Below are 57,671 nucleotides of genomic sequence, written 5' to 3'. Positions count from 1 at the left end.
TTAGGGACGTTAGACAGGGTGACCCTGGCGTCGCTGATTCGGTAGTCCACTCGATAGTGAAAGCGAGGCTCATGCTTGCGCAAATCCACCCAGCGAAAAACCTGTGTGATGGCTTCAATCAGGTTGGACTTCCCTGCCCCGTTTTGGCCAATTAGCACTGTGGTGAGCTTGGTCTCGTCAAAGTCCACCTCCAACTGCTTCAAATTCTTGAAGCCGTCGATATAAACCTTATCCAACCGCATGGTGTGCCTCCAAGGTGGTGCCACCATCTGCAATATGGCCTTGCGCTACCTCCCAGGCCAATTGCTTGTAGAAGTCGGCTATTGGCAGCTCGGACGCTTTGAACAGCGCCTCTGCGGTAGTGGGCGAACCCAAGCGGCGCAGGTGGTCTGCAAGGTAGGGCTTGCCTTTTACGTCTTCGTCTTGGCGGCTTTTGGTCACGGCTGCGGCTTCCTTGGGGGCGCGAGAGGCGCGAACTTGGCGAGTGGTCTTTGATTGTTTCTTTGCAATTGGCGCAGTGCGCTGCGAAGCGATGCGTTCAAGCAGCACACTGGCGGGCGCGTCTGCCGGGTCTTGCAGTGCCAATTCACCGCGAAAGGCTTTTGCCAGCACCAGCGGGGTTAGTCGTTGGGCTTGGGTTCGGGCTACGGTAGCGCGTGCCTCGATGCGGTCGGCCAGGGTGAACAGGGCTTCTACGCGGCGGACGATTTCGGCCTGCTCTGGCAATGACGGAAGCCGAATAGGTAGATTTCTGAGGTCCTCGATATTGATGCCAACATAAGTAATCCCTTTTTCCATGCCCGCAAGCCATTTCTGACTTGCATCGGAGGCAACCCAATACGCCGCGAAGCGAGGATCAACAATACTTTGCTCGACAGGAAGAACAGCGACCTCTCTTGAGATGTTCCATCCCAACATTTCGTGTCCAGCGACTGCAACACCCCCAAGCGTGCCACGCACATTCACAAGGACTTCACCGCCACGCAGGATCGTTCTGGAATATTCAGCGGACAAAGTCGGAGCAATTCGCTTCATACCGTCTAGCTCAAAGCGAAGCCAACGAACATTGCTTGTTCGAAGACACGGGGTGCCATTTGGCACTTCCTCCCCCAGCTTCACAACACCATAAGTTATGACTCGATGCTTTTGACAGATCGACGAAACAGTTGTCGTTGACCAATCTGCTGCATTGCGTGCTGTTTTCCATGGATGCGTCAGCGAACCAGATACTGCTGCATCCAACACCGCCTGCCGAAACCGCTTGACTAAGGCGGGGATGGTATCGAAGCGGTCGTTGCAGGACTGGATGCGGGTGAGCAGGGTGTCGAGTTGGTTGGCGATGCGGGTTTGCTCGGCGGCGGGAGCAAGCTTGAAAGGCAGCGTTGCCGTGGCGGCGCCCGACAACTCCTTGAATGTTGTTCCTGTCGCAATGGCTTCTGCCTCAGGCTTCAACCACTTGAGCTGGTAATAGGTATACCGAGCATCAACTTCTGGCGGCAATACAAAGCTCTTGAACCCTTGATTCGTAGAGATTTCGTTTGCTGCGATTGCGACGTACCCGATAGGTGCACGACTGGAAAACAGCACAGTGCCTTGCGGCATTAGCGTTGCTCCGCAAGCGGAGTAACCAGCTTCGGTCAGATCACGCGCACCTCGCTCAATCGATTGCTTTCGATATCCGCTCAAGTCAGCAGGAGTCACCCACGGAATACCCTTTCCGGGTTCAACAAAATTCTGCGGATCTTTGGATGGCGGCGTGCCGCCTCCAACGATTCGAGCAACACTGCCAATAGGAACTTCGACCCAACTCTCAGGTAAATCACTCATCCTCGCCTCCTCCCAACAACACCCCCCGCCGCGCCAGCCGCTCGCGCGCTTCTAGCAAGGCTAGGTGCAAGTGTTGTTCCAGCTCGGCCTTGGGTGGCAGCTCGGTCCAGTATTCGGCCACGGTGATGCCGTCTTTGTGCATTTGCAGCAGCTCCACCTGTTCACGGCTGGATTCGGCGCACAGGATGAGGCCGATGGGGGCTTCCTCCCCGCTCTGGCGTTCGTGCCGGTCCAGCCATTTCAAATACAGCTCCATCTGGCCTTTGTGCGCGGCCTTGAAGCGGCCTAGCTTCAGCTCGATGGCCACGAGGCGACGCAGGCGGCGGTGATAGAAAAGCAGGTCCAGGTAAAAGTCCTCGCCGTCGATGACCATGCGCTTTTGCCGCTCCACAAACGCAAAGCCCCGGCCCAGCTCAAGGATGAAGGCTTCGAGCTGGCGCAGGATGGCGGCTTCCAGGTCCGCCTCGTCATGGCCCTGGCGCAGGCCCAGAAAGTCGAGGAAATACGGGTCTTTGAAGACTTGGGCGGGGCTGGTGCCCAGGGCTTCGACAGGCTCCGCCTGAACGGGGGGAGGGGCTTGCAGTGCAGCCAGCTCGGTGCGTTCAAACGCCTTGCGCTCAATCTGGTGGGTCAGCTCGCGCACGCTCCAGCGGTCTTGCGCGGCTTGCTGGGCGTAAAACTGGCGGGCTTGCGGGTTTTTGAGCGCAACGATGGCGACCATGTGGCTCCAGCTCAATTTGGTCGACAGTGTCGACACAATCCCTGCACTGGGGAAAGCCTGCGCAAACTTGACCATGCGGCGCAGGTTGCGGGCTTCAAACCCCCGGCCAAACTCTTGCGAGAGCTGTTGGCCCAGTTGCTCCAGCAGTTGGCTACCGTACTGGGCACGTTCGCCGCCCAGCACTTCGGAGGCCAAGCGTTGGCCCACCGCCCAGTACAGGCGGGTGAGTTCGGCATTCACCGCGCCGGCCAAGCGCTGGCGGCTGCTGGCGATGAGGGTGCGCAGTTCGGCGTGCAAGTTGGTGGGCAGGCCGTCTGCTCCCGCTGCGGAAACCAGTTGGCTCATGGCTGGGCCTCGTCTGCCGTGGTGTCGTCGGCCAGCAGGTCTTCCAACGAAGCGTCGGGGTCTTCGCCCAACTCTTCCAGCAGGCTGCGCAGGTCGGCCATGGCACCGCTCAGCTCGCGCATCACCATGCGTGCCACCAGCGCGGGTTCGTCACGCCGGGCGTCTGCGGCTTCCGCGTTGTCGTCCTTGATCCAGCTGATGTCCAGGTTATCGTTACGGGCCTTGATTTGCTCGCGGGTGAACTTGCGCCAGCGGCCTGCTTCGCCCGTGTCCACACGCTGCGCCAGGGCTGCGGGGCCGCCGCAGGGGTCGTTGCCAAACACGTCTTCAAACTTGTCGCGGGGCACACTGGCAGGGGCATCGGGCTTGGTGCGGAAATACTCGCGGGTGAAGGGGGTGCGCTTGCCAAACTGGGGCATGTTGGCGCGCATGTCGTACACCCACACTTCTTTGGTGTTGCCTTTGTCGATGGTGCCACGGGTGAAGAACAACACGTTGGTTTTGACGCCTTGCGCGTAGAAGATGCCGGTGGGCAGGCGCAGTATGGTGTGCAGGTTGCACTTGTCCATCAGGTCGCGGCGTATGTCTGCGCCCACGTTGCTTTCAAACAGCACGTTGTCGGGCAGCACCACGGCAGCGCGGCCACCGGGGGCCAGGTTGCGGTAGATGTGCTGCAAAAAGCAGAACTGCTTGTTGGTGGTGGGGTAGGTGAAGTCGGTGCGGGTGGGCAGGCCGCCGCCTTTTTTGGTGCCAAAGGGCGGGTTGCTGAGGTTGAGCGTGGCCTGCGGCAGGCGGGTGCCTTCTTCGCCCAGGGTGTCGCCAAACTGTATGCCGCCTTCAATGCCGTGCAGCAGCATGTTCATGAGGGCCAGGCGGTGGGTGTCTTGCACCAGCTCCATGCCGTAAAAGGTGCTGTGGCGATACTTGCGCTGCTGGGCCTCGGTGCGGTCATCCACCGGGTACTTGTCGCGCAGGTAGTTGTTGGCGGCAATCAAGAAGCCGCCGGTGCCTGAGGCGGGGTCTTGGATCACATCGTCCAGCGTGGGCTGCATCACGGCCACGATGCTGTCGATCAAGTCGCGGGGGGTGAAGTACTGGCCTGCGCCGCTTTTCTTTTCGCTGGCGTTGCGCTCCAGCAGGCCTTCGTACAGGTCGCCCAGGTCGTCGCGCTGCACGCTGTACCAGTCGAGCTTGTCGATCTCTACCACCAGCTTGGACAGCGTGGCCGGCTTGGTGATGAAGGTGCTGGCGTTGGCGTAAATCTGCTGCACGCTGCCCCGGCCGTGCAGGCCGTAGTCCAACAGCAGTTCTTTGTACATGTCCAGCCGGTCGGGTGCCGACGCGGCCATCAGGTCGGCCCAGCGGGTGCCTTCCATTCTTTCAGCGGGCTCGCCTTTCTTGGGCGACTTGTAGATGACCAGGCCGTCTTCCTGGCCGGTCTCTTGCATCATGCGCAAGAACAGCAGGTAGGTGAGCTCGCTCACGTACTGGTGGTAGGTCACTCCGTCGTCGCGCAGCAGGTTGCACAGGTTCCAGAGCTTGGCGACGATGTCTGACGCCGCAGGGTTGATTGCAGTCATGTAAGGGGATGCGGGGAAAAGCGGTCAGGCGGACTTTTGGTCGTCCGCCCACAGTGCGTCGTTAAAGGCTTCCAGCACGGGCTGGAGCTGGCCGTTGAAGAGTTTGTCCAGGCGGGCAAAGCCGCCGCCGTCGCGCTTGAATATAAGGTCTGGGTCGTCCAGCGCTTCGCGGTCTACCAACATATTGGCTTTGGTTTGCGCGGCTATGCGTTTGAGCCAGTCGCGCTGGGGTTGCGTCCAGGGTTTGCCCGCCAAGGGTTTGGCCAGCAGGTCTTGCAGGGCGTGGTCCACGCGCTCGGCATAAGGCAGCAGGGCGTCGCCCATGGCAGCCTGGCGAATGTAGCCAATGATGCGGGCGGCAATGTCCTGGTTGCTCAGCTCGCGCCAGGCGGTGGCCAGGCGCGTTTCGGTAAACCCGGCTTGGTCCAGCGCCAGCACCAGCTCTTTGAGCTGCTTGCGCGTGAGGTCGCGCGGACGGGTCAGCACGGTGATAAGTGCGGGCAGCTCGTTACCGTGGCTGGTGATGAAGTCTTTGAACTCTTTCAAATAGTCTTCGGGTTTGCGGGCGGTACCGTAGCCGCGCTCGATGCCTGCGAGGGCATCGGGGTGGTCGGAGACAAAAACAGGCTCTCCACGCCCTTCGCGCTTGCGGTCGAGTATTTCGCCGAGCTGGGGGTTTTTAATGAACCAGTTGGCGATTTCGTCCACCGACAGGGTGCGCAGCTTTTGGATGAAGGCATCGGGCGTCATGCCTGCCTTGGTTTCAAAGTCTTGCGTGGCCTCAGCGTCGAGGTGGCGCTTTTTGACTTGCAGCTTGGCCAGGAACTGTTCGCGCACCAGCTCGCGGGCAGCAGGGTCTTGCACGGCCACCATTTCTTGCTCCAACTGCGCAAAGCTGATGCTGAGGTTGACCACCACGGGGCGCATGGCGGTCATGTTGCCGATGGTTTCAAAAATACGCACAGCGTCAAACACGCGGAAGCTGTCTTTGGGGTCGCCGTCAAAGTCGCACAGGCGGGTAGCGCGGCCCAGCATCTGGTCAAACAAGATGCGGCTGTTGACCTGGCGCAGGAAGACCAGGTTGCAGATTTCAGGCACGTCTATCCCGGTGGTGAGCAGGTCCACCGTCACGGCCACATTGGGCAGGCGTTCGTTTTTGAAGCGGCGAATCAGCTCCAGCGGCTTGTCGGCATTGCCGGTAATTTTGATGACGGCGTCGTCCTCTACGCTGCCGTACTGGACTTCAAAAGCGGCTTTCAGCACATCCACCACCAAGTCGGCGTGGTCGGTGTTGACGCAGAAGATGAGGGTTTTGCGCTTGCCCGTGGGGTCGATCTCTTGGGCGAGGTGATTGCACACCACCTCATTGAAAGATCGGGTGATGACCTTGCGGTTGAAGTCTTCGACGTTGAGGTCGATGGCGTCGGGGGCTTTGAAAAGCTCGATCTGGTTGCGCTGCGCGTCGTAGACCTTGACCTCTTCGCCCGCCTTCCAGTGCATGCCGCCTTTAGAAAGCTCGGTGTAGATCTGAATGGGCGGTTCGTAGTCCACCAGGAAGCCATCCACCACGGCCTCGCGGTAGCTGTAGGTGAACACCGGGGCACCAAAGATCTCGGTGGTGTGCAGGGCGGGGGTGGCGGTCAGGCCAATCTTGACGGCATCAAAGTAGTCGAGCACCCGGCGGTACTTGGAGATGTAGTCTTCAAAGCCGCGAAAGCTGAGTTCGGTGTCGGACAGCTCGCGATCCAGCGTGTAGCCGCGATGGCATTCGTCGATCACCACGCAGTCGTATTGGTCTACCGTAGGTGGTGCCACGCCATCGGCAGGAAACAGCACGCGCCGCATCATGCCCTGCACAGTGGCAATGTGGACGGAGGTATCAGCGTCTGGCGCTTGGGCATCTAGCGTTTTGATGCCGAAGGCTTCGGCAAAGGTTTGCAGCCGCTCCATGCGGGTGTCTTTGAACGCGTTGGCCGCTTGCTCGCCCAATGCCGACCTGTCTACCAAAAACAGGATGCGCTTGAAGCGCTGCGCTTTGAGCAGGCGGTAGATGAGCGCAATGCAGGTTTTGGTTTTGCCAGTGCCGGTGGCCATGGCCAACAGGATGTCGCGCTGGCCCTGGCTGATGCGTTTCTCGGTCTCGCGGATGGCTTTTTGCTGATACAGGCGCAGCGGAAAGCCGAAGTTGAACTCGGCGTTGTCCAGCTGCTGGTGGGCTTTGACCTCATCTGCCGCGAGCAAGTGTTTGAGCCCATCGGGGCTGTACCAGCCATCCAGCGCTCGGCTGCGGTTTTCGGGGTGGCGCAAGTCGCAGAACCAGATGCCGCTTTTGGTAGACAACTGGCGCAAGTAGGGGCGCCCGTTGGCAGAGAAAACGAATGGAATGCGGTATTCAGACTGAGCACCCCAGTTGCGATCGTGAAGATATACCTCTGCGCCCGCCGTGAAGGTGCGGCTGTAGCGCTTGGCCTGTTGCAGGGCCCCTGACACGTCGATGTTCTTCCGCTTGGCCTCGACCACGGCCATGGGCGTGAGCCCCTGAAAAAGCACGTAGTCGGCGGCGTAGCCATCACACGGCCATTCGGCAATGGCCAGATTGCGGCCACGAACGGGCCGAGCCCCTTTGCTGTAACGCAGCGTGTCGCTGTCGGCCTCCCAACCTGCTTGGCACAGTTGGGCGTCGATGATGCGGCGGGTTTCGGCCTCGTCCAGCTGGACTTTGGTGGCAGCCGCGTTGGCGGACTGCAGCAAAGACGCGTATTGCGTTGCGGGCGCAGCCACAGCGGCGGCTTGCAGGGCAGAAAGTTGGTCTGCCAAGCGCGCTTTTGCCGCATCTGCCTCTGTGGCCAACTGCTCCCAAACGGCACGCTCTTCACTCAACGACGACAGCTGTGTTCGGGTCTGCGCAAGCTCTGCACCCGTTTGCTCGTTTTGGGCCTGGTAGCTAGCGACCGCCTGCTTCAGGCGCGCCAGTTCGGCTTGCAGTTCTGCGGCTTCGTTGACGGGGGGCTGGGGGGGAACAAAAGGACCTGAGCGGTGGTTGGCATCTTTGAACGTGCGGTGGAACCACAGCGCAAGCTGCCAGCACAGCTTGAGCGTGGACAGGGCTCCTGCATGGTTGCCTGCCAGTGCATGGTTTGCTGCGTTGCCGTTGATGCGGATTTGGTCGAAGACCTGCTTGACCTCTCTGGGCAACGCGCCTTCGTTGTTCAGGCGCCGGATCAGTTCGTACTGGGTTTCGGCGGGGTTCGTCAACAGACCCACTCGGGCGGCCAGAGATTGCGCCAAGATTTCTGAGAATTGCCTGAGCTTGAGCAAGCTGGTGTTGGGGTCTTCTGCAAAGTACCGCTCAGCCAAAGCACCTAAGCGCCACAACTGCTCCTCGTAGGGGTGCAGCATGTCGAAGTTGGATTGAATACTTTGAGGCATAGGTGCTGGGGTCAGTGGCAACTTCGCGCTACGCGCGCCAAGGCCGATTTTCACCAAAGAGGGTAATTGAGAAATCGTCTACTGCCCCGGTATTACGTTGCGCGCCAGAACCAACCTCTGTGTCGCTCTGGTAGCCGCCGCACACAACAGCACCACGCCGTAGCTCCAGGCAAACACCACTTCGCCCTCTCTGCCATACGTCGCTCGCCACCTGTCGTGCGCGACACGCATGTGCCCAGTGCTGGTATCAATGTCGCCATGCCGTCTGTTGCCTCCCGGATTTTTCGTCGGTTTCGCCCGCATGCTCAAGCATGTGTGCATTTGTTAATGCACTGTAGGTGGTGATCAGGCATGGAGCAACCTTTGAATACCAAAGCCGTTGGATTCAACCGGTGCGCTGGGCCACCGATGTGCTGCAAGTTCCGTAACAGAAATATCAAACTGAATTGGCCTCTAGCGCCTATAAAAAAAGCGCTATCAGCTATCAAAACCATATCGACCCGCGTCGTGCAGCGCTACAACCCACCGACTCGGGCGCTACCCCTGCCCGCTCTTGCAGCCCCATGGGGTAAATTGCCCCGCATGCCCCAACCCCCCGCTTCTTCCACCTCCACCGCCGCCCCGGCATCCCTCATCGACTCCCCTCAAGCCGCGTGGCGCCTGCTGACCACGCTGGGCCTGGTGGTGCTGGGCAACAGCAGCATGTATGTGGTGTCGGTGGTGCTGCCCGCCGTGCAGGCCGAGTTTGGCGTGGGCCGTGCCGATGCGTCGCTGCCCTACACGCTGATGATGGTGTGCCTGGGGCTGGGCGGAATCTGGACGGGCCGCATGGCCGACCGGCATGGGCTGATGCCGGTGCTGTGCGTGGGCGCGGTGGCCGTGTGTGGCGGGTTTGTGTGGGCGGGGCTGTCGGGCAGCATCTGGGGGTTTGGGCTGGCCCATGGGTTGATGGGGCTGATTGGTGCATCGGCCACGTTTGCGCCGCTGATGGCCGACACCGCGCTGTGGTGGAACAAACGGCGCGGCATTGCGGTGGCGATTTGTGCCAGCGGCAACTACATTGCGGGCGCGCTGTGGCCGCCCATCGTGCAGCACGGCATTGAGCTGATCGGCTGGCGCCACACCTATGTGCTGCTGGGCCTGGTGTGTGGGGTGGGCATGCTGCTGCTGGCACTGCGCATGCGCCAGCGCGCGCCCATGGTGCAGATGGATGCAGCACCGGCAGCGGTGGCACCGGCCGCGTCGGGTGCCGCGCCTTTGCCGTTGCCGCTCGACCGCAGCCGCCCGTTTGGCCTGTGTCCGCTGCATGGTCAGTTGCTGCTGTGTGTGGCGGGTGTGGCCTGCTGCGTGGCCATGGCGATGCCGCACGGCGTTATGGAATGTGTCAACGGTATTTTTGAAATTTTTCCCAAGAAGAATTGCTCAAATACTTCAACCATGGGGTACTCTGGTGTTCTCAACGTCGAATGGATCGCGTTGCTCTAAGGATGTCCTGAATAACTCGGATTCGTGAGTGCTACAAGTCCGATGTTTTCAGATGAGGCGATGGATGCCGTTTTGGCAGCACTTGAGCCTTGTTTTGCGGCCCCATTTCGGGGCGCTTGCACCGCTTTCGCGGCCCCTTGCCTGTTTTCAGGCGCACTCATCCCTGCGCCCCCAGCAATTGGTGGCGCACCATCCACAGATTGGACAGCGCAAACAGCGTCTTGAGCTGCAGCGTGTTCTTCTTCAGCCCCCGGTAGCGCACCTTGGTGTATCTGGTGCACAGCCGGTGTCGCAATCCTTCTGCGCCCCCCAAAAACAAAACCGCCAGCGGCAAGAGCCTGTGGCGGTTTGTTTTGGTAGCGACCGAGAACGCTGTACTTACTTCCCAGCCTTGTCCGCCTTGCGCTTGGCAGCCTTGGGGTCCACCACCGCCTTGAACTTCGCACCCGCCACAAACTTCGGCACCGTGCTCGCAGGGATCTTGAGCGCAGCACCAGTCGATGGGTTCTTGCCCGTGCGTGCTGCACGCTTGGCGGACTTGAAGGTGCCAAAGCCCACCAGCTGAACGGCGTCGCCCTTCTTGACGGCGGTCTGGATGGTGTCGATCAGCGTTTCCAGCACCGCATTGGCTGCGGCCTTGGACAGATCATTCTTGGAAGCCAGGATTTCAACGAGTTCTGCGCGGTTCATGGATGCTCGCGTGTAGAGGTTGGAAAGGACCGATTTATACCGCCGCCCCTGACACGGCTCTTGCTACCACTCAATGCTGCAGTGCACTTCTTGGCAAAAACTCCACTCCGGTTCTCTTCACCAGCTCCTGGTAGCTGATCGGCCGCCCCACCGTCTCGCCCTCGCGATTCTCCTGCCAATGCGCCCAGGCCTTGTTGGTCGTGGCGTCATAGACCAGCTTGTACAGATAGGTCGGCACCTTCACCCCATTGGCCCCAATACGTGGCCCCGCATCCGTGAACACCGGCCCCGTGATCACAAACACATCTCCCTTGGCCCGCTTCACATAGTGCCGCGTGTCCTGCTCGATCTTGTTCCAGGCGCCCCCGTTGTGCTGAGCGTTTTGGGGAACCATGTTCGCCAAGCTGAAGCTTTGCGCCATGGCCGTTGGCGTTGGCATATCTCCTGCAGGGGCCATGTGCCCACGGCTATAGCCTGAGTTTTTGTAATCCTCCAGCTCCGCCCGCTCGCCACTCGGGAGTCGCGCATCTGCAAAGAACCGCTTGGCCCGCTTCTCATCGGCATCCTCGATGAGCCTGCGGTTCAACCGCTGGGCCACAAACACCGGTGTCTTTGTGGCGCCAGAGTGCAGGACCGCAAAGGCTTCATAGCAAAGCTCGCGCAGCTGCGGCCGGGGCGTGATGGCGGGTGGCGCGCCGTTCGCAAAGAACTGCGGACACTGCGCAAAGGAGCTGGGCTCGGGTGTGAGCAGGGCTGTGCTGTCGAACTGCGGAGACCGCGCCCAGGAAAGATTCGGGAGAGCAACGCTGACGAGAGACAGGGCCAGCACAGCTGCCAGGCGCACACGGCCTGGCCAAGAGAGGAAGCGATTCACAGAAGAGGCATTCGAGTCGAATTTGACGGAGCCCGATTGGAGCACCGTTCACCTCTCGCTTCTGGCCCGAATGCTCGGATCCCGCAGGGTTTTACAGCTGCTTGCAGAGATGGAGTCCACTAACAGAGAGGGCCCCCAAAGGGAGCCCGATCTGCCTGCCCGCCCCTGCGATTCAATTAATACTTCCCATGGCAGCAGCACCCGCACCGCGCGAAGTGCCACCGCCATGGAAGTCCCGCAACTGCTTTAATCCAACTCAAACAGTTGGTCTGCCAGATACGCAGGCATTCACAAGCCGCCTTGCGGGAACGCCTGCAGGTTCGTCAGTTTTGCTGAAGTCACGCTTGCCCTTGGTTTTGAAGGCTCGCCCACTCCGTAGGCGTTGGCTCGGAAAGCGGCAGCTATCGCGCTAACTGGGTGCCAACGGCCCTTTTTCATCAAGCTTTGCACCCGTTGCCGATATTTCTGTGGATTTGGCGCATTCTCCTCACGCCCTTTGTGTCGCCGAGTGTTGCACCACCAACATGCAGCAACGATGTTTTGTGCGGAATCGCGCCCTTGATCCTGGCGAGCAGTTAGATGCTCAGCCGTGCAACGAAGGTACTTTTGGAATTTAGGCTTGAGTTCTTTGGGCGTGAACTCAGGCAACGCAGGTTCGATCATTGCCAAACCGCAGTAGAAACAACGGCATTGTTGGATGAGCGCGGACTGGATACGGAGTTTGGCTATCTTGTTCATCTGGCACCAGGGGTAGTGTTGAAGCTACTCCCGTTGCCGATAGCCGGACAGGTCGGGCGCCGGGGCATCGCACCACTCGGCTATGCGCCAGGTAACCCGGACGCGGCCGGGTTCGCGTTAGCCCGGACACCCAATAATTTATATTGCTGCGTCCAGTCGGCGCAAGTACCGGCTGTTGCACGCATGCGTCATGCTGACTCAACAGGTAACTCGACTTGCTGTGCCGGGTCCTTCGCCCGATGCACAAACAGCTCCAGCGGCGGCACTTTGATCAGCGCCTCTGCCTGCTCGATGGTGCCGTGCAGCCAGGTATCCCAATCCCCCTTTTCCAGCGGCACCACCGTGCGCTTGTCCTGCTTGTCGGGCGCGCGCTTGGGGTCAGGCCGGTGCATCAGGTTGAGAACCGGCACGTCGTCGCAGTTCTGCGTGATCATGGTGTAGCTGGGCAGCACCTCACCCGTGGCCGGGTCGGTCCACTCGCTCCACAGGCCCGCCAGGCCCCAGGGCTCGCCATCGGCCCGCTCGAACTGCCAGGGGATGTGCTTCTTGGTCCCCCAGTAGGGTTCGACATACAACTGGGCGGGGATGATGCAGCGCTGCCCCTTGCGCCAAGGACCGCCGTAGGTCCATGACTTGGCCATCCCTTCGCGCCGAGCGTTGACGGTGCTCAGGCGCTTGCCGTCCTTGCCGGTGGGGATGTGTGTTTTGGAGTGCGGCGGGATCATGCCCCACTGGCCCACCACCAGCTCGCGCCCTACCGCCCCCTTTGCCCGCAGGAACGGCCCTCGGTACAGCGGACTCATCTTGTCGCGCCATTCCTCTTCGGGTACGTCGCCAAAGTGCAGCACCAGCTGCTCGCGGCCCGGGACCTCGTAGTAGGTACACATGGCAACATTCTGGCAGCAGGGAGCTATACTGTAAATATGTACAGTCTTTGGAACTCCCCGCTACCCGTGCCGTACGACACGGCGGCGCAGTCGCTGGCCTTGCCCTTGTGCGGGGTGAGCGTGCGCGCGGGGTTTCCATCGCCAGCTGACGATTTCGTGGTGGAGCGGCTGGACATCATGCAGCTGCTGGTGAAGCATCCCCAGGCCACCTACTTCTGGCGCGTGCGTGGCGACTCGATGAGGGACGCGGGCATTGAGGACGGCAGCATCATCGCAGTGGACCGGGCGATCAAGCCCAAGCACAACAGCATCGTCGTGGCCATTGTGGACGGCGAATGCACCGTGAAGTATCTGCACCAGCGTGCCGGCCGGATCAAGCTGCGCGCGGCCAACCCAACCTATCCCGACATCATCCCCCGCGACAGCCAGACCATTGAGGTGTGGGGCGTGGTGAGTGGTTGCGTGAAGCTGTTTCTCACCTGATCTGATGGACGGAGGCCAGCATGTATGCGCTGGTGGATGGCAACAATTTTTACGTGAGCTGCGAGCGGGTGTTCCGCCCCAGCCTGAACGGCCGCCCGGTGGTGGTGCTGAGCAACAACGACGGCTGCGCCATCGCCCGCAGCAATGAGGCCAAAGCCCTGGGAATCAAGATGGGGGCGCCGTGGTTCCAGATACGGCATATGGAAGAGACCCACGGCCTGGTGGCCTTGAGTGCCAACTTCACGCTGTACGGCGACATGAGCAATCGGATGATGAGCCTCGCGGCGGGTCTGGGCCCCTCACAGGAGATCTACAGCATCGATGAGTCGTTCATCGGCCTGCAGGGCATGCGCGGCGACCTGACCACCCGCAGCCACGCCATCCGTGCGCGCATCCACCAATGGGCTGGCATACCTTGCGGGATCGGAATCGGTCACACCAAGACGCTGGCAAAGCTGGCCAACCACATCGCCAAGACGGCCGAGCGCAAACCGGGGAGCTATCCCGCAGAGCTGGCCCAGGTGTGCAACCTGACCGCCCTTCCCGCCCAGGACTTGGACGATGTGTTGGCCAGCACGCTGGTGGAAGAAGTCTGGGGCGTGGGCCGCAAGATCGGCGCGCAGCTGCATCAGTGCGGGGTGCAGACGGTGCTGGACCTGGCTCGGCTGGACCCGGCTATGGTGCGCAGGCGCTGGGGCGTGGTGCTGGAGCGCACCGTGCGGGAGTTGCAGGGCATGCAGTGCATAGAGCTGGATGATGCGCCCGAGCCCAAGAGGGAAATCGCCTGCACCCGGTCATTCGGCCAGGCGGTGACCGAGCTGCCGCCGCTGGTGGAGGCCGTGAGCGAGTTCGCCAGCCGCGCGGCGGAGAAGCTGCGCAAGCAGGGCAGCTTGGCCAGCCAGCTGCTGGTGTTCAGCCACACATCCCCCTTCCGCCCAGGCCCGCGCTTTAACAAGTCTGTGGTGGTGCCCCTGCGCCGGCCTACGGCGGACACCGGCAAGCTGGTGTGGGCGGCTGTTGCTGGCATGCGCCGCATGTACGAGCCTGGCTACAAGATGGCCAAGGCCGGGGTGATGCTGCTGGACCTGGTGCCGGGCAATGTGCTGCAGGGCGAGCTGGATCTGGAGGATGAAGACCACCGGGACCGAACCCAGCTGATGGCGGCGCTGGATGCGCTCAACCAGCGCTATGGCAAAGGCACCGTGCACTCAGGTGCCACGGGCGGCACCAACAAGGGCAAGGGCTGGGGGATGAAGCAGGAGAGGCGCACGCCGCAGTACACGACGCGGTGGGAGGATGTGCCTGTGGCACGGGCCTAAGCGTGAGGGAGCTCCCGCGCTCGAGTCGGCTCTGCAGCGGTTGCGGACGGTGGCAACCGGTGGCCGGACTCACGCTACTCGCCACGAAGCAGTCATTGAACGGACTCCAAACGAGTTCCTAAATCCCGGGGCGGTTCATAGCGGCCGTTTACGAGCAGCCTCCTGGCGACTGCGATGAACGCCGATGCATGCTAAGCATGATGTACGCCCAGTGAGCGTGAGATGAGCATACACAAGAAGCCTCAGCATTCATGCGGATTGCAGGGTGACTTCAGAGCAGACGCCATAGCTATCGCCCCATCGAGACGGGGTCAGTCAAAGTTGGCACGTGGAGAACGTTTGACCTCGGCGACAGCGCCTTCAAGCTTTTTTGAGTGCCACGCGACCCCGTTTTCGTCCATCATGAACTCTACGGTGCCCTGTGCAATGAGAAAGTTCATGCAAGCAACGGCCTCACCTGTTGCCAGGCTCAGTTGCTGCGGATCCTGCTCTCCGATGGCGCGCTTAAAGAGGGCAGCGAACGCATCGACGATCCGTTGAGGTCCGGTAGACAGTGACTGACGCAGCCGCTCCAGAGCACTATTTTGACCCAACCTGAGCGATTCAAGGCGTTCATGCAGTCCATAAAAGGGCTCGTTGTGAGAGGGGAGGACCAACACATCGTTGGGAACATCCCTCATCAGCTTGTCGAGCGCCCCATACCACTCCTTCAGCGGATTGGCCTGTGGCTCGCTGGCGAACACCGACACATTCGACGAAATCTTCGGCAGTACCTGATCGCCGGCGATCAGTAGCTTCAAATCGGGGCAGTACAGAGAAGCATGTTCTGGTGAGTGGCCGCCGGTGGTGATGATCCGCCAGTCATGCTTACCCAACTGGACGTGATCGCCGTCCTGCAAGCGTCGGTAGCTCTCGGGCAGAGCGTGGATATGTTTGCCAAAGCTGCCGAATCGGCTGCGGTAGCTTTCAATGGCTGCCTCCGACCAGCCGGCGCGCCTATTGAAGAGCACGCCGTCGGGCGGGGCCTCGCGGTTAGTGTCGGCATGCATCACGCGGCAGGTCAGGTATTCCAGGCGGCTCATGTGCAGCGGCACACCAACGCGACGCGTGAACCAACCAGCTAGGCCGATGTGGTCGGGGTGCATGTGTGTGGCGTACACGCCTTGGAGCGGCCGTGCCAGCGGCCCCTGCGCCATGAGGGCCAGCCAGTCGGCAACGGTGTCGGGGGTGTTCAGGCCGGTATCTACCAGTACCCAGCCATCATGGGTGTCTATGGCCCATACATTGATGTGGTCGAGCCGGAATGGCATGGACAGCCGGATCCAGCGCACACCAGGGGCGACCTCGACCCAGTGGCGTGGTGTTGGTGGCTCGAATGGGTAGGTCAGTGCATTGGCTGCGGGATCAATCATTACTATCGTTTCATGGGGTGAGCGACGGTGTAGCCACCTGGTGCATCAGACCAAACGCTTTTTAGGATTTCAATGCTTGTTGTCAACCAACAAGGGGGCGTCAGTGGGCATATCTTCCTGGACTAGCCACTCGACTGAGTCGAGCTTCAGGCGGGTCAGTTGCCTGAATACTTCCATCAAGTCACTTTGTGTGGCGTCCTGAGAGGCCCCTGGCGTCAGTACTGCGCGCAAGGTCGCGGTTTCCCGATGCTGTTGTTTTCCAACGATGACCTGGGCACGTTCGATAGCAGGGAGCCGGATGAGCAGTTCTTCCACGTTGCGTGGATAGATGAAAATTTCGCGCACTTTGACACCTTGGCCCACTCGGCCTTGCAACATGCTGATGCGTTCGACGAGACCATCCGGTGAATGGGTCAGCGCTTGCGCCACATCGCCTGTGCCAAAGCGGACCAGGGGCCAGCCGCTGTCCAGCGTGGTGACCACTATTTGACCTGGTTCGCCCAGGGGAAGGGGAGCGCCGGTGCGGGGGTCGCAGATCTGGACAAGCCGGTCAGGCTGAACCGTGTAGCCCACTTGTCCTGGTTCCTCGTAGGCAATCAGCCCGAAGTCGCCGGTGGCGTAGGCTGAGAACGTGCGGATGGCGTACTTCTCCTCCAGCCTGCGGCGCTTGCCCATCCAGTCACCCAGTTCGCCCCCCAGCATTGCGGAGCGGACCTTCCATTGAGAAGGCAGGTCGTAGCCCATGCGCTCAAGCGTTTCGACCAAGGTCACGAAGAAGGATGTGGAGGCGCAAATGCAGGTGATGCCCAGTTCCATGATGAGCTGCGCCTGTTGTTCGGCGCCGCCGGGTCCGCAGGGGATGAGCGTTGCTCCGGTAGCGGCAATGCCCGCATCCAGCAAAAGGCCGGCTGGCACAAGATGGTAGGACCATGTGTTGAGAACGCGGTCACCCGGGCCGATGCCTGCCTGACGGAATGCATGCGAAAAACCGTGGCCAGTGTCGTCGTCGAACAACTGGGGTTCGTAGACGGGGCCCGGTGAGACAAAGACCCGACGGATGGATGCGTCGTCGGCCGCCAGAAACCCACCGAATGGCGGTGACTGGCGCTGCTTCTCAAGCAGTGCATCCTTGCTTGTGACGGCGAGTCGCGCGAGGTCGGCCGGGCCTTGGAGATCTTGCGGTGTCATTGTCGCAAGCTCATAGACCGCGCGGATGGAGGGGGCGCGGTCGTAGGCGAATTGCTGCGAAGCGCGCAGCGCTTCGAATCGGTTGGTGGTCGGGGACGTACGCATGGCGTTGCCGGCTCAGTGGCCCGTGAAGCGCGGGGCGCGCTTCTCGTTGAAGGCGGCCAGGCCTTCGTGGAGATCGGCGCTATGTGCATGCACTTCGGATGCCAGCAACTCCAGCCGTAAGGCAGTGTCCAGGGGCTGTTGCAAGCCATCGTCGATCAGCGCTTTCATGCGGCGCAGGCCCAGAGGGCTCTTGCTGGCGATCTTGTCAGCCACAGCCTGCGTCGCGCTTTCGAGTTGGTCGTCGTCCACCACCTGGTTGACGAGGCCCGCCTCCACCAGTTCTGCTGCGTCCACGAAGTCACCCGTGAATAGAAGGTACTTGGCGCGCGTGGGGCCAATAACTCGTGGCAGGCGCACCGAGCCTCCACCGCCTGGGAGTAGACCGTAGTTGGCGTGCGCGTCGCCAATCTTGGCACTGCGTGCCGCCAGCACGAGGTCACAGCAGAGCACCAGTTCTAGTCCGCCCGCCAGGGTGATGCCGTTCAGGGCTGCGATCACGGGTTTTGGAAAGCGATCGATGCGGTTCATGGTGACCAGAACGCTGTCCAGAAAGCCGATGGTGCCAGTTTCGCCCGTTTGTGTCTTGACGTACTTTAGGTCGGCGCCTGCGCAGAAGGCCCGGCCAGTGCCCGTCAAGACGACGGACCTCACGTCCGCCCGGTTCTGTGCTTCGTTGAGTGCCTGGTCTATCCCTCGAAGTACCTCTGGGGTCAGTGAGTTCATTGCCTCAGGCCGGTTCAGGCGGATCCACATGCTGCCTTTTCGGACCTCTGAAATAACAACCGGCGTCGACATCTGTCTTTCATTGGTGACTTGTGTGTTCATGGGTCGATTCTGCTTTTGCCTCGGTTTTCGTGGGTATGGGGTTTTCCATTACTATCAAGTCAATTATTTTAATTTAGAGTAAAAAATTAAATTTGTGGAATTTTTTGATGAAAACTCAGACGCGATCGCCAATGCCTCCGCTTCTTGGAATCAAGATCGTTGAGTTCGAGGGAATTGGCCCAGGGCCCTTGGCGGGGTTCATGCTGATGCAAATGGGTGCGGACGTGACCGTGGTTGGGCGGCCCGGTGCGGGCTCACTGCCTGACGAGCTAACGCCGAAAGACGGGGCGCTCTTGTCTCGTGGTAAACGGCGCGTCACGTTAAATCTCAAGCGGGCGGAGGACAAGGCGCAGGCGCTGGAGTTGGTCGCGCAAAGCGACGGAGTGATTGAAGGCAACCGCCCGGGTGTGATGGAGCGCTTGGGTCTGGGCCCCGATGTATGCGGTGAACGCAACCCGCGGCTTGTGTATGGACGCATGACAGGCTGGGGGCAGGATGGGCCGCTGGCCCAGGCAGCCGGGCACGACATGAACTATGTCGCTCTTACGGGGCTGATGTCGCTCACCGAGCAGCCGGGACACCCCCCCATGCTTCCGCCTACGGTGGTCGGGGATGCTGCCGGTGCGCTTGGGCTCGGGTTTGGAATGGTGTCGGCGTTGCTTGGCGCCCGGAATACTGGGCAGGGTTGCGTAGTCGACGGCGCCATCGTGGATGTGTTGGCCATGCTGTCGCCGCTTGTGCAGCTGATTCGCCAAGGCGGTGGCGTGGACGGCAGTGAACCCAGTGTCTTCCATGACTCGCCCTTCTACGACCGTTACTTGTGCAGCGACGGCCGATACATCACGGTCGGTGCGATCGAGCCCCCGTTCTATGCCTTGCTGTTGAAGCAGTTGGAGCTGACGGATGTGGATCCCGCGCAGCAGATGGACAAGTCTTCGTGGCCGTCTCTCAAGGCGCGGATCGCGCAGCGCTTTGCTTCGCAACCCAGTGTGCACTGGAATGCACTGATGGAGGGCACTGACAGTTGCTTCGCGCCGGTGCTCAACATGGCCGAAGCCGCCTCTCATCCCCACAACGTGGCCCGTGGCCTGTACGGCGTGACTGCGCAGGGCGATATTGAGACCATGCGGGGCATGCGATTCCTGCCGCTGCGCTGAGCAGCGAATGTGATTGCCAAGGGATTTCCCTAGCAAATTTTTTTTAATTTTACTTTAAAGTAAAACAACTTTATATAGAGTAATTTTTTGGTTGCATGGATTGCATGAAACCTGCCAAGGAGAAGAAAGATGGAAGATATCTATGTGGTCGGTGTCGGTATGACGCCCTTTGGTCGGCATCTGGACAAGGACATTAAGGCGCTCACGCGTGAGGCCACTGCAGCTGCTTTGGCGGATGCGGGTTTGCAAGAGGAAGACCTGGAAGCCGCCTTTTTTGGCAACACTTCCCAAGGGCATATGGATGGCCAGCACATGATTCGTGGGCAAATTGCGCTACGGGCAATGGGCATCGGGCGCATTCCGGTGGTGAACGTCGAAAACGCTTGTGCAAGCGGCTCGTCGGCGTTCGTTCTAGCCTGCAATCACCTCAAGTCGGGTGCTGGCGATGTCGCTTTGGCCGTTGGTGCAGAGAAGATGTTCTCAACCGACAAGCTCAAGATGTTCTCGGTGTTTGACAGTGCCTGGGATCTCTCGCGTGCAGAAGAGATCCGTGCGGAGCTGATGAAGATGGGACGCGACGTGGCTGTGCCTGAGGGGAGTACCTCACCCAGGCCGTACAGCGTTTTCATGGACGTGTATGCCGCGTTTGCACGATCGCACATGCGCACCTTCGGGACGACGCAGCGCCAGTTGGCTGCCGTGTCGTCCAAGAACCATGCGCATTCCATGCACAACCCGCTGTCGCAGTACCAGATGGCCTACAGCATCGAGGAAGTGCTTGCTGCGCCGCCGATCACCTATCCCTTGACCCTGCCCATGTGCTCTCCTGTGTCTGACGGCGCAGCAGCGGCCGTCCTGTGCACACGCTCGGCGCTCAAACGCCTCAACATCGATGAAAAACGTGCCATCAAGGTGTTGGCGGCCGTGGTGCAAAGCGGTTCTGACCGGAGCGAGGACGACTACACCAACCACTGCACGGCTTTGGCTTCGCGCAAGGCGTATGAGCTGGCGGGTGTTGGCCCAGCAGATATCTCGGTGGCCGAGGTGCACGATGCCACGGCCATGGGTGAAATCATTCAGACAGAAAACCTCGGTTTCTGTGAGTTCGGCATGGGCGGTGTGATTGCCGAGCGGGGTGATACCCGGATTGGTGGCCGCATTCCCGTTAATCCGTCCGGCGGCCTGGAGTCTAAGGGGCACCCTGTTGGGGCCACCGGTATTGCCCAAGTCCATGAGTTGGTAACTCAGCTTCGCGGGGAAGCCGGACTGCGGCAGGTGACTGACGCAAGGATTGCGCTGGCAGAAAACGGTGGCGGTCTTGAGGGCATTGAAGAAGCTGTTGCCTGTATCACCATCTTGGCGCGCTGAGCGCTGCACTCAATAAGAGACAAGAGAAATAGTATGGATGTCAAAAATACCATTGCCTTCGTCACAGGAGCTGCTTCAGGCCTGGGGCTCGCCACTTGCAAGGCATTGCTTGCGGCCGGAGCGAGCGTCATGGCGGTTGATCTGGACGAAGAGCGCCTTGCGAGCGAGGTGCTGCCGATGGGCGAGCGCGTGCGAATCCAGAAGGTTGATGTTTCGGACGAGGCCAGTGTGAAGGCTGGCGTAGACGCGGCAGTGGCGGAATTTGGTGCGCTGCATGTGGCGGTAAATTGCGCGGGAATTCTGGGTCCCTGCAAGACGCTTTCAAAGGGCGAGTTATTCCCGATGGATCTTTGGAACCGGGTGATCGCCATCAACCTGACCGGGACCTTCAACGTGGTGCGCTATGCGTCGTTGGCCATGTCGCAGAACGAGCCCAATGTCGACGGTGAACGGGGGGTCATCGTGAACACGTCATCTGGTGCTGCGTGGCAGGGTCAAGTGGGCCAGGCCGCATATAGCGCCAGCAAAGCGGCGGTCATTGGAATGACGCTTCCGGTGGCGCGGGATCTTGCGCAACACGGAATCCGAGTGGTGGCCGTGGCGCCTGGTCTGTTTGAGACCGCCATGTCTGCAGGCATGCCAACGAAGGTGTCGCAAAACATTATTGACAACGTCATCCTCTTTCCTCATCGCATGGGGCAGGCACAAGAGTTCGGTGGACTGGTTCGGCACGTTGTGGAAAACGCCTATTTGAATGCCACCACGATCAGCCTGGATGCGGGTGTCCGTTGTTAGTCGTGGTCCATTGATCGCTGCGAGCATTCCCGCAAATGGATGCGTAGACCCTGCAAAGGTCTTATGAAGGAAATTCGATGGACAAAGCCAAGAATTCAGAGTGGAGGTGCCAATGAATGCAGCCATTCAAAGCCAGCGGGAAGGCGTGGTGCTGACAGCCCAGAATCTGCTGCTGCAGTTCGGTGGAGTTGTGGCGCTGAATGATGTTTCGATTGATGTGCGCAAGGACGAGCTGCTGGCAATCATCGGGCCGAACGGAGCGGGAAAGTCTTCTCTGATGAACTGCCTGAGCGGGTTCTACCGCCCCAAGAAAGGCGAGATATCCCTGGCCGGGCGCAACGTGCGCGACATGGCGGTTCACGACGTGGCGGCACAGGGCCTGGCGCGCACTTTTCAAGGTACGCACATTTTTTCGGGCATGACCGTTATCGAGAACCTGATGGTGGGGCGCCACATGCACATGCGGGCCAATCTCGTGCAGTCGTTTTTCCATTTCGGCCCGGCAAAGCGCGAAGAAGTTTTGCATCGGGAGGTAGTGGAAGAAATCATTGAGTTTCTTGAAATTGAATCCATCCGGCATGTGCCGGTGGGCAGCCTCGGTTATGGGCTTCGCAAGCGCGTGGACTTGGGGCGCGCACTGGCCCAAGACCCGAAGATTCTGCTGATGGATGAGCCTATGGCCGGTATGAATACGGAAGAGAAGGAAGACCTGGCACGTTTCATTCTGGATGTGCGCGAGGCAAAGCGCATTCCTATTGTTTTGGTGGAGCACGACATGGGTGTGGTGATGGACCTAGCTGACCGCATCGCTGTGCTGGACTTTGGACGCAAGATCGCCGATGGAACGCCCAAGGAAATCCAGGCTAATCCCGCTGTGCTTAAAGCCTACCTTGGAGAGGGCGTCCAATGAAACTCGAAATCGCGACTCTTCCCCAGTTGCTGCGCAAGCATGCGCATGCCAATCCCAGCCGTCTTTCCCAGCGCCATAAGCAGCGCGGAATTTGGCGGGAGTACAGCTTTGCGGATGTGCAGCGCAACGTTCGAGAGATTGCGCTGGGCATGCACCAAGCGGGCGTCAAAGCGGGCGAGACCATTGCCATCATTGGTGAGAATGAGCCACAGCATTACTGGGCCGAGTATGCCGCGCATGCACTGGGATGCAAAGTTGTATCCATGTACCCGGACCTCACTTCGGAGGAGGTGGCTTATCTTCTGGACGACAGCGAAGCAGTCATCTTGTTCGCGCAGGACCAAGAACAGGTTGACAAGGGCCTGGATGTCCGGAACAAGACTTTGAAGATGCGCCACATTGTGTATTGGGACGAAACGGGGATGTGGTCGTATAACGACCCCATCCTGCATACCTTCGATGGCATGCAGCGGCAAGGGCGTGAAATCCATCAACGTAACGGAAAGATGTACGACGCGCTAGTGGATGCGGGAGCCCCCGATGACATAGCGGTTCTTTCTTACACTTCCGGCACGACGGGGCAGCCTAAGGGCGTCATCCTCACGCATCGCTTCTTAATCGACAACGCGCAGCGCTTGATCGATTCCATGGATGTGAGGCCGGGTATGGAATACCTGAGTTACATCGCGCCATCCTGGGCCACTGAACAAATATATGGCATCACCATGGGATTGGGATTGCCCATGGTAGTGAACTTCCCTGAGGGCCCGGAGCAGGTGTTGTCCAACATTCGGGAATTGGCAGTGGAAGGTATGACATTTGCTCCGCGCCAGTGGGAAAGCATGGCGTCCTCTGTGCAGGCGCACATGCTCGACGCAGGACCCATTCGACGAGGTGTCTACGAGTGGGGCATGAAGATCGGTCACACCGTCAATGTGGGGCGCTTGGATGGAAAACCCGTTGGCCTGCTGGACCGGTTGCTGTTTCCTATCGCCAATGCACTGGTTCTGCGCCCGTTGCGAGATCTGCTCGGCCTGACCCGGCTGCGCTGTGCCAGCTGCGGTGGTGCCACCATGGCACCAGATGTGTTTCGCATGTTCCATGCCATGGGTATACCGCTGCGCAACATCTATGGCTCCACCGAAACCGGGTTGCTGACATGCCACCAGGGTGACCGATTTGATCTGGAGACCGTAGGACACTGGATGAAGGCGCATCCAGAGGCGGGCCCACCATTGGAATGGCGCTTGAGTGCGGACGGCGAACTGCAGATCCGTGGCGGAAGCCCGTTTCTGGGCTACTACCGCAGAGAGAGCTCCGTAGAGTCTAAGGTGAAAGATGGCTGGTTCTACACGGGCGATGCCGTAACGAAAACGGAGCTAGGCGAGCTCGTGTTCCTGGAGCGGTTGTCGGACTTGAAGCGCTTGCGCAGCGGCGAAACCTTCCCGCCGCAGTTCGTCGAGACACGCCTTCGGTTCAGTCCCTTCATCAAGGACATCATGACGGTGGGAGACGAGACAAGGGACTTCGTGGCCGCTCTCATCAATATCGACATGTCTGTTCTGTCGCGGTGGGCAGAAGACAAGCGGATCGGATTCTCAACCTTCACCGATCTGTCACAGCGGCCAGAGATCGCCGAGTTGATCGGCCAGGAAATTGCCCGCGTGAACCAGTTTTTGCCGGCGCATGCGCGAGTCAAGCGATTCGCCAATTTTCCGAAAGAGCTTGATCCGGACGAGGGCGAGCTAACACGTTCGAGAAAGCTGCGGCGCGAATTCCTGGAGGTGCGATACGCCACGCTGATCAACGGTTTATATGACGGCTCGCACGCCGTGCGTATCGATATTCCTGTGACCTACCAGGACGGTCGGCGCGGCAATTTCGAGGCTCTGGTGTCCATCCATGACACGGACGCCGCAGGGTCAGACCACCTGGGCGCAGCCCGAAGCAGAGGACGGAAATGATCGATTTTATTAATTACCTGATAAACGGTGCGCTGTCAGGGCTTCTGTATGCGTTGATCGCCATGGGGTTCGTCGTGATCTATCGCGCGTCAAAGGTGTTCAACTTTGCACAAGGTGAGTTGGTGGTCTTTGGCGGCTACATGGTGTGGTGGACGATTATTCAGATGGGTCTACCGCTGTGGGTCGGATTGCCCGTGGCATTCGTTAGTGCTGCAATTTTTGGTTTCATGATTGAGCGGATATTTTTTGCCCGTCTGGTTGGAGAGTCTGTCTTCTCGATGGTCATGGTGACGATCGGTCTCTTGATTCTGATCCGAGGCGTTGTGTTGGTGCTTTTTGGCCCACAGGTGCGTGCTTTTCCGATCATCTTTCCTCTGGATCCGATCATCGTTGGCGATCTCATCGTCTCCCGTTCGATGCTCTACGGTGGAATTATGACCATCTTCATCGGCGTTGGTCTCTCCTGGTTTTTCAACCGGACAAGGGCTGGTTTGACCATGACGGCCGTGGCGGAAGACCACCAGGTGGCCATGTCCATGGGCATCTCGGTGCAGCGTTCCATTGCCTTTGCGTGGGTGCTGGGATCCGTGCTTTCCACACTGGGGGCGATAGTGCATTTGAGTGGCCGCTCCATCAACATGATGAGCTCCGACATCGGCCTGGCTGCTTTGCCGGTGGCCTTGCTGGCTGGGTTGGAGTCCCTCGCAGGGTTGCTGATCGCCGGTGTTTTGGTGGGTGTGATTCAGGGTTTGGCTTCGGCCTATCTCGATCCCCTGGTGGGGGGAGCGCTGGGCTCCGTCTTTCCTTTCATCATCATGCTGGTGGTGTTGTTAATTCGTCCCACCGGCATGTTCGGGTGGAAAACCATTGAGAGGGTATGAGCATGGATCCCGCAGGTGTATTCGCGACTTCTTTCGCCAAAGACCAAGCACTAATTCGCACGCGCAGCCAGGCGGTGGCATTGGGCCTGTTTGTTATCGCGCTGTTTGCGCTGCCCCTGATCAGCGAGGTCCGCTGGGTGGCGATCATGACCTCTATGCTGATTACTGCAGTGGTGGTCATGGGGCTGCAGATCAATACTGGTCTAGCGGGTCAGATCAATTTGGGCCAAGCTGCGTTCATGGGGGTTGGTGCGTATGCAACAGCGCTCCTAGCGACGAAAGGCCACCTGCCTTTCTGGCTGGCTTTGCCCATCGGCGGGCTGTGCGCGGCGCTTTTTGGGCTGGTGTTTGGATTAACCGCAATGCGCATAAAGGGTTTTTACCTTGCCTTGACCACGATTGCTGCGCAGATCTTGTTCCACTTTTTTGTGCTCAACCTGCCTGCCAAATGGCTGGGGGGATCTAACGGCATCACTCTGGAACCAGCACAGTTCCTTGGGTTCGTTTTCAACACCGATACCCGCATTTACTACCTGTGTCTGGTAGTGGCCTTCATCATGATTGCGGGCGCCTACGGCGTCGCACGCAGCCGCCATGGTCGAATTTTTGCGGCAGTGCGTGATGACGACGTGGCCTCAGGAATGATGGGCATCAATGTCGTGCGCACCAAGGTACTTGCCTTCTTGCTGGGTGCGTTTTACGCGGGCATCGGTGGAGGGCTCTGGGCTTACTACGTCAGGTTCGTGGCGATTGACCAGTTCACCCTGATCCACTCGATATGGTTCATCGCGATGATCATTGTGGGTGGCATGGGGTCGGTGACGGGCGCGCTGATCGGCGTTTTTGTTATCCGTACTGCCCAGGAGACGATCACCATCGTGGGCCCTTCACTGGTCGAGAACTTTTCCTTCCTGAGCGGAGACGTTGTTTTCGCAGTGATGAATATTTTCCTGGGTGGAGTCATCGCGGCCTTTCTGATCTTTGAGCCACGCGGTCTGATGCACCGGTGGAACATCGTCAAGCGGTCTTATCGCATGTGGCCCTACCCATATTGACCGCAATCCTGTTTTCTGCAGCCACCTTAGGCGCTGGGAAGGGCTGATCCAATGCAAAGCGCTACTACAAAAGGAGACATTTTTATGAAAACGAATCGAGCAAAGTTGTCGGCAATGGTCAAGCTGGGGCAACGCGGCGCTTTGCTGGCGTCAACCTTGTGCCTTGGCGGCATGGCACAAGCTCAGACTACTTACAACGTGGCTGGCCTGGCTGACTTCACCGGACCTTTCGCAGACATCATGAAAGATATGACGGGATGCCGCCGTGCGGTACTCGACTGGTGGAGCGAAGAGGTCGGTAAGGCGCAGGGCGTGGCATTGCGAATCAAGGATTTCGACACCCGCTATGACGTCGCCCAAGTGGCCAGCCTCTGGCCAGGCATCAAGTCCGAGCTCAACCCGGTGGCTGTTCTGGGTGTGGGCGGTGCAGATACCAATGCACTGCAGCAGCGCTTGCCTAGTGACAAGGTGCCTCTTGTCCAGTCGACAGCAGGATATGGATTCGCTTGGAAGGGTGATAACTGGGTGTTCAATGCCCGTGCCACTTACCCGCACGAAGCGGCTGCGTTTTATGTGTGGATGCAGAAGAAGTCGGGTTCGCCTGTTCCTCTCAAGGTGGGGGTGATTTCATCGGAAGTATCGCCGGCCTACGTGGACATCCACAAAGGTGTCGAGAAGTTCGCTAAGGACAATCCGAAGATCATTGAAGTCGTTGAAACGATTTATACCGAAGCACAGCCGACCGACCTTACCCAGCAGGTCAGCCGCCTGGTCCGCAAGGGGGCCACGGTACTGCAGGTGTTCAACAATACAGCATCGGTAGTGGCGACACGGCGCGCCCTGCAAAGCCTTGGAAAAACCAATATTCCGATAGTGGTTAGCGCTCATAACGGGTTGCTTTCGTCGGGGAAAGCGCTGGGTGACCTGAGCCAAATGGATGGAAACTTTGAGGTCTATGGCATGGCCATGGCCGCCGAAGGCGCAACACCGGCACGGGACTTCTTCGAGAAACTGCGCAGCCAATACAAGTTGCAAGCCGCCTACAACTCCGCCTGCATTATGGGCATGAGCCAAGCGATGTTGACGGTTCGTGCCGTTGAAAATGTTGTCAAGGTCAAAGGTGCTGGCGGTGTGACGGGCGAAGAGGTTCGCGCTGCACTGCTGTCCACCCCCATGCCTACCGAGCGCAGCTTTGGCTTGTTGCCCAATATCAAGTTCAACAATGATGCGCCGTTCCCGACCTCGGGCACAGCCGTCAACATCGGCACCGTCGAAAAGGGAAAGTACAAACTTCTCGAGCAGAACGTTCCGGTTCCTGTGTTGAACAAGTGGTAATTGCAAATCGGCCTGGGTCTCGGGCCACCGAGACCCAGGCCACATCATCTGGAGCTACCCGTGCTTGAACTGAACAACGTTGAAGTCCTCTACAGCGACGTCATTCTTGCTGTCAAAGGCATTACCGCCAAAGTCCCCGCTGGACAGTGCGTGACCTTGCTGGGCGCCAATGGCGCTGGCAAGAGCACCACGCTCAAGGCCATCTCCAACCTGGTTAGGACAGAGGATGGTCGTGTGACGGCGGGGAGTATCAAATTTGATGATGCGGACATCACAGGTGCGAACCCAGTCGATGTCGTTCGCACAGGGTTGGTGCACGTCATGGAAGGGCGCAAGGTTTTGCGTCACATGACGGTGGAGCAGAACCTGGTAGTGGGCGGCCACATGGGCAGCGCCAGCGAGGCCAAGGAAATGCTGGACGAGGTGTACGACCGCATCAAGCGCCTGGCAGCCTTGCGCAGTCGCACGGCGGGTTATTTGTCCGGCGGGGAGCAGCAATTGCTAGTGATTGGCCGAGCCCTGATGGCCAGGCCCAAACTGGTAATGATTGACGAGCCCTCACTCGGCCTGGCCCCGTTGATGGTCGATGAGGTCTATGGTTTGTTAAATGACCTCAAAACGAGCGGCCTGACGCTGCTAATCGTTGAGCAAAACACGCGCGTTGCCCTCGACTTGGCCGACTATGGCTATGTGATGGAGAGTGGGCGGATCGTTCTGGAAGGACCATCCAGCAGCCTAAAGACCAACGAGGACGTACGGGAGTTTTACCTCGGCCTGACGGTCGATGGGGAGCGCAAGAGTTTCCGCGACATGAAACATTACCGCCGCCGCAAGCGCTGGCTGGGTTGACCGCATTGGGTCAGCCGTTTTCCAAGTTTTCAAGGATGGGTTTATGAGCATCGTTTCCAATGCATTGCTGAGCGAACAAGAAGTCATTATTCGGGAGTCTGCCCGGCGTGTCGCGACTGAAGTGGTGGGTAGCACGGCCGCCGAACGTGATCGCACGGGGGCTTGGCCACACGACGAAATCAAGGCAGTTGCCGACGTAGGCTTCATGGGCATGCTCGCCCCGCCAGCACACGGCGGTTCCGGGCTTTCATTTGTGGAGTATTGCCTGGCTATTGAAGAATTCGCAGCGGCCGATGGTGGCTTCGCCACCATGATGCACGTCCACAACTCAGCTGCGCACGTGTTACGTAGTTTTGGAACCGAACAACAGATGGCCCGCCATCTGCCGGATCTGGCCAGTGGCAAGCGCATTGGTGCCTTTTTATTGTCAGAGCCCCATGCAGGCTCGGATACCGCAGCCATCCGGACCACGGCTAAGCGGGACGGCGACGTTTATGTGATCAATGGCAGCAAACAATGGATTTCCAACGGCAGTGAAGCGGGCTTTGCGCTCGTCGTGGCAGCAACTGCGGAACCAGGTGCCCGTCACCGCTTCAGCCTGTTCATCGCGGACCCTGAAGATCCAGGCTACCAATGCTTGCGTATCGAAAGGAAGCTGGGCCAGCACACGGCCCACACGGCTCAGATTCAGCTGGACAACATGCGTGTTCCAGTTCAGAACATGATCGGCGAGGAAGGGCGCGGGTATGGCAAAGCACTATCGCTGTTGTCCGATGGGCGCATCGCAATCGCCGCCCTGGCCATCGGCATTGCCCGTGCAGCGTTGGAGGCGGCCATCCGCTACGCCAAAGAGCGCGAGGCCTATGGCAAGCCACTCACCGAACTGCAGGCCATTAGCTTTGATTTGGCGGAAATGGCCATGCAGGTTGAGGTGGCGCATCAGTACATGCTGTATGCAGCTCGTCTTACGGATGCGGGCCTGCCAACCAGTAAGGAGGCCTCCGTTGCTAAACTCTATGCCAGTGAAATGGCTGAAAAGGTTTGCTCTGCGGCGCTGCAAGTGCATGGTGGCTACGGGTATGTCAACGACTTCCCGGTCGAGCGCTATTATCGCGATGTGCGCGTTACAAAGATCTACGAAGGCACTAGTCACATTCAAAAGTTGATCATTGCGCGCAGCATCCTGGCTGGCTGATGAGCACGGCCTTTCTCCGCAGCCCTACCGGCGAAAGCAGTTCGAAACCATTTGCCTCAGTTAGCGATACGAATGCCCGCAAGGAATACAACATCAATGAGTACGCAAATTGAGGCAAAACCCAAGTCACGCCCACGCGATCCTGCAAAGAGATCGGGCAAGGGCGCGAAATGGAACAATGCGGTCAGCGGCGCGGATGAGCAGTACCAGCTCAAAAAGCAAGCTGTCATTGCGGAAGCTTCGCGCGCATTTGGCCGCCATGGGTACAAGAATGTCTCCTTGGACGAGATTGCAAAAACGCTCAACGTCACCAAGCCTGCCCTTTACTACTACTTCAAGAACAAGCAGGAACTTGTCTACGAATGCCACGAGCTTGCCATGCATTTGGGAGATCGCGTCTTGCAAGACGCGATCGCTTCGGAAAATACTGGTTTCGGTCGGATCTCGGTCTTCATTAAGAACTACATCTCGTTGCTAACGGATGAAATGGGCGCACCGGCGATCCTCCAGGATTTCTCCGGTATGACTGTGGCGGATCAGAAAAAAATCACTTTGCGTCGGCGAAAGTTTGATCAAGAGCTGCGCAAAGTGCTCGAGGGGGGTGTTCAGGATGGTTCCATTGCCCCGTGCAACGTGAAATTGGCGGTGTTCTGGTTCATGGGCGCTGTTAGCTCGATTACCCAATGGATGCATATCGATGGCAGCCTTGGAAGCGACGAAGTGGCCGATATTTTTATCGGTTTTCTTGCGCATGGTATTCGTCCCAATCAAGGGTGAATCTGCTTACTTGTCGCATTCCGGGCGACTATATGGTCGCGTCTGGACCAGGTGCGTATAAGACCCCCGAGCCACTCTTTTATTGTCGGCATAGGCATCTTGCTGCCCAGCGCTAGCTGGGGTCTCAGCGGTTGATCCCTGATGATTGCGATAAAGGTCAGGTTGCGGCGGAAGTCGACATTGACCAAGAAAACTTGGACGACCGCACGCAGCCTTTTGCTGTCGTTCAGCCGTCAAGTACGAACGGCAGCACCCAGCCTAAAGCCGCCACGCCTGAAGGTTCAGGGTTGGATGTCGTCAACTTCTGTTTGCATTCGAACGAAACTTTCTAGCTGACTAAGACGAGCCAATCCGGCCTGAGCAACATCGAAGCTTGGGCAATGTTCGATGCCGTACAGCAACTTGACATGGCACTTCCTAGGATCGTTGGTCTCGGACTGCCTAAGCTGCCTACTGCTGTTCCAGAATCTCCAGAGCCTCTTTCGCAATCGCCAGCGAGAGTTCCTCATGAAGAATCCCAGCCTTTAGCACCAAGTGTTGCAAACGACGTTCGCGACTAGGCTCCTTGCCGATGAAGTCGCGCCGTTCAATGCGCTGGTAGATGTCAAGCTTGGCCTGGTGCATCGCCTGCAGTCGGGCGATTTCCTTCTCAAGCCCCGTGGGGCCAACCGCAGCCTCGGCGCGCAGGCGCACCATGAGCTCGTCGCGCAGGGGCGTGGGGTCCTGCTGCTCGGCGATCCAGCGCCGGAGTTCCTTGCGACCTGAAGGCAGCAGGCGGAACTGGCGCTTTCGGCCGCGGCCCGTCTCCGCGGGCAAAGCCTCGATCCATCCTGCTTCCTCCAGCCGTGCCAACTCGCGGTAGATCTGCTGGTGCGTGGCGTGCCAGAAGTAGCCGATGGACTTGTCAAAGCGCTCGGCGAGCTCCGAGCCCGAGCAGGGGTGCTCGACAAGGGCAGTGAGAAGGGCGTGGGGCAGGGACATCGAAAGGGTGCGCCGGGAGGAAACTGCAAAGGCCGCCATCTTGCCTGAATCGGGAGGGTTCTTCATTGTTTATGCAACCAGTTGCATAAATGCGGGATACTGGCTATATTTGTGCAACTGGTTGCATAAAAAAGAAAGAGACCTGCGATGAACGCCATCCTGAAACCCGCCCCGGCCCCGCTGAAATCTCCGGCTGACAGCAATAGCCCCTATCCACACCTGCATGCCCCGCTGGACCTGGGCTTCACCACGCTGAAGAACCGCGTGCTCATGGGCTCCATGCACGTGGGGCTGGAGGAGGTGGCCAACGGCTTCGAGCGCATGGCAGCTTTCTATGCCGAGCGCGCGCGCGGCGAGGTCGGGCTCATCGTCACGGGCGGCATTGCACCCAACGAGCGCGGTCGGCCCATGCAGGGCGGGGCCATGCTGGTCAACGAGCACGAGGCCGCGCAGCACCGCAAGGTGACCCAGGCCGTGCATGCTGAGGGCGGCAAGATCGCGATGCAGATCCTGCACTTCGGTCGCTATGCCTACCACCGCGACCTGGTGGCCCCGAGCGCGCTGCGCGCACCCATCAACCCCCACGTGCCGCATGCGCTCACCGCTGATGAGGTGGAGCAGACCATCGAAGACTTCGCGCGCTGCGCCGCGCTGGCCCAGCACGCGGGCTACGACGGGGTGGAGGTCATGGGCTCCGAGGGCTACCTGATCAACGAGTTCATCGCTGCGCGCAGCAACCACCGCGATGACGCCTGGGGCGGCAGCTACGCCCACCGCATGCGCTTTCCGGTGGAGATCGTGCGGCGCACGCGCGAGCGCGTGGGGCCGAACTTCATCATCATCTACCGCCTGTCCATGCTCGACCTGGTGGAGGGCGGCTCCACGCTGGCCGAGGTGATCGAGTTGGCCCAGGCCATCGAGGCGTCGGGCGCCACCATCCTGAACACCGGCATCGGCTGGCACGAGGCACGTATCCCCACCATCGCCACCAAGGTGCCGCGCGCGGCCTATGCGTGGGTGACAAAGCAGGTGATGGGGCAGGTGGGCATACCGCTCATCACCTCCAACCGCATCAACACGCCCGAGGTGGCCGAGCGCCTTCTGGCCGAGGGCTTTGCCGACATGGTCTCCATGGCGCGGCCCCTGCTGGCCGATGCCGACTTCGTGCGCAAGGCGCGCCAGGGCCGGGCCGACGAGATCAACACCTGCATCGCCTGCAACCAGGCCTGCCTGGACCACACCTTCGGCGGCAAGATCACCAGTTGCCTGGTCAACCCCCGCGCATGCCACGAGACGGAACTGGTCATCGCCCCCACCGCCGCCAAGAAGCGCATCGCCGTGGTCGGCGCCGGTCCGGCCGGCCTGAGCTTTGCTGTCACGGCCGCCCAACGCGGCCATGCAGTGGTGCTGTTCGATGCGGGCAGCGAGATCGGCGGCCAGCTCAACATCGCCAAGCAGGTGCCGGGCAAGGAGGAGTTCTACGAAACCCTGCGCTACTACCGCCGCCAGCTGGAGCTGCACGGTGTGGAGGTGCGCCTGAACACCCGAGTAGAAGCGGCCGACCTGGCGGGCCAGGGATATGACGAGGTGGTGGTGGCCACAGGCATAAAGCCGCGCACCCCGGACATCGAAGGCATCGACCACCCCAAGGTGCTGAGCTACCTGGACGTTCTGCGCGACAAGAAGCCGGTGGGCCGGCGCGTGGCCATCATCGGCGCGGGCGGCATCGGCTTCGACGTGGGCGAGTACCTCACGCACGAAGGCGAGAGCGGCGCGCTGGCACCTGCCAAGTTCAATGAGGAGTGGGGCATCGACCCCGCCTATGCCCAGGCCGGCGGTCTGCGCCCTGCACAGGTGGAAGCCCCCGCGCGCCAGGTGCACCTGCTGCAGCGCAAGAGCAGCAAGGTCGGCGATCAGCTGGGCAAGACCACGGGCTGGATCCACCGCACCTCGCTCAAGGCGCGCAACGTGGGCATGAGCTCGGGCGTGGCCTATGAGCGCGTGGACGATGCGGGCCTGCACATCACCATCGATGGCGGCGCACCCCAGGTGCTCGACGTCGACCACATCGTAGTCTGCGCCGGCCAGGAGCCGCTGCGCGCGCTGTACGACGCGCTGGTGGCCGCGGGCCAGAGCTCCCACCTCATCGGCGGTGCCGACGTGGCGGCCGAACTCGACGCCAAGCGCGCCATCCTGCAGGGCACGACGCTCGCCGCATCCATCTGACTGATTTTCGATTTATCCCCAGGAGACACACCATGACCGAAGCACCGAAGAACATCCACCCCGCCGTCGCCCGCTCGCTCGACACCTGGCACCACATGGTGGCCAGCCGCGACCTGTCGAACCTGCTCTCCATCGTGCATCCCGACGCGGTGTTCCGCTCGCCCATGGCGAACACGGCTTACACCTCGGCCCCGGCGCTGATGCTGGCCCTGTCCACGGTGATCCAGGTGTTCGAGGACTTCACCTACCACCGCCAGCTGGCCACCGACGACGGCCTGAACATCGTGCTGGAGTTCAGCGCCCGCGTGGGCGACAAGCAGCTCAAGGGGATCGACCTGGTGCGCTTCAACGAGCAAGGCCAGATAACAGAGTTCGAAGTCATGGTGCGCCCTTTGAGCGGCCTGCAGGCCCTGGGTGCCGAGATGGGGGCGCGGCTGGGCGACAAGCTTCCGGCCTTCAAGGCAAAGGCTTGAAGCGTTCGTAAAAGAAAAGACAGGAGACAAAGCCCATGACCGCCACCACCGCACCGCCAACTTTCGCGCCTTGGGAGAGTTCCTACCCGCCAGCCCTGCGCAACTACCAGCTCGACTTGGCGGCGCTGCCCGCCAATGCTGCGCAGCTGGCCACGCAGGCCGCGGCGGACCACGGGGACCAGCCCGCATTCACATTCGTACTGCCCACGGGCGCGAACGTGGTGCGCAGCTTTCGCGAGATCGATGCCCTGTCGGACGCCTTCGCCGTCTGGCTGGTGCGCGAGCAGGGCCTGCAGGTGGGCGATGTGCTCGCGCTGCAGTTGCCCAACAGCCTGCACTATCCCATCGCGGTGTTCGGTGCGTGGAAGGCCGGGGTCATCGTGACCAACGTGAACCCGCTGTACACCGGGCGCGAGCTGCGCCTGCAGCTCGAAGACAGCGGCGCGCGGCTGCTGTTGGTGTGCGACATGTTCCTGCCGGTGGCGCGGCCTGTTGCAGAAGAGTTGGGATTGCCGGTGTTGACGGCCAGCCTGTGGGACTTTTTTGAGGAACCCGTGGCCTCAGCCATCCGCGCCAAGATGGCGGGGCCTGCCGACCCCGCCGCGGTGCCGCTGCCGCGCATGGTCGATGCGCTGGCGCAGGGCAAGGCGCTGGCACCTGTCGACCACCGCAGCCACCCCGTGGCGGTGTATCAGTACACGGGCGGAACCACCGGGCGCAGCAAGGGCGCGGTGATCACGCACGGCAACATCCTGGCCACCCTGCGCATCACGCGCGATTTTCTGGATGCCTACGACGGCCCCCAGCGCGGCGAGACCATGCTCACCGGGCTGCCCATGTACCACGTGTTCGCTTTCATGGTGAACTTCCTGGTGTTCTTCCAGGTGGGGGCGCGCAACCTGCTGGTGCCCAACCCGCGCCCCATGTCCAACCTGCAAAAGACCTTCGAGCAGTTCGACGTGCAGTGGACCGCCGGGGTGGACACGCTGTTCGCTGGCCTGATGGCCGAGCCCTGGTTCCAGGCCAGCCCACCGAAGCTGCGCTACGCGTTTTCGGGTGGCACGGCCTTGCGTACATCGACCGCGCAGGCCTGGCAGGCGCTGGTCTGCCCCATCATCGAAGGCTATGGCATGACAGAGACGTCCTGCATCGTCTCGTGCAACCCGCCCTCGGCCACGCCGCGCCTGGGCACCGTGGGTGTGCCCATGCCTGGTTGCCGCGTGCGCGTGGTGGATGATCAGGGGCGCGACCTGCCCCAGGGCGAGCGCGGCGAGCTGCTGGTGCGGGGCCCGCAGGTCGTGGCCGGCTACCTGCATGCGCAGGCCGACAGCGCCAGTGCGATCAAGGACGGCTGGCTGCACACGGGCGATATCGCGCAGCTGGAAGAGGGTGGCTACATCCGTATCGTGGACCGCAAGAAGGACATGATTTTGGTCTCGGGCTTCAACGTCTACCCCAACGAGGTGGAGGACGTGCTGGCCGCCCACCCCGGCATCGCCGAGGCCGCCGTCATCGGTGTGCAGGATGCCGCCACCGGCGAGGCCGTACGCGCCTTCGTCGTGCCGCGCAACCCCACGCTCACGGTCGAGGACGTGGAGCGCCACTGCCGCACCCAGCTCACGGCCTACAAGGTGCCGCGACAGATCGTCTTCCGCGATCAACTGCCCAAGTCGCCGGTGGGCAAAATCCTCAGGGCTTCGCTGCGCGAAGCAATGTGATCGTGGTCTGATGCGCGCTGCGGCTCTTGCAGACTCGATTTACAGGTACGGCGGCAATGCAGCGGGAGCTGCCGGTCAACCCTGAAAGGTCGCACTGCAACATGGCCGGCGTTGGAAGCCGCACAGCGGTCATTCGATAGCGCCAGCGATCGACCCATAGCAGGCGTTCCGCGCCCGCGGGAAGCGGTCCATCGTGGGGTGCAACTTTGTTCGGCGGTTCTCCCGGCGCGCACACTGTCAGTCTGTCAGTATGTGTCGGTAGAGGCCGTGTCATGAACGGCCTGCTGTCGATATTGGCCGGACTGAAGAAGGCGAAACCAGCGGTGATCCGCCACCGGGAGTGTTGTAGTCAGGCGATTGACGATGGCACTCGTGCGCGCGCCACAGTTATCCGGCCAGACCACAGCCGCACTTCTTGAACTTCTTGCCTGAACCACAGGGACAGGGCGAATTGCGCCCGATCTTTACTCCAGCGGAAATCGGCGTGTCTTGTCTGATGGCCAGAGGACGCACTCCGGGGCGCCACTGCTGCAGCGGATTGGCTTTGATCCGCGCGATCAGTTGGCGTTGGCTCGCGAGGGTCATCCGGGCCTGGGGCGTTAGGCCGGCCGCGTACACCTGCAGCCGCTCCATCTCGCTCTCAGCCTCTGCGTGCAAGCCGCAGTAAGCCAGAACGACGGCGTACTGCGCACGGACATCCAAGTGTCGATTCAGCAGTTGGTTGTCCACGACCACTGGCATCACGTGTTGCTCAAGAATCTCCCGCGCGCCGACGAAATCATGTCGTGCGACGAACTCGTCAGCGAGGTCTTGCCCGACACGTATCAGCGAGTCGATGGCGCCGGCGATACCGTAGAACTTCATGGCATGGATTCGCGCGAATGGCGCGAGCACGTGCAACTTGCCGGCCACCATGGCTTTGAGTTCGAGCGCATCCGCGAGTCGCTTGATGTCCGCGTGATCAAGTCCCGGCTTGTTGATGAGCGCCCAGAGCGCGGCTTGCTTCGCGCCGACAACCTGCTCGAGCCGAATGCCGAGAACCGCGAACGTCTCGTCGATCACCTGATCGACCACGCCCATCGCGCTTTCGTAGCGCTCAAGGCGAAAGAGCGCCGCTGCCGCGTTGTAGAGGAAAACCCGTCGGTGGACAGGCTTGTCCGGCAATCGGCTGTCCAGCTCGCGAATCGCGCGCCAAACCCCCTCCTCGTCACCTTGATTCGAGAAATGGAGCATGCGCTTCATCAGGAAGGACAGAACTTCCTCCTCACCGAGCGCGCCGCTATCGATTAATTGCTCCATCGCCTCCAACCTAGGCGCCAGACGATCCATGTGCCCGAGCTTCATGTCCGAGAAGACCAGACCATCGAGAGCCCAGTACCGCTGCTCCGGATCTGATTCGTTTTTGGCGACCAGCGTCTCCAGACCGTGCCAGACCTCTACTGCCACGCCCATTTCGTGGAACATCTCTTCGCCGATAAGGTCCACCAGCGTCTTGACGTCCCCAGTGGCCAGCAGCAGCCGCGTGTAGAGCGAGAAGCGCGCCGTGTTGCGATCACGATTGAACGCCATGACCATCAGATCCTTGAGGGCAACACGAGCCCGTGATGCGACCTCTGCGGGCATGCCCGACAGGTGCTGGCTCCCGACAACACGGATGGCGTCATGCAGTCGGATCTCCTTGTTGCCATAGATCTCCACCACCCCAGCGGGTCGCAGTGACCGGATCACTCCAGCAACCGCTTGCTCGTTCATCTCAAGGGCCGCGTCCAGCAGCTTGTTGATCTCGGCTGGTAGCAGGCCAATATCGGACAGGCTCAGCACCGCAATCGTCTGTTGTGCGGCGGGGTGAAATGCGTAGAACACCTTCGCCAAGATGACCTCTTGTGCGGTCTGGGTCAGGTTCGTTAACGCTTCGACGGCGTCGCACATCTGGTCGATGCGCCCTGAGTACTCTTCGCGAGCAATCGTGACGGCACTCCTGACGAACAGAGGCATGCCAGCCGTCAGTATCTTCAGGCGCCCCATGGTGACCGCATCCCCTCGACACCCCCAACCGACAACCGCCGCCGCAACATCGTCAACACCCCACCCCTTCAGCGGCTCTCGCGTCAATCCCAGAAGGGCTTCGATCTCGGGCAACGTCCCAAGCGGCTGCGCCAGGAGCACGAACTTCAGCGCCGACGTGGCATCGATCATGCGCTTGAGGCTATCAGCCGAAACACAATGCACGTTGTCCAATACAACGGTCGGCGAGAGCCTCAAGCGCTCGAGATAGATGTCCAACTGGCGAAGTGACTCGACGCCAGTGGCGCCCGGCAGCAAGATCTTGCGCACCGCATCTGGTCCGGCGCCGGCCAACTTGGCGGCCAGCTCACGCACCAGCGAGAGGGCGAGGGCCTCCCCCGGCGTCTCGGCGCAATCGAAGTACGCGCAGATGTGCCTGCTCAAGGCGGCCGCCTGTGAAGCCCACGCAGTCTTCCCGGCGCCCGAGAAGCCGGAAACGATCCGGACTCGGGAGCTCGAGTCGATTTGAGGTTCGTTCTCCTGCGGGCGGTACTGCTCGGGCGGTGCCGGGAAGTCCTGCAGTTGGATCAGGATCTGGTCCAGCAGTGACGGGAAATCCGCGACCAAGAAGGTGTGATCCGCATGGGGCGCTTCCCCGGCGGCCGCAGCCTGGACGCGGCCGGCCAGTTTCCAAACGAGGGAGTCGGGCGCCAGCATCGCAAGTGGGACTGCGGTGGCTCGGTCGACGCACCATGCGACTGCCTCATCGATATTCGCCCAAGCCGGTGGAAGTTGCCCGAGGTCACCAGAACACACGCGGCCTGGCCACAGGATCTCTACGTCGCCCGCCAGCTTTCCTGTCTCGACCTGTTCAGCCAATGTCGGCCCTAAGGCTCGGTTGACCACCACCACGCACGTTGCGCGCCCCTGCCGACGGCCCTGCTGGTGCTCTTGCCGCAGGCTATCGAATCGTTCCATCGTCGAGTTGATGTCGGCCGGCATGATCGGCTGGCTACGCGTCTTGACCTGGATGTAGCAGCGCCCCGCTGGTGTGACGAGCTCGATATCTTCGTCCCGCTCGACAACCACGGACGTAGCGCCGGTCTGTTCTGAAGTCAGAAGGCACGCGGCAGCATAGAGATGCTGATAGAGGAAGCCCCGGTGTACCGCCGCAATGCGGATCTCCTGGGCTGGATCGAGCGTCGGGGTGTGGGGCATATGGGAAAGAAGTCTTGGTTTCGGTCCTCGCGGGGGGCATTTGCCAGCAGTAGCTGATCACCCCATCTGGGATGCAACACCTATCCTGCCCACGGCTAACGGCAGAGCGAGCGTACATGTCATTTTGGGGCTCGCCGCCCAGCCGTACCTCAACCAACGCCGGACCGATGCGCTCGAAAGCCAACTTCCCGGGCGGCTCTACTCTATATTGGGCGACTTCAACACCAAGACAGCGCGGGGCAACGATTCAGCGCCTTACCCAGGGATCCGACGGATGGCAGGACAACGATTGACGGGAGCGGCTGCGCAGACCGAGGCCATGCGGGCGCTGGCCCACTCTCGTGCCGGCATCGAATCGTCCCTGGCGCCCTTCGAGCCAAGAAGCACATTCGCGGTCTGGTTCTCGACCTTCCGTGGCATCGAAGAGCTGATCAACCTACCGGGAGAACTGCGTGGCGAGCCGCTCCTCGACGAGATTGGTGGACTGGCTCTCCTGGACATGGCCGGAGCCCTCAGGGCACTGCCATCCATCAAAGCAGGACTGGAGTCACGCTTCTCCCGATTGGTGGCGAAGAGGCTCATGCAGACGCTTATTCAACTGCAAGCCATCGCCCTGTCGTTTGCAATGCATCAGCTGCCTGCAGCTCGGGAATTGGCAACCGTCGGTACGGCCATCGGCTACCTACAGTCCCGCCGTCGGCATCTACTGGCTTTCCTTCACACGATTCCTGGTGTCTGCCGAGGAACTCAGCGGCTGCACGAACTGGACGGCCTCAACCAGTTCCTCTACCTCATTGAGACCGCCGGCCTGGGGACAACGTCAATGCATCACAACCTGATGCTGGCCCTGGTGTACCCGGACTTCGCCTTAGATGTCGACGCGGTGGGAATCTTGGCAAGTCACAGCTTCAACGGACTGGACGCGTTGTTTCTGGAGCCCGAGCGAACAGCCATCACCGAAATGGCCGATGTCGACCTCAGCGTGGTGAAGCGTGTTTCAGTAAACCGCCGACTGATTTTTTCCAAGGCCGAGCTGGAGAACAATCTCGCGCTCATGGCCGCGGCGTATGCGGAGTTCAACCTCCACAAAACGTCATTTGGTCAGTTGGCCGCGTTCATCCGCAGCTTGCTCTCTCTCGTTGTGGACGAGTATTTCGTTCGGCTGACAGTTAAGCGCTTCGACGAGTTGTGTTCCGAGCAGAAGCTACCCGACGCCCTTATAGGGGCGCTTGTCGTTCAAGGCGCCGACTACGTCGACAACACCAGCACTTACGCGCCGTTCACGCGTGTCGGCGGCGACCTAGTCACTTCGATTACCCTGCTCAATCGATTCGCGAACCACTGGAAGAGTGTCTGTCTGAACCGCGTTCGTCGATATCAAATCCGCTCTGGATTCATCTTCGAGAAGTCGGTCAAAGCAGCTCTGCGGACCCAAGGATTCGACGTTACGGAGATCAAGAGAGTGGAGCGCGCGGAGTTCGACGTCGTTGCGACGCTCGACGGCGTGATCTACAACGTTCAGTGCAAGAACAACCTCGTTGACTTGAATCGGATCGAGACCGACGTACGGAGGTTCGTTCGCTACAACCGCTCTCTTGACCTGGCCTACAGGAAGGCCCTCGCGAAGGAGCGCGCGCGCGAGCAAACGCTCTTGCGGGAGTTGGGCCTTACCGCAATCAAGCACTTCGTTGTGAGCCGCTATCCCGTTGCAACGCAGAACCCCTACGTTTTGGCCTTCGGCGAAATCTCGCGGTTCAGGGATATTGCGGTCGGGACGTGAGACCGATAGCTGTCCGGCAGCCGGCTGGCGAGTAGCTGGGGTTATTCCGGTCGCCCGAGTGTCTGTATTGCGTCGCGATACTGAACGACTGTTTGTGGCCGGTCGAGCCCGACGACTTTCCGAATTGCTTGTCCTACACCTGCCGCTCAGGAGGTGCCCTCCTGAACGCCCGCTTTTGGTCGATGCAGGTGGCCGACGCGGCACCCGCACCCGACCACAAGGGGAAGTTCGCGAGTGACTGCTTCAGTTAGGCTATCACTCAACATAGAAATACGAGTTCTCTGATGCCGCAATATCTCCGAACCAGCAGTGTCCGACTCATTGAAGCCAGCCAGGAAGCATTGCATCTGGCATTTGTCGGATTGGGATTGCCTGCACGTCAAGAGCTTCGCGTTGGGGCTGCACAATTCGCTGCGTCGGCGGGGCTTATCGGTGTTGCGGTTGAACAAGCGCTGTCCGCCATATTGGTGCAGGTGCTGGGCGAAGATGCGTTGATGGCGAGTCGGACTCAATTCAAGTCTGCGCGTGAAGTGCTTCAAGACGTTCGATCTCTGTTGGTAGCCCCTCCGCCGCGGGCTTCGTTCCTGACCTATGGTCTTCTAGACGCTGCTGCTCACCGCCAGGAACTCCACAGAGCCACAGAAGGATTCACGCTCATTATTGGCGAACGTGCGGCGGGCCTTCACGCAGGTCAAGGTCCATCGCGTGCCGTCGCCATGGTGCAGGCGCAGAAGGTGCTTGTCTTTTACGACCTGTTAGCGCGTTCGAGCCGCGTCCGACCGTATCTTGAACAACGTCCTCGCTCGCCAGAAAGCACACTTGATACAGAGGTCATTGTCGATGACTTGGCTCGGCGCTTCATCGAAGCTGAAACGCTGGGGGAGCGGAGCGCCGCCCTGCGGTCCCTGTTTCTTGTACTTCCTGAGGTTCCGGCGACAGCTCCCGAGTGGTTGGACGCATTCGACCGATCTGCTGTGGCGCCAACGAACGATGACATCAACCTCTTACTTCAGACGCTGGAACGTGCAGCGCCAGTCCGATTCCATCGGCTAAATGCTGGTGGCCAGGGTTTGCCGGTCGCCGTGCGGCCCAATGATGCGAACGCGCTTCCAATAGCGCCCCACCACCTACGTCGGGCGTTTGGTGATGTGCTCGGACAATTCGACGCTTACGTCGGCACGGCGAATGGACGTCTGAACGATGGACATCTAGACGTGCCGCCCGAGAGCTTCCTGCTCGACTTGTGGGTCTTTGGACCCAACCAACTCATTCAAGAGTTAAATCGCGAGCGACTGACGGCGCATGAGGCGTGGCCGTTCATCGTGACGGCGCTATCGTCACCTAGGATCAATCGTCCATTCTGGTTCCTGGTCTCAATGGTGGATGACCTGGGGCAGCTTGTCGCCCAGTTGGGCCGAGCGTTCGCTATCGGTGGCGGGGGGCATCTTCGGCAGCAGCAGGCTCCTACGCTTGAGGCGATTGACGCGCTGCGTCGTGGGCAAGTGCTTGCGTTAAATAATCCGATCGTGGCTACTGTGCGTTCGGCCTACGCCGAAGCTAGTACCCGTCGGCAGGCTATTGCTCCAGCCATTGAGCGTAATCGTGGAACGGCACGAGACGCTGGACCTGAAGCCGAGGCCGTCCTTCGCCGAGTTTCCGAAGGCGAATTGGTTGCGGGACAAGCGTTTGAAACGGTCATGGGCTTACCCAATCAAGAGGCAAAGCGATATTGGACGCGTCTTCTGGCTGAGTCGGCGTCTGATCCCGAGGACCGAGAGATGTTAGTTAGGATTCATCGCGATGATGACCTAGTGCCCGCCCAGTCTGCGGCCCGAAAGGCGATGAAACTCATTGACGCAGTTAGCTACGGACCTCAGGTTGAACTCGAGTAAGCATATGGCGCTTCGCGCTTGCAATCAGAATAGTTCCGAGCACAGGGCAAGAAGCAAACACGTACCCGCTGTTCAACGACCGCTCTGCGGTGATGACTTCTGCCAAAGAGTGTCAGCAATGGGTCGATCGCTGACCCCGGTGAATGCCCGCTGATGGGCCTCCAACCCTCGCTTGTATCGCGATGAGGTCGACGATTCGTAACCGACAGCTCCCAGCCTGATTAAGACCTTAAATCGACTCGGGTAAAACCGGAGAGAAGCATGCGCCTGCCTCGAACTCAGTTTCGAGGCGTAGCGCACTTCGTCTATGCAAAGTGGCCTCGCAGTAGACCTGAAGTTTGGCAGAGTGAAGGTGTCATTGCGACGCTTTGGCAACCACGACTGGTATCGTGTGCTGGTCTGGTCGGTCAGGTAGAGGTGAAACGCGTGGTCACCTTGCCGTGGGCTCAGTGGTCAAGTGCATCTGGTTTCTGCACTGACGAACCAGACTGGAAAACCACCAAAGGACAGATATGCCTCTGAATCAAAGAGCCGTAAAACGCCGCAGTGAACCCACTGGAACGACCGTCATAGATCGCCACTACCGATTCGCTTTGCCGAAGGAGATGGACTGGAAGGTCGGAACCCGGGTGTACTTCTCCATCATCAAGAGTGTCGCCGCCCGAGGCAAGTCAAAAGGGTTCGTCATCAGCAAGAAGCCGGGGCCAGTGTGGAAGGGGCGGCTGTTCTCTGGGCGAGTGCGGCGCAACGGCTTTGCTCCGTTGGCCAGGGGGCACAAACCAATCGGCTGGCGCCGCCCCAAAGGGCCAACAGTCCCCTGAAGGGAGCATGCCCTGCAGCAGCTCGACGTGGGCATTGGGATCAGTCAATATGGAGCCGATATGACGATGAACCGAACCAACTATCCAGGGGTGCCAGACGACTTCCCTGTGACAGCAACCGTGGCAGCTGTTTCTGGCGCCCAGCCCAAGATGAACCTGGTCGAGGAAGGTGGCAGGTTCTATGCACCGGGCATGTCGCCGGGCGAAGTTCTGACGGTCTTCCAGATGTGTGACGACCTGGTGTCGCAGATGGTCCCGTACTGCCAGAGGAAGCTGGCGACCTACGAAGGCAATCAAGAGACGACGGTCAAGGCTGCGCTGAAAGGCTTGCTGGCCAAGCGATGGTGCACCGATGCGCAGTGTGTGTGGATCATGCGCAGGGTGGTGGATGAGCTGCAGTGGGCGGTTGGTGATGGCGCCTTGCAATCCGACCAACCCGATGGCTTCTGAAATCGCCAAGGAGAAGTGTCCGATTTCTTTTCGGTTGATTGAGCCCGGGCTATACCTGTCGTGCGACATCCCGCCACAACGTACGGCATACCCCCCCACATGAAATACCCATGACTGACCTACTTGTGCTGCCACCACCTAAACGATCTCGCTCCCGGCGCCTTCGCAAGAAGCTGCACATCGGCGAGTTCCAAGTGCTGGGATTCGACTACGAGTTGACTTGGCGCGTGGCACCGTCGATTGATGTGCAGGATCGGTTCATCGATCAGTTGCTCGAGGACCTCGTCGCGCCCAGAGCGCTGAGTCTAGGCGGAGGGGTCAATTGCGGCTTCGTGGCCGCGCGTCGCGGGAGCGTCACGGACGCTGATCGCGCCGCCTTCGAGAGCTGGCTCGAGCGATGGCCGGATCTCGCCGAGATCAAGGTCGGCCCTCTGCGAGATGCCTGGTACGACGAGGCGCCTTGAGCGCCCGCTCTTCGATCACGAACTCAAGGGGACACTCATGAACGGTCGGCCCCATTCACCGGCGCGGCCCTTGGAAAACCAAGCGGGTGGTGGAACTGGGAGCACCGGGGGCACTGAAATGGGTGCCAGTGCCGCCATGACTGGCCTGCGCCGAATCTACCGACCGGGCTATGCATTCATCAAGGCCGGCGTCATGCTGCTGGACTTGCACAGCGCACGCCTCAAACAAGGAGAGCTTGAGCTAGAACCGCTGGAGAGCCACGCAGGCTCTCGGGAGCGGCTGATGGGGGTGCTCGATGAACTCAACCAGCGCTATGGACGTGGAACGGTGAAGCTCGCCAGCGCCGGAGTGCAGGCCCAGGGACAGACTGCCAGTTGGACTATGCGACAGGAGCGCAGGTCACCGGCCTACACCACGCGCTGGGAGGACATGTTGGAGGTGGGGGAGGTACCTGCAACAGGTCCGCCAATTTATGCTCATGCCTCAACCCGGCAATCAGGCGCGCTTTGTCGGCGCAGCTGTGTTTGCGTCTCTTGAACTGCCTACTCAGGCTGCTATTGAGTCTGAGTTTCTGGAGGCGTCAGGAGAACAGCTGGCACCGCTACTTGCCGAGTGCTCGAACTACTTCATTCAAGCCCGCTATGCCTATGAACAGATCGGTGGCAGCTACAACTTGAGCGGCATCCGCACGCTCGCAAAGGGCTTGCTTGATGCCGTGAAAGCCTTCGGTACCAAGAATCCCTGAGCGAAGTGCTCATCAATATTGGCGCGTCGGTTCGCCCCGGAGTCCGGCTAGGTGCTGCCCCAGTTGTCTCCAAACACCTGGGCTTGCCGCAGCACCAAGTCCACCGCCTCTTCCTGCAAGTCTGGCGGGTACTTGTACTTGCGCAAGACCCGCTTGACCATCAGTCGCAGCTTGGCCCGCACGCTCTCGCGCTCGGACCAGTCCACGGACAAGTTCTGGCGCAGGTTCTCGGTCAGTTCATGGGCGATCTTCTTGAGGGTTTCGTCGGTGAGTTCTCGAACGGCTGATTCGTTGGTGGCCAGGGCGTCGTAAAAGCGCACTTCGTCTTCGGTCAGGCCCAGTTGCTCGCCCCTGCTGGCGGCCTCGCGGAACTTCTTGGCCATCTCGACCAGTTCTTCCATAACCTGGGCGGTTTCAATCGAGCGGTTCTGGTAGCGCTTGATCACGTTGCCCAGCAGGTCGGAGAACTTCTTTTCCTGCACCACGTTGGTGCCGAAGCGGCTCTTGATTTCGCCTTCGAGCAGACGTTCGAGCAGTTCCACCGCCAGGTTCTTCTCGGGTAGGTTCTTCACCTGCGCCAGGAATTCATCGTCCAGCAGACCGATGTTGGGTTTGTCCAGGCCCACAGCGTCAAAGATGTCCACTACTTGGTCAGACACCACAGCGTTGCTGATGATTTGCCGGATGGCTTCGTCGCGCTGTTCGTCGGTGCGCTTCTTGGCGGTAATGTCCCGTTTGGTCAAGATGACTTTGACGGCCTGCATGAAGGCGACTTCTTCCCGCACTGCCTTGGCTTCGTCCAGCGTGCAGCACAGCGAGAAGGCTTGGGTCAGTGCCAGGGTAGTGTCTGCAAAGCGGCGTTTGCCGTCCTTGCCGCCTTCTTCCCGCAGGCCCAGGATGTGGTTGGCGGCCCTTGCCAGGGTTTGGTGGCCCCCGGTGAGGAAGTCGCTGTAATCGCAGCCATGCAGCATGGATTGCAGGACATCGAGCTTTTCCATGAGGACGCTATACGCATCGCGGGCATCTACGGTGGGAGTGCCCCGGCCTTTGCTGGCGGTGTACTCCTTCATGGCGGCTTTGAGTTCGTTGCCAATGCCGATGTAGTCCACCACCAGGCCGCCTTGCTTGCCCTTGAAGACCCGGTTCACGCGGGCAATCGCCTGCATGAGGTTATGGCCCTTCATGGGCTTGTCCACGTACAGGGTGTGAACGCAGGGGGCATCGAAGCCGGTGAGCCACATGTCGCGCACGATCACCAGGCGCAGCGGGTCGGGGGGGTTGTTGGCGCCGATTGAATCTTGACAGTGTGTGCCGATCCAACTTTGATAGGGGGCGTGTAGCCAGTATCTGCTAGGCTGGCTGTGGATAACTATAGCCTCCTACTGGGCTTGCACCTCCAGACTGGTTTCTGTTTTTCTATTCATTTCTCTGGATTTGATCTTTCCCTTTGCCTCCTTGGAGCTGTGGCGGAAGCGGTAGGACTCATTGCCGGTTTCAACGATGTGGCAGTGATGGGTGAGCCGGTCCAGCAGTGCCGTGGTCATCTTGGCATCACCGAAGACAGCGGACCACTCGGCAAACGTCAGGTTGGTGGTGATCAGAACGCTGGTGTGCTCATAGAGTTTGGACAGCAGATGGAACAGCAATGCTCCACCGGCCTGGCTGAATGGCAGGTATCCAAGTTCATCCAGAATGACCAGGTCCATGCGCATCAAGCTCATGGCTATGCGCCCCGGATTTCCCTTGGCCTTCTCTTGCTCCAACGCATTGACCAGATCCACCGTCGAGTAGAACCGGACACGTTTGGAATGGTGCGTCAGCCCATTGATTCCCAGCGCCGTTGCCAAGTGGGTTTTGCCGGTGCCAGGACCACCAATCAGGACAACGTTCTGCGCATCGTCGGTGAAGCTCAGGTCCGCCAACCTCTTGATCAGCACCTTGTCCACGGGTGAGACCTCGAAGTCGAAGCCAGCAAGATCCCGGTGAATCGGGAAGCGTGCTGCTTTCATCTGGTGGGCAATCGAGCGCATATGCCGATCCACGTCTTCCGCTTGAAGCAGGTGCTCTATCAGCCAGCGCGAGCTCTGAATCGAGGAGCCGCCATCCTGCTCCATAAGGTCAGCCCAGGCACTGACCATGCCATTCAGGCGCAGTGCCTTGAGCCCGCTTTGCACATCGCGTTTGGATTCAGACATGGATGACCCCTTGGTTATCGTTGTGGGTAGGGCGCAAACGGTCGTAGCGCGCGGTATCGGCCAGCGGGAGGTTGGTCAGTTGCAATGTGGTTCTGGCATGCTCCGGCCTGGGTGGCGCATTCAGCCTAGCCAGCACATTGCGCACATGCTCAGCACTGACACTTCCATTGGGCGTGGCACCTTCAAGGACAAGATCAACCGCCACCAGTACTGCGTCCAAGCCCGCCTGCGGCACGCTGGCCAGCACCTGTGCCATGGTGCGGTCACCGCCAGGGTGCCTCAGAAGGGATTTGCGCAAGCGCTGCAAGGGCTCAGGCAAGTCCAGGAACGGCGCACCGTTGCGCAGTGCGCCGGGCTTGCGCTGCACGAGTTCAATGTAGTGCTGCCAGTCATAGGTGACTTGGCCACTGCCCGGCGTGCGGGCGTGGCTGGCGATGATGGTTTGCGCGCAGGCAATGTCCACCCGATTGGGGTACAGACGCGTGCTGACCAGGTGCCCAGCCCATTCGCAAGGAACGGAGTAGCGATTGCGCGCCACCGCCACCAGACATGTACTACTCACCCGCGCGGGCTTCTCCACATACCCATCAAACAGCACAGGCATGGACATGAGGTGGGGGCGCTCCAACTCCAACATCTCTGCCACCGTGAACTGCTTGTGGATCGGATGCACGGAGTCGGACCACACCGAGCGACACCGCTCGCCCAGCCATGCATTGAGTTCGGCAAACGATCCGAAGCGCCTGCTGGCGGCCTCGATCCAGATCCGCCTGCGACTGTCCTGCACGTTCTTCTCCACCACCCCTTTCTCCCAGCCCGAGGCGACGTTGCAGAAGTCCGGATCAAACAGGTAGTGGCTGCACATGGCCGAGAAGCGTGCGTTGACGATGCGCCCCTTGCCTTTCTTGACCTTGTCCACCGCCGTCTTCATGTTGTCGTAGATGCCACGCCTGGCAACGCCTCCCAATGCATGGAAGGAGCGGGTATGGGCATCGAACAGCATCTCATGGCCCTGCCCAGGGTAGGCAACAAGCCAGAAGGCACGACTGGCACAGAGCTTCAGATGGGCCACTTGCAGTTTGTAGAACACTCCACCAACCAGCAGTCCTTCCTCGCTCCAGTCGAACTGGAAGGCCTCGCCCAACTCGAAGCTCAGCGGCACAAAGGCCTTGGCGGGATCCTTGGCGCTATCCACCCGCCATGCTCGAATGAAGTCAGTCACGGCGCTATAGCCACCCCGGTATCCCTGAGCCTGGATCTGGGCAAACAGCGCCTTGCCACTGCGCCTTGCGTTCTTGGCCCGGTGCGCATCCGTGCGCAGGGCCTGCTCCAGCACCGCCACAAAGGGCGTGAGCTTGCCATCAGCCTTCTTGCGCTCGTACTTCGGGGGTATGTCTCCGGGGGCCTTGAGCCACTTCTTGACCGTGTTTCTGGCCAGTCCCGTTCTTCTGCAAATCTCTCCGTCAGAGAGTTGGTCGCGCCACTTCATGCGCCTGACCTTGCCAATCATGTCCATGGTGATCACCTCTTACATCCCTGCTGAAAAATTCAGCAGGGCAGTTGAACACCCCTGTCAATTTTGGATCGGCACCAGACCTTTCAGACTGTCAGTTTTCGGTCGGCGGCAACATATCGGGATATCTTCGCTGGCCCACACTGCCGACAAGGGCCATCCTGGCTTCAGGGAATGCCTCGCGGACCCACTTGGTTAGCGTTCCACGCCCTGGATAGCCCAGCGCCCTCATGGTGGCAGCGATGCATCGATCATGTGTGAGGTAGTGCTCGATGGCCGCTGCCTTCTGGCCCTGCGAGAACTTCGGCTGCCGACGGGCATATCCCAGCGGCAGGTCGAGCCGCTGCTGATACTCGCGGTACCACCCCTTCAATGCATTCTTGGTTGGGTAACCCAGCTGACGGATGGTCGGGCTGGTGCGTTTGCCGAGCTTGATGTAGAGCTCAACGGCTCGGATTCGGTCTTCGTAGGAATACATGAACTACCTTCTAGTAGTCCAAGTTTTCGTCCGCACCCCCGGTGGGTCAGCTTTGCGTGGAAATCAACAGTTCGTGCTTGCCGACGATCTGCGGCTCGAAGCTGCCTTCGCGGTCACGGGGCACGTCTATGTGCAGTGCACCGGCATCGGTGAGAACGGTCTTGGCGCTCTTGCCATTGCGGTGATTGGCCGGCGTTCCTTCGGGTTTGGCCTGGCCGGGCACATAGCCCAAGTGGTGGCTCATCTCGGCGCCAAGCGCACGCTCCAGCACCGCCTTCTTGAACTGCTGAAAGATGTTCTCAAGCTCGGCCGGCGTCACCGGTCCGGGAATCAATTGTTCAAGCGCTGCGGCCGAGAACTGCGGCTGCGCCGCCTTGTGCGCTACTGCGCTCGTCTTCGTCTTGCGTGGCATTCATGCTCCTTGTCGACATGCTATGCCTCACACACAAAGTTTATGACAGGCCCGCGATTACTCGTTCTTTACGGCTCTCCGGGGAAACTCAGCCACATTCCCTTTTTTCAGCTGGTTGATCTTCCGTCGGAGCTCATCGTTCTCGGCCAATAGTTGCTGCACTCTCTCTTCAGCCTCCGCGCGCAAACGACGTGCCTCTTGCCAGTCGAGCTCACTGATGCGATAGGCCGTCAGTAAATCACCGTACAACTCTCGCCATTCCGAAACTCGCTGAGCAGCCCCTCTCTTCGCCTCACGCCTTGAACCGGCCTCAACCCCCTTTATGTTCAGTAGCCAAGGGTCCACGACCCTACTTTTAAACGTGTCCTTGTAGCTGGCTGCGAAGAGCGTTTTTGGCCCAATACCTGACCGGCGCACAAGCTCATTGAGATTCAATGCTCCACCATTCGAAGGATACAAGCCTTGGTTCGCTTTGATTTCCTGTTCGATAGTTCGCATGGCCTCAGTGACCTTCACCACAACCGCATCGCGACGCCGCTCGCCTTGCGCAACAGCGCTAGCTCGAATCTGGTCTTTCGCTGCATCCGAAAACTTCGAAGATGCTTTCTTTTTCATGCTTCGCATAGTCTTTCCGAACCGCATACGATTTGGACTCGAGGATCTTCCCGCCACTTCTGCTCTAGATCCGCAAAACGACCCAGATGCATTCGAACCTGGCCTGCCCAATACTCGGCAATAAGTTCCTTCCCACTCTTGGTCTCGAACTCCCAGTGCTCCAGTGCCTGCGAAATGCAGCGATCAACATCATTTCGCAACCAGGCCTGCTCAAGTCGGTAATCGCACGAGGTTTGGCAGTTGGCTGGATCTGCATGCCCGCGCTTTTTGTTACAAGGGCCAAACTGCGTCAATGCCTTTGTACACAATACTCCCGGTCGGACGAGATTCCATGTTGTCCCCCCCAGCGTCAGCACCTCCGCCAAGTCCCTAATGTCTTTAGCTCCCCAGTCCTTTGCGCTCTGGTGTAGCTGTTGGCCGTGCTCAGCAACTGCACGGCGAATCGTTGCAGCCGCCTTTCCACCATAGCCATCTCTCGACAAGCTGCCGCTTTGCGGCGGCTCAATCTCTGACGTTCCAGCATCGTCGCTTAGCAGGAAGCTCGACAAGTCATCGGCACAGCGGATGACTCGGAGCTCACGCACTATCTCATCAATCTCCTCGGAAAGAGCTACATCGGTCAAGATGTAATAAATAGTCATCTCAATGTGCTCATGTCCAAAGACATCCTGCAAGATTTTTGGCGCTTGGACGATCGCGAGTGCCACAAGTCGAGCCAGCGATTTTCTCAACCTGTGAGGCCGAAGGCCTTGCCCGCCTGGTCTGGCGTCCAGGCACAGCGCAGCTGAGTAGTCTCTTAGAAGTACTTGTAATATCTGGGCCGTTGCCGGCTGATTTCGCTTTCCCCAGCATGACCAGAGATTTGTTCCTGCTGGTACTTCCGATGGGCCAACAAATGGGCGTATGTGGCTCAAGGGTGACAAGCGCTCCAACAAAGATATGAGTTGGGCTTGCTGCAAAATCGCACTCTCAGCAAACTTTGGAAGCGGCCAATCGCGTAATTGCCCGTCATGGCGACGCACAAGCTTAAATGTGCGGCCATTTGCGAATGCGGTGCCATTGGGCGCATGGTGGATAGCACCGCGTTCCATGGTCAACAGTTCCCCAATACGAGTTCCAGTAGATAAACCCACAACAAAAAGGTGTGCCCCTTGCAGCACCTTAGCTAAGCCGAAAAGTTGGGCGGCGCCCCGAGGCGGCCATATCTCGGTTCGCTTCTTTTCATTGACGCAATATTGTTCTTGCTCGTGCGGCAGCGTGACCTTTGATGGAGGCACCTTCTTGCTATGTGCCCCTCTCTGGCTCAGGTTGAGCTCAAAGGGCAGTTGGTCAATTGGCTGCCCGTGAGCGTCTATCCAGACTTGCGCCTTAAGGGCTGCGGCACATCGTTCGCTCAAAGTACGAACGTCTAACTTGAGATCATGTGCCTCCTGCCAAAGGTCCTGAAAATCCGATAGGACGCGTAGGATGTTTGGGCCTAGATGCTCAATAATCCAATGCGATCTCTGCCCGATCTCGCACAAGTAGTTGTCTGGTAACGGTAGATGCGGCGCTCGTAGGATTTCTGGCTGAGTAGCTTCTGCTTTGCCTGATACTCGTGTCGATTTCTTTATGTCTACTCCGCTATGTGGAGCATCCATCCATAGGCCACGAGTGGAAGCTGCATGCATCCGTTTCATCTCTGCGAACACAACCTGCTTTGTTGAAGCTGAGAGCGGCATTGCGTTCACATCGTCCTTGGAGACAGACGCAAAGATCAAGGGTAGAAAACGCAATTTCTCTTCTTCGGGCATCGGTTTGCGGCCTTCGCCGACACCTGCCATCGCCTTGCTGATACCAACCGCAGCAAGAAATGGAATGCTCTGGTGTGCGTTTTGCGCTATCACAGATGGGTCTAAACTATTGCGTCCATTGCCTAAATGGACAGGACCGATGCGGCAGAGCACAAAGTATCGATTGCAAGCTAGAACCGCTCGGTCTAACAGGTCTTCCAGAAGTGACTTAGATTCACAATCGTTCAGCGTTGAGTGCATCAAGGACCTCAACTCACTAGGCAAGTTCGCTACCAAGCGTTCTTTTATACGAACTTCCCATGAGGACCTAGAGCCACTGGGGAACCATTCCCGCGGAGTCGACCAAGTTGTCCACTCTTCGCCGTGTCCGAGCAGCGACTTCAAGCGTTGTAGTTCGGCTTGACTCATGTGCTGAATACTTTCGGCAGCGTGCTGCGCAAGCACGTGGCTTGACTTCGCTTCGAAAGCCTTAAATGCTTCCTCCTGGACAACACGTTTAGCCATACGAAGAACTATTTTTTATCGAATCACCGTTGAACTCAGGAACGCGGTGCTCACCTTCTTCAATCCGCTGCACCCACTTGCTGAGCGCAGATTCAACAGCACTCGGATGGAAACCCAGTAAAGCTGTTTCCGTGTTCTCCATCTCGGTCTGCCAGGAGATCTCCTCACCTCGGTAGAAATGCTCAATCGGCGTTTGCGTGCGGAGGGCCCTCAGTTCGGCCAGTCGCATTGCGAGCCCGTCCAGCGATTCTGGCGCTATCACCGCATTTTCTAAGCACAAAGTGCATCGCTGCACTGTGCACAGTGTTCGTCCGTTAGGCTTGAATTGGGGGTCTAGGCGTGCGGGCGGACTGGTTGGATCCTTGCAACTGACCCCTATCCTGCTCTTCTTCAGTTTCCGGTACTCTGCAAGACGCAAATGTTGCTCGGGGGTGATTTGCTCTCGTTCGATGATTTGTCGCAGAACTGTGTGGTCAAGTTGTCCGGAGGAGAAACACATGTTCCACATCTCGTCGGTGTAGGCTACAAAGGTGCGAGCGCTTTCCGCATTGACAATTTTGTTGTCAAGATATCTTGCGGTCGTGAAGGGCGAGCGATGGCCAAGCGCCTTTTGAACCGCTAGGACCGACCCCCCTGAAATGCGATACACGTACTCAGCGAAGATATCTCGAAAGTCACTGGCGTTCACCCTGGGGATTGGCGCCTCATTGGGAGTGCGGTGCTCGTTTACGCGCTCAACAATAATGCGCAGAATGGGAGTGTTCCGTTCATACTTATCGTAGGTCTCGGCATTGAGCGCTTCGATAGAACCTTTTGCCCTATAAAGCCAAATACTCCTTGATTTGCGCTGAAGCTCTAGAACCACGATACGAGCTTCTGTGACGGACGCGACGTCAGCATGCGTAGCTATCAGCTCGCTGAGGGTTATTTCCGCGACACGGAGACTCCGAACAAGCTCTTGCCGCAAAGGCCAAGTCCTTTCGACAAGTGTACGAATAACCTTCCCTGGAGAGCGGTCTGTTTTCCAGTCACCATGCATTATTTGGTCGGATACGCTTCTCGCTTTGTAGCCTGTAATGATGTAACGGCTTGCATCCCTCGGATGATTACGAAGAAAGGGCATGCACTCAGGAATGGATGTGTCGGCGTCCACCGGTAGATCGAGAAGCGTTTGGACATTCCAGCCCCCACCTATTAGTGCGAGGTGAAAACCCATCTTGATTTCAAAGGCTGTCGGAAAGAAAGCTGCAAACATCGTTTCGATTGCCAATCCATCCCGCCACAATGTTCGACCGGATCTCCCCGTTTTGTGCTCCCAATGTTTCTTGATTGCCTCCGTGGTGATAGTTCCCGATGCAAATAAAGGGCCTGCAAACTCTGCATTGAGCAGTAAATTCGCTTGCCCTTCACTTGCGGGCGCGCGATTTCCCGCGAGCATGTCATCTACTAGATTCCATCGATCGATTGCCTTAAACCACTCCCGCTTGATGCAAGTGAAAACGGCGCGCGACTGCGCCGGCGTTGGTATCTCTCGCGATGGTTTAAGCGATTCAGGTCCGTTCCAAGCAAGCGGACTCATACCTTTGGCACGGCGCGTCATATCCGCAATCGATCTGAACGCAGAAAATGTTCCAGGGGAGAATCGCTGCACAGCCAATTGTTGGTGCAGATGCGTGAGATCCGTGACGCTCTTCGTGGGTGCAAAGACTAACTCAGGGGTATTGGTCGTTGTCTCCATCTCGTCAAACAGGCGCCACCAGAGCTTCAGATCTGCAACGCATCCTCTGCAAGTCTTCTCGCTTGCCCACATTAGTTTTTCTTGGATCGCAGGCAGCAATTCATGAATCAGTGACGGGCGCCCACTGTAGCTACCTAGCCACCGATCTTCTAGACCAGGCTTCTTAGGTCTTTCCTGGCCTACCTCTAGGTCGGTAAGATCAACAAGGAAGGGCTTGGTAGCATGTTGAGTCCAGAACTTTAGTGGGCTTCCCGTATGTTGGAGGTATCCCCGCGAATCAACGAGTGCAAGTTCCGCAAGTCGTGGCGTTTGATGATCCTTAGAAACCTTGCGAAGGGTCACGACTCATCCTCCGATTCGTCAAGCATCGCGGCTTGATAGCGTTCTGGCAGGGCTTCGCCGAGTTGATCGCTGACCCACTGAACATACAGCCTGGTCGTGTCACTGCTGATGTGACCAAGCTGCGGAACTATCTTCAGTTGAATTAACTCCGTTAGCAAAATAGCTGTCAGCGTGCCTTGCCCCTCGCACGTCAACTCTTGATGCTTTCGCCCGGCGCCAATTTCTTGCATTAGGGTTGAACAGGACCACCAATGCCTGCCTAGGTGTGGCGACCACTCTTTGTAGGGAAGTTTTCCAGATTTCCACGCGTTGTAGAAGCCCGAGACAGATTGCCGCACACCTTCCGGGTTCAGGAAAAGATGGACAGAGTTGTCTAGCCTTTCGCGCTGAGCTTTAAGACCACGAGCTTGTGCGACCCATTTTTGAAGCAGTCGAGGGCGCACGCGAGTGCGATAAGTATGTAGCTTCTCAGCTAAATGAAGTGGGATCTTGATCGTTCGCTTCGGGCCAATCTTGTCGCCATGGTCATGTCCGTAGTCGCGACCTTTCGTGCCATAACGGAGGCTCACCGCCACCATTTGATGTTTGATGTCAGCCGTCGGATTCACGATTAGCCAGTCTGCTGGATCGACGGGAAGCGTATCAACACGCCAGGACGCAACTTCCTGTCGCCGAACCGCAGTCATCAGTACCGTTTCGCACATGAGCCCGAAAGTACGTCCCTTTTCAACGTAAATCGACTCCAGCCAACTATCCACCTCGAAATCGGTTGGCATTCGAAGCTCACTCGGTGCCTCTCTAACTCTACCCTTCCGAACTTGGTGAGTCCGCAAACGAGGGTCTCCTGTTGCACTTGCCCTCTGTGAGCGCAATGACCGGGTGACAAGTGGAACCACAACGGGCGGGCGCTTCCCTTTTGCAGCCATCCATTCAACGAAGTCCGTAGCCACGTCGACATACCGATTTACCGTCTTGGGACTCAATGGTCGTCCCGTCGATCCCCAAAGGCCTGCAACCAACTCAGTTTGGTAGTCACCATTGATGTGATCCACATAGTTGGCATTCATGGGGTTAACGCCCCGCGTTTCGCACCACTCAAGGAAGTTGCAAAGCCAACTGGCGTAGTTCCGAATGCTTTTTTCAGATGGGCGATTTCCCACTTCTCCTGGGCGCGACGGGTTCCACGTTCCCAGACCCCGTTCAACAAGGTACTCAGAGCCGTCCCTGTGGATTCCAGGGCGAGAGTCAAGGATGAAGGGGAGACGTGCGACTCGACCAAACCCAGCTTTCTCCAGTTCAGCGGATCTCGGTTCGACCACTTTGAAGTTGTATTTCCCCATGGCTATTTCTGATGTGGTTTAGATAGAAGTACTAAAAATTGAGTACTACTATAAAGGTGCACATCGTGGCCTATTGCACCGACCTGGGTTTTGGTGCGGCGCGCGGGGCCGAGATGCTGTCGCTGATGCTGGCGTGCGGCATCGTCAGCCGCCTGGTGTCGGGCGTGATCTGCGACCGCATTGGCGGCGTGCGCACGTTGCTGCTGGGCTCGGCGTTGCAGGGTGTGGGGCTGGCGCTGTTTTTGCCGTTTGACGGGCTGGTGCCGCTGTATGTCATCTCGGCAATGTTCGGGCTGTTCCAGGGCGGCATCGTGCCCGCCTACGCCATCATCATCCGCGAGTATTTCGCCCCGCAGGAGGCCGGTGCGCGGGTGGGTGCTGTGATCATGGCCACGCTGATCGGCATGGCGCTGGGGGGCTGGATGTCGGGCTGGATCTTTGACCTGACGGGCAGCTACCGCGCGGCGTTCCTGAACGGCATGGCGTGGAATCTGCTGAACCTGTCGATCGTGGGGTGGCTATTTTGGCGCGTGCGGTGCCTGTCGGGTGTGGTGGGGCGAGTGCAACCCACTGCAAGGTGAGTACGGCGGGCGGCAAATCTGCCCGCAGCGCTCGCCAGTACTGGAAAAGCATGGGTCAAATGGCTGACGGCCCTAGCACTCGACAACGCGCGGGCCGGTAGTTCAATGTGTGGGCCAGACGCTGGAACACAGTGAGCCGTTTCCGCGGTGGTAGCCACATGCCAGCGCAATGTGGCCCAAGCGGCGGCGCGGGTAGCGCGTAGGCACCGATGAAGCAGCCTTTTTTCGATAAACGGGTGAGCTGTACATCCGTGTCGTTGTGGGGCTCCGGCCTTATGCTGGCAGATCCGCATCTCGTTATCCAGCGCGGCCGTCGGGGCCACCCGAGTCCCCGATCAACGGTGTTCCAATCGTACGCACTGAATACCGTATGTCTATTTGAAGGGCGCTCGTTTAGTTATCACTTGACCCGCGTTTGTTCAATATATTCCTCGCAGCGGTGAGGATCGTGAATCCCATATCGAATACCGCAATATTCCGAAAATTGATTTTTTCGTGTACTGTCAAGTGAATCATATGGATCACGATCGAGTGTATATTGCGCAGGGTTCCTGAAAAGAACTTGAAACGTTGGGGTTGTCTTTATAAAGGGATTCCATGCGCTCCCCACTTCATGGTCTCCAACGTATCGATCCAACCCAACAAAAAGCCATGCAGTCAGAAACAAAGAAAGTGTGCCGACAAAAAAGGCGATTTTTTTTGTCATATCAAGGTTTTGCAAGACCAAATTTTTTACGCAATTGCTCCGCAATGATCATTCCGTAAATTCCTGGGCATGCCCTGCTACTGCCCGCAGCTTGTGCGAATTCCCGATGCCCTCCAAGTCGCTTGATGGGAAAAAATTCGATCAAAGTTTGGACTAATTTTTCCGCTTTGGACATTTGCAGCTCCGATGGCTCATCGTGATTAACCGCAAGTTGATCCTTTTGCACGCCCAAGAACTCAGAAACCCCGGCTCGCACTCCCCTGCTTCGCGTAACGTTTGCGACACCAGGACCGTACCGGGCTGCCTCACCTCGGACGCTCAAGTCAGCCAGGAAAACCACTCCGATGACACCAGTGTTTCCCCTTTCAATGTGAGCTCCCTTGTGGCGAATATCAAGCGCTTCATAAACCACCCCTCGACAATCGATAGCATAGTGATAGCTAATTTGTCCGAAGCTATTCATATCGATTTTCTCGGCGTTCTTTAG

At 59.2% G+C, this 57,671-nt stretch carries 43 protein-coding genes and 7 pseudogenes (1 of these 50 running past the window's edge); 24 read left to right on the top strand and 26 right to left on the bottom strand.

The genetic code is table 11. The features are described from left to right. The 5 genes in view from N4G42_RS23965 to hsdR are tightly spaced (at most 24 nt apart) and all read right to left on the bottom strand, a layout consistent with a single transcriptional unit that may run on beyond the window. Positions 1–242 carry the 5' portion of an AAA family ATPase gene (locus N4G42_RS23965; protein ID WP_260668954.1) on the bottom strand. Its footprint begins 1,336 nt before the window's first position, so only the first 242 of its 1,578 coding nucleotides appear in the window; it begins with the start codon at positions 240–242; the stop codon falls past the left edge of the window. Next, positions 229–1,827: a restriction endonuclease subunit S gene (locus N4G42_RS23960; protein WP_260668953.1), complete on the bottom strand. Its 1,599-nt coding sequence runs from the start codon at positions 1,825–1,827 to the stop codon at positions 229–231. The genes N4G42_RS23965 and N4G42_RS23960 overlap by 14 nt, the downstream gene beginning before the upstream one ends. After that, positions 1,820–2,893, bottom strand: coding sequence for a YhcG family protein (locus tag N4G42_RS23955; RefSeq protein WP_108497603.1), 1,074 nt, complete (start codon positions 2,891–2,893; stop codon positions 1,820–1,822). Before N4G42_RS23955 ends, N4G42_RS23960 begins: the two co-directional genes overlap by 8 nt. Further along, complete coding sequence (locus tag N4G42_RS23950) at positions 2,890–4,473, bottom strand: type I restriction-modification system subunit M (protein ID WP_260668952.1); 1,584 nt, start codon at positions 4,471–4,473, stop codon at positions 2,890–2,892. Before N4G42_RS23950 ends, N4G42_RS23955 begins: the two co-directional genes overlap by 4 nt. A gap of 24 nt (positions 4,474–4,497) precedes the next feature. Further along, complete coding sequence (gene hsdR, locus N4G42_RS23945) at positions 4,498–7,902, bottom strand: type I restriction-modification system endonuclease (RefSeq protein WP_260668951.1); 3,405 nt, start codon at positions 7,900–7,902, stop codon at positions 4,498–4,500. Between the two features lie 582 nt (positions 7,903–8,484). Here hsdR and N4G42_RS23940 point away from each other — a divergent pair. Beyond that, a pseudogene (locus N4G42_RS23940) lies at positions 8,485–9,291 on the top strand (MFS transporter); the annotation flags it as partial. Positions 9,292–9,544: 253 nt separating this feature from the next. Here N4G42_RS23940 and N4G42_RS23935 read toward each other — a convergent pair. From N4G42_RS23935 to N4G42_RS23915, 5 genes and pseudogenes are all read right to left on the bottom strand, one after another. Further along, a pseudogene (locus N4G42_RS23935) lies at positions 9,545–9,658 on the bottom strand (IS5/IS1182 family transposase); the annotation flags it as partial. A 107-nt stretch (positions 9,659–9,765) separates the two neighbouring features. Further along, a pseudogene (locus N4G42_RS23930) lies at positions 9,766–10,104 on the bottom strand (HU family DNA-binding protein); the annotation flags it as partial. 43 nt (positions 10,105–10,147) lie between these two features. Continuing rightward, the gene (locus N4G42_RS23925) at positions 10,148–10,828 is read right to left on the bottom strand and encodes a DNA/RNA non-specific endonuclease (RefSeq protein WP_260669001.1); all 681 of its coding nucleotides are present in this window, start codon (positions 10,826–10,828) and stop codon (positions 10,148–10,150) included. A gap of 411 nt (positions 10,829–11,239) precedes the next feature. Continuing rightward, complete coding sequence (locus N4G42_RS23920; RefSeq protein ID WP_082759142.1) at positions 11,240–11,689, bottom strand: HNH endonuclease; 450 nt, start codon at positions 11,687–11,689, stop codon at positions 11,240–11,242. A gap of 188 nt (positions 11,690–11,877) precedes the next feature. Then, entirely contained in the window at positions 11,878–12,576 is a 699-nt protein-coding gene (locus N4G42_RS23915; protein WP_066786906.1) for an SOS response-associated peptidase, read from the bottom strand. Positions 12,577–12,612: 36 nt separating this feature from the next. On the opposite strand from N4G42_RS23915, the gene N4G42_RS23910 reads away from it, so the two are divergent. Together N4G42_RS23910 and N4G42_RS23905 are read left to right on the top strand one after the other, a co-directional pair. Then, complete coding sequence (locus N4G42_RS23910; RefSeq protein ID WP_057228325.1) at positions 12,613–13,059, top strand: LexA family protein; 447 nt, start codon at positions 12,613–12,615, stop codon at positions 13,057–13,059. Positions 13,060–13,079: 20 nt separating this feature from the next. Then, positions 13,080–14,378 carry a Y-family DNA polymerase gene (locus N4G42_RS23905; protein ID WP_260668950.1) on the top strand — a complete coding sequence of 433 codons (1,299 nt, stop codon included), beginning with the start codon at positions 13,080–13,082 and terminating at the stop codon, positions 14,376–14,378. Between the two features lie 311 nt (positions 14,379–14,689). Here N4G42_RS23905 and N4G42_RS23900 read toward each other — a convergent pair whose 3' ends face one another. From N4G42_RS23900 to N4G42_RS23890, 3 genes are all read right to left on the bottom strand, one after another. After that, positions 14,690–15,790, bottom strand: coding sequence for an MBL fold metallo-hydrolase (locus N4G42_RS23900; RefSeq protein WP_066788307.1), 1,101 nt, complete (start codon positions 15,788–15,790; stop codon positions 14,690–14,692). Positions 15,791–15,859: 69 nt separating this feature from the next. After that, on the bottom strand, positions 15,860–17,083 hold the full coding sequence (locus N4G42_RS23895; RefSeq protein WP_066788308.1) for a phenylacetate--CoA ligase family protein: 1,224 nt from the start codon (positions 17,081–17,083) through the stop codon (positions 15,860–15,862). Between the two features lie 12 nt (positions 17,084–17,095). Next, positions 17,096–17,836 carry an enoyl-CoA hydratase/isomerase family protein gene (locus tag N4G42_RS23890; protein ID WP_409557860.1) on the bottom strand — a complete coding sequence of 247 codons (741 nt, stop codon included), beginning with the start codon at positions 17,834–17,836 and terminating at the stop codon, positions 17,096–17,098. A 203-nt stretch (positions 17,837–18,039) separates the two neighbouring features. Between N4G42_RS23890 and N4G42_RS23885 the strand changes: the two genes are divergently transcribed. The 11 genes from N4G42_RS23885 (at position 18,040) to N4G42_RS23835 (ending at position 30,194) form a co-directional block, all read left to right on the top strand. Continuing rightward, positions 18,040–19,065 (top strand): CaiB/BaiF CoA transferase family protein, encoded by a 1,026-nt coding sequence (locus N4G42_RS23885; protein ID WP_066788810.1) that lies wholly within the window; start codon positions 18,040–18,042, stop codon positions 19,063–19,065. A 129-nt stretch (positions 19,066–19,194) separates the two neighbouring features. Then, positions 19,195–20,433: a thiolase family protein gene (locus N4G42_RS23880; RefSeq protein ID WP_066788812.1), complete on the top strand. Its 1,239-nt coding sequence runs from the start codon at positions 19,195–19,197 to the stop codon at positions 20,431–20,433. 33 nt (positions 20,434–20,466) lie between these two features. Continuing rightward, on the top strand, positions 20,467–21,228 hold the full coding sequence (locus tag N4G42_RS23875; protein ID WP_056642823.1) for an SDR family NAD(P)-dependent oxidoreductase: 762 nt from the start codon (positions 20,467–20,469) through the stop codon (positions 21,226–21,228). A gap of 112 nt (positions 21,229–21,340) precedes the next feature. Continuing rightward, positions 21,341–22,138, top strand: a complete 798-nt coding sequence (locus N4G42_RS23870) for an ABC transporter ATP-binding protein (protein ID WP_066788815.1) — start codon at positions 21,341–21,343, stop codon at positions 22,136–22,138. Then, entirely contained in the window at positions 22,135–24,102 is a 1,968-nt protein-coding gene (locus N4G42_RS23865; RefSeq protein WP_066788817.1) for an AMP-dependent synthetase/ligase, read from the top strand. Before N4G42_RS23870 ends, N4G42_RS23865 begins: the two co-directional genes overlap by 4 nt. Further along, a complete protein-coding gene (locus tag N4G42_RS23860) occupies positions 24,099–24,983 on the top strand; it encodes a branched-chain amino acid ABC transporter permease (protein WP_056743883.1) in 885 nt (294 codons plus the stop codon). The genes N4G42_RS23865 and N4G42_RS23860 overlap by 4 nt, the downstream gene beginning before the upstream one ends. Continuing rightward, positions 24,980–26,038: a branched-chain amino acid ABC transporter permease gene (locus N4G42_RS23855; protein ID WP_260668949.1), complete on the top strand. Its 1,059-nt coding sequence runs from the start codon at positions 24,980–24,982 to the stop codon at positions 26,036–26,038. Before N4G42_RS23860 ends, N4G42_RS23855 begins: the two co-directional genes overlap by 4 nt. Before the next feature lie 84 nt (positions 26,039–26,122). Then, entirely contained in the window at positions 26,123–27,373 is a 1,251-nt protein-coding gene (locus tag N4G42_RS23850; RefSeq protein WP_082759273.1) for an ABC transporter substrate-binding protein, read from the top strand. Between the two features lie 60 nt (positions 27,374–27,433). Then, positions 27,434–28,222: an ABC transporter ATP-binding protein gene (locus tag N4G42_RS23845; protein WP_066788826.1), complete on the top strand. Its 789-nt coding sequence runs from the start codon at positions 27,434–27,436 to the stop codon at positions 28,220–28,222. Positions 28,223–28,265: 43 nt separating this feature from the next. Further along, entirely contained in the window at positions 28,266–29,417 is a 1,152-nt protein-coding gene (locus N4G42_RS23840) for an acyl-CoA dehydrogenase family protein (RefSeq protein ID WP_066788828.1), read from the top strand. A gap of 96 nt (positions 29,418–29,513) precedes the next feature. Then, a complete protein-coding gene (locus tag N4G42_RS23835; protein ID WP_066788831.1) occupies positions 29,514–30,194 on the top strand; it encodes a TetR/AcrR family transcriptional regulator in 681 nt (226 codons plus the stop codon). Between the two features lie 450 nt (positions 30,195–30,644). On the opposite strand, the gene N4G42_RS23830 is transcribed toward N4G42_RS23835, so the two are convergent. Continuing rightward, positions 30,645–31,175, bottom strand: coding sequence for a PadR family transcriptional regulator (locus tag N4G42_RS23830; protein WP_066788839.1), 531 nt, complete (start codon positions 31,173–31,175; stop codon positions 30,645–30,647). 147 nt (positions 31,176–31,322) lie between these two features. Here N4G42_RS23830 and N4G42_RS23825 point away from each other — a divergent pair, with 147 nt between their 5' ends. Genes N4G42_RS23825 through N4G42_RS23815 form a run of 3 tightly spaced genes read left to right on the top strand, consistent with a single transcriptional unit; the run spans position 31,323 to position 35,592 of the window. After that, positions 31,323–33,401: an NADPH-dependent 2,4-dienoyl-CoA reductase gene (locus N4G42_RS23825; RefSeq protein WP_066788834.1), complete on the top strand. Its 2,079-nt coding sequence runs from the start codon at positions 31,323–31,325 to the stop codon at positions 33,399–33,401. Positions 33,402–33,433: 32 nt separating this feature from the next. Next, entirely contained in the window at positions 33,434–33,874 is a 441-nt protein-coding gene (locus N4G42_RS23820; protein ID WP_007854945.1) for a nuclear transport factor 2 family protein, read from the top strand. Between the two features lie 35 nt (positions 33,875–33,909). Further along, positions 33,910–35,592: an AMP-binding protein gene (locus tag N4G42_RS23815; protein ID WP_067511704.1), complete on the top strand. Its 1,683-nt coding sequence runs from the start codon at positions 33,910–33,912 to the stop codon at positions 35,590–35,592. 387 nt (positions 35,593–35,979) lie between these two features. Here the strand turns inward: N4G42_RS23815 and N4G42_RS25605 are convergent, their stop codons facing one another. Then, positions 35,980–38,814, bottom strand: coding sequence for an SEC-C metal-binding domain-containing protein (locus N4G42_RS25605; protein WP_066784837.1), 2,835 nt, complete (start codon positions 38,812–38,814; stop codon positions 35,980–35,982). A 274-nt stretch (positions 38,815–39,088) separates the two neighbouring features. Between N4G42_RS25605 and N4G42_RS23805 the strand changes: the two genes are divergently transcribed. The 6 genes from N4G42_RS23805 (at position 39,089) to N4G42_RS23785 (ending at position 44,967) form a co-directional block, all read left to right on the top strand. Beyond that, a complete protein-coding gene (locus N4G42_RS23805) occupies positions 39,089–40,594 on the top strand; it encodes a hypothetical protein (RefSeq protein WP_260668948.1) in 1,506 nt (501 codons plus the stop codon). 284 nt (positions 40,595–40,878) lie between these two features. Continuing rightward, on the top strand, positions 40,879–42,486 hold the full coding sequence (locus N4G42_RS23800) for a hypothetical protein (protein WP_260668947.1): 1,608 nt from the start codon (positions 40,879–40,881) through the stop codon (positions 42,484–42,486). Positions 42,487–43,367: 881 nt separating this feature from the next. After that, positions 43,368–43,757 (top strand): hypothetical protein, encoded by a 390-nt coding sequence (locus N4G42_RS23795; protein ID WP_066784842.1) that lies wholly within the window; start codon positions 43,368–43,370, stop codon positions 43,755–43,757. A 110-nt stretch (positions 43,758–43,867) separates the two neighbouring features. After that, entirely contained in the window at positions 43,868–44,221 is a 354-nt protein-coding gene (locus N4G42_RS23790) for a 50S ribosome-binding protein YggL (RefSeq protein WP_066784845.1), read from the top strand. Beyond that, complete coding sequence (locus N4G42_RS25700; RefSeq protein WP_082759047.1) at positions 44,196–44,759, top strand: DUF4113 domain-containing protein; 564 nt, start codon at positions 44,196–44,198, stop codon at positions 44,757–44,759. The genes N4G42_RS23790 and N4G42_RS25700 overlap by 26 nt, the downstream gene beginning before the upstream one ends. After that, on the top strand, positions 44,695–44,967 hold the full coding sequence (locus N4G42_RS23785; protein WP_066784848.1) for a hypothetical protein: 273 nt from the start codon (positions 44,695–44,697) through the stop codon (positions 44,965–44,967). Before N4G42_RS25700 ends, N4G42_RS23785 begins: the two co-directional genes overlap by 65 nt. A gap of 47 nt (positions 44,968–45,014) precedes the next feature. Here the strand turns inward: N4G42_RS23785 and N4G42_RS23780 are convergent. The 9 genes and pseudogenes from N4G42_RS23780 to N4G42_RS23740 all read right to left on the bottom strand — a co-directional run. Then, positions 45,015–46,247 (bottom strand): annotated as a pseudogene (locus tag N4G42_RS23780) (type I restriction enzyme endonuclease domain-containing protein); the annotation flags it as partial. Positions 46,248–46,346: 99 nt separating this feature from the next. Further along, complete coding sequence (gene istB, locus N4G42_RS23775) at positions 46,347–47,162, bottom strand: IS21-like element helper ATPase IstB (RefSeq protein WP_008906665.1); 816 nt, start codon at positions 47,160–47,162, stop codon at positions 46,347–46,349. Further along, entirely contained in the window at positions 47,155–48,678 is a 1,524-nt protein-coding gene (istA, locus tag N4G42_RS23770) for an IS21 family transposase (protein WP_260668946.1), read from the bottom strand. The genes istB and istA overlap by 8 nt, the downstream gene beginning before the upstream one ends. Before the next feature lie 142 nt (positions 48,679–48,820). After that, positions 48,821–49,153, bottom strand: a pseudogene (locus N4G42_RS23765) (IS3 family transposase); the annotation flags it as partial. 70 nt (positions 49,154–49,223) lie between these two features. Further along, positions 49,224–49,565, bottom strand: a pseudogene (locus N4G42_RS23760) (transposase); the annotation flags it as partial. A gap of 57 nt (positions 49,566–49,622) precedes the next feature. Continuing rightward, positions 49,623–50,180 carry a hypothetical protein gene (locus tag N4G42_RS23755; RefSeq protein WP_066788631.1) on the bottom strand — a complete coding sequence of 186 codons (558 nt, stop codon included), beginning with the start codon at positions 50,178–50,180 and terminating at the stop codon, positions 49,623–49,625. Beyond that, positions 50,177–52,477, bottom strand: a complete 2,301-nt coding sequence (locus tag N4G42_RS23750) for a site-specific integrase (protein ID WP_082759256.1) — start codon at positions 52,475–52,477, stop codon at positions 50,177–50,179. Before N4G42_RS23750 ends, N4G42_RS23755 begins: the two co-directional genes overlap by 4 nt. Continuing rightward, entirely contained in the window at positions 52,470–54,557 is a 2,088-nt protein-coding gene (locus N4G42_RS23745; RefSeq protein WP_156445283.1) for a hypothetical protein, read from the bottom strand. Before N4G42_RS23745 ends, N4G42_RS23750 begins: the two co-directional genes overlap by 8 nt. Continuing rightward, a complete protein-coding gene (locus N4G42_RS23740) occupies positions 54,554–55,333 on the bottom strand; it encodes a site-specific integrase (protein ID WP_156445284.1) in 780 nt (259 codons plus the stop codon). Before N4G42_RS23740 ends, N4G42_RS23745 begins: the two co-directional genes overlap by 4 nt. A 617-nt stretch (positions 55,334–55,950) precedes the next feature. On the opposite strand from N4G42_RS23740, the pseudogene N4G42_RS23735 reads away from it, so the two are divergent. After that, positions 55,951–56,478: pseudogene (locus N4G42_RS23735) on the top strand (MFS transporter); the annotation flags it as partial. Between the two features lie 400 nt (positions 56,479–56,878). Here the strand turns inward: N4G42_RS23735 and N4G42_RS23730 are convergent. Further along, positions 56,879–57,184, bottom strand: coding sequence for a hypothetical protein (locus tag N4G42_RS23730; protein ID WP_146191168.1), 306 nt, complete (start codon positions 57,182–57,184; stop codon positions 56,879–56,881). Position 57,185: 1 nt separating this feature from the next. Further along, a partial coding sequence (locus tag N4G42_RS23725) for an N-acetylmuramoyl-L-alanine amidase (RefSeq protein WP_260668945.1) occupies positions 57,186–57,671 on the bottom strand: 486 nt, incomplete at its 5' end.

Source organism: Acidovorax sp. K2F (genome assembly GCF_025246485.1).
In the GTDB taxonomy this organism is placed as follows: Bacteria; Pseudomonadota; Gammaproteobacteria; order Burkholderiales; family Burkholderiaceae_C; genus Acidovorax; species Acidovorax delafieldii.
Note: the sequence above shows the minus strand (reverse complement) of the source record. Positions and strands in the feature narration are given on the sequence as shown.

Bases quoted from the DNA above. Each gene is read 5' to 3' on its own strand.
- N4G42_RS23910 (WP_057228325.1), top strand. From the start codon at position 12,613: ATGTACAGTCTTTGGAACTCCCCGCTACCCGTGCCGTACGACACGGCG.
- N4G42_RS23865 (WP_066788817.1), top strand. From the start codon at position 22,135: ATGAAACTCGAAATCGCGACTCTTCCCCAGTTGCTGCGCAAGCATGCG.
- N4G42_RS23950 (WP_260668952.1), bottom strand. From the start codon at position 4,473: ATGACTGCAATCAACCCTGCGGCGTCAGACATCGTCGCCAAGCTCTGG.
- N4G42_RS23790 (WP_066784845.1), top strand. From the start codon at position 43,868: ATGACTGACCTACTTGTGCTGCCACCACCTAAACGATCTCGCTCCCGG.
- N4G42_RS23830 (WP_066788839.1), bottom strand. From the start codon at position 31,175: ATGTCCCTGCCCCACGCCCTTCTCACTGCCCTTGTCGAGCACCCCTGC.
- N4G42_RS23755 (WP_066788631.1), bottom strand. From the start codon at position 50,180: ATGAAAAAGAAAGCATCTTCGAAGTTTTCGGATGCAGCGAAAGACCAG.
- N4G42_RS23825 (WP_066788834.1), top strand. From the start codon at position 31,323: ATGAACGCCATCCTGAAACCCGCCCCGGCCCCGCTGAAATCTCCGGCT.
- N4G42_RS25700 (WP_082759047.1), top strand. From the start codon at position 44,196: ATGCCTGGTACGACGAGGCGCCTTGAGCGCCCGCTCTTCGATCACGAA.
- N4G42_RS23805 (WP_260668948.1), top strand. From the start codon at position 39,089: ATGGCAGGACAACGATTGACGGGAGCGGCTGCGCAGACCGAGGCCATG.
- N4G42_RS23785 (WP_066784848.1), top strand. From the start codon at position 44,695: ATGCTCATGCCTCAACCCGGCAATCAGGCGCGCTTTGTCGGCGCAGCT.
- N4G42_RS23820 (WP_007854945.1), top strand. From the start codon at position 33,434: ATGACCGAAGCACCGAAGAACATCCACCCCGCCGTCGCCCGCTCGCTC.
- N4G42_RS25605 (WP_066784837.1), bottom strand. From the start codon at position 38,814: ATGCCCCACACCCCGACGCTCGATCCAGCCCAGGAGATCCGCATTGCG.
- N4G42_RS23885 (WP_066788810.1), top strand. From the start codon at position 18,040: ATGCCTCCGCTTCTTGGAATCAAGATCGTTGAGTTCGAGGGAATTGGC.
- N4G42_RS23840 (WP_066788828.1), top strand. From the start codon at position 28,266: ATGAGCATCGTTTCCAATGCATTGCTGAGCGAACAAGAAGTCATTATT.
- N4G42_RS23880 (WP_066788812.1), top strand. From the start codon at position 19,195: ATGGAAGATATCTATGTGGTCGGTGTCGGTATGACGCCCTTTGGTCGG.
- N4G42_RS23890 (WP_409557860.1), bottom strand. From the start codon at position 17,836: ATGTGGATCCGCCTGAACCGGCCTGAGGCAATGAACTCACTGACCCCA.
- N4G42_RS23860 (WP_056743883.1), top strand. From the start codon at position 24,099: ATGATCGATTTTATTAATTACCTGATAAACGGTGCGCTGTCAGGGCTT.
- N4G42_RS23875 (WP_056642823.1), top strand. From the start codon at position 20,467: ATGGATGTCAAAAATACCATTGCCTTCGTCACAGGAGCTGCTTCAGGC.
- N4G42_RS23800 (WP_260668947.1), top strand. From the start codon at position 40,879: ATGCCGCAATATCTCCGAACCAGCAGTGTCCGACTCATTGAAGCCAGC.
- N4G42_RS23835 (WP_066788831.1), top strand. From the start codon at position 29,514: ATGAGTACGCAAATTGAGGCAAAACCCAAGTCACGCCCACGCGATCCT.
- N4G42_RS23905 (WP_260668950.1), top strand. From the start codon at position 13,080: ATGTATGCGCTGGTGGATGGCAACAATTTTTACGTGAGCTGCGAGCGG.
- N4G42_RS23750 (WP_082759256.1), bottom strand. From the start codon at position 52,477: ATGGCTAAACGTGTTGTCCAGGAGGAAGCATTTAAGGCTTTCGAAGCG.
- istA (WP_260668946.1), bottom strand. From the start codon at position 48,678: ATGGACATGATTGGCAAGGTCAGGCGCATGAAGTGGCGCGACCAACTC.
- N4G42_RS23870 (WP_066788815.1), top strand. From the start codon at position 21,341: ATGAATGCAGCCATTCAAAGCCAGCGGGAAGGCGTGGTGCTGACAGCC.
- N4G42_RS23815 (WP_067511704.1), top strand. From the start codon at position 33,910: ATGACCGCCACCACCGCACCGCCAACTTTCGCGCCTTGGGAGAGTTCC.
- N4G42_RS23900 (WP_066788307.1), bottom strand. From the start codon at position 15,790: ATGATTGATCCCGCAGCCAATGCACTGACCTACCCATTCGAGCCACCA.
- N4G42_RS23915 (WP_066786906.1), bottom strand. From the start codon at position 12,576: ATGTGTACCTACTACGAGGTCCCGGGCCGCGAGCAGCTGGTGCTGCAC.
- N4G42_RS23730 (WP_146191168.1), bottom strand. From the start codon at position 57,184: ATGACAAAAAAAATCGCCTTTTTTGTCGGCACACTTTCTTTGTTTCTG.
- hsdR (WP_260668951.1), bottom strand. From the start codon at position 7,902: ATGCCTCAAAGTATTCAATCCAACTTCGACATGCTGCACCCCTACGAG.
- N4G42_RS23955 (WP_108497603.1), bottom strand. From the start codon at position 2,893: ATGAGCCAACTGGTTTCCGCAGCGGGAGCAGACGGCCTGCCCACCAAC.
- N4G42_RS23795 (WP_066784842.1), top strand. From the start codon at position 43,368: ATGACGATGAACCGAACCAACTATCCAGGGGTGCCAGACGACTTCCCT.
- N4G42_RS23895 (WP_066788308.1), bottom strand. From the start codon at position 17,083: ATGCGTACGTCCCCGACCACCAACCGATTCGAAGCGCTGCGCGCTTCG.
- N4G42_RS23850 (WP_082759273.1), top strand. From the start codon at position 26,123: ATGAAAACGAATCGAGCAAAGTTGTCGGCAATGGTCAAGCTGGGGCAA.
- istB (WP_008906665.1), bottom strand. From the start codon at position 47,162: ATGTCTGAATCCAAACGCGATGTGCAAAGCGGGCTCAAGGCACTGCGC.
- N4G42_RS23960 (WP_260668953.1), bottom strand. From the start codon at position 1,827: ATGAGTGATTTACCTGAGAGTTGGGTCGAAGTTCCTATTGGCAGTGTT.
- N4G42_RS23920 (WP_082759142.1), bottom strand. From the start codon at position 11,689: ATGAACAAGATAGCCAAACTCCGTATCCAGTCCGCGCTCATCCAACAA.
- N4G42_RS23740 (WP_156445284.1), bottom strand. From the start codon at position 55,333: ATGCCAACCGATTTCGAGGTGGATAGTTGGCTGGAGTCGATTTACGTT.
- N4G42_RS23855 (WP_260668949.1), top strand. From the start codon at position 24,980: ATGAGCATGGATCCCGCAGGTGTATTCGCGACTTCTTTCGCCAAAGAC.